Genomic DNA, 56,213 nt, shown 5'->3' with positions numbered 1-56,213 from the left:
GGAAGATCCCGACACCGGTCCAAAGTTCCTGGATCCGGAGGCGCTTTCAACCCCGGTGGTGGCCCTGGCCAACGCCACGCGAGAAGTCTTGGGCGTTGGCGATCTGGTCGAACGAATGCTGGTCAGGGTCGAAAGCGCATTCAGGAACAATGATCTGGCGCCGCTGTCTGAGATTGAGGCGTTGGAAAAGCGGGTTGACCGGTTGCAGCAGGACGTGAAGGTCTACCTGTCAAAGCTTGGCCGCGAACGCGCCGACGGCGACAATGGCCGCCGTTCGATCGCCATTATTGACTATGCAATCAATCTCGAACATGTGGGCGACATCATCGAAAAGGGCCTGAGCGAGCAGGTGCGTAAGAAGGTGTCAAACAGACTGAAATTCTCTGATGCTGGATATCAGGAACTCAAGAACCTCTTCGACCTGACAATCGAAAACCTGCGCGCGGCGCAGACCATCATCGTCACCGGCGATCTAAACCTGGCGCTACGCCTGATGGAGATAAAGGTCGATGTGCGAAAGGCGGAAAAGCTTTCCGCTGAGCGTCATCTGGAGCGTCTTCGCGACGGACGCACCGAGAGCCTGCAGACGAGTTCGCTTCATCTCGACATGCTGCGTGACCTAAAGCGTATCAATGCGCACCTCGTCTCCGTCGCCCATCCCATTCTCGACGACAGCGGAATGTTGCGCGAAAGCCGGCTGCGTGAGCGCAAACCCAAGGTCTGAACTGTCGTTTCAGGAGTTGACGAATCCAGAGCGTATCGCTTCAGACGTGTCGCCGGTAGAAGTCTCGAAGGCTTCGCGGCCGAACTGATCGTGCCTGGGCTTGGACAAACGGCTCCTTGGATGGTTTGGGGTTCGCGGAGGACCAAGAGATGTGCGGATCTGCCATTGCGGCCGCGGCCGGCGTTCTAATTGCTTTGCTCGCCATTTCTGCCGGCGCCCAAACCGAGCTCACTCTCTGGTACTACGGGGCGGGAAAGGCGGAAGAGCGACGGATCATGGCCCCGCGCGACCCGCAAGCTTTATCGCCGGAAGGACAGATAGGGGAGTTGCAAGACGGCGGCCCGCGAAGTGACGCAAAGGCCGGCGATGCTATTCTCGCAACTCGAGGGGGGTTCTGCTGGCAGGTTGCGCCACAGGAATTGTGCAGGGCGAACGGGACGTTGGATCCAACGACCCGACAGCCTCGATCCTAGTTCAATCTCAGGCCCGTGGCGGGATCGAAAACGTGAATGTCGGACGAGGCCACGTCAACACCAAGTACCTCGCCGATCGCCGGGCTAGCCTCCGCAGGAACAGAGATGTTTATCTCGTGACACCCGTTTTTCAGACTGATGAGGCGTGTCTCGCCGTGGAATTCGTTGCGCTCGACAGTGCCACGAAATGCCCGGGCGTCTTTGCTCACCCGAAATGATCCGGGTCGGATTCCAACTGTCACTCCCCCATGTCGTATGCCTTCCGGCGCTACGAACCTCACGAGATCGTCGCCAAGCCCTTCTTGCGCCATCTGCAATTGCAGGAAGTTCATGTTGGGCGTGCCGATGAACCCGGCAGCGAAGATTGTCGCCGGCTTTTGGTAGATCTCCTCGGGGGTGCCCATCTGCTCGATTTTTCCGTCCTTCATCAGCACGATCCGGTCAGCAAGCGTCATCGCTTCGAGCTGATCATGGGTGACATAAATGCTTGTCGTCTTCAGGTCGCGATGAAGGCGAGCGATCTCGATCCTGAGGTTGCCGCGCAGCTTGGCATCGAGGTTGGAGAGCGGCTCGTCGAAGAGGAAGACTTCCGGGGTCTTGATCATGGCGCGGGCGATTGCCACGCGCTGCTGCTGGCCGCCCGACAGTTCCGTCGGCTTGCGGGCAAGGTAGACGCCAAGACCAAGGGCCTCCACGACGGGGGCAAGTCGCTGATCGATCGCAACCTTGCCGATGCCGGCCCGCTCAAGCCCAAAGGTGATGTTCTCACGTACGCTCATATGCGGGTAGAGCGCATAGTTCTGGAAGACCATGGCGATGCCCCGATCACCGGGATCGCGGTCGTTCATTCGCTCACCGCCGATCAGGAGTTCGCCGCCGGAAATTTCCTCAAGGCCCGCGATCATGCGCAGCATCGTGGACTTTCCGCAGCCCGATGGCCCAAGGAAGACAATGAATTCGTGGTCGTCGACCTTCAGATCGAAGTCCCGCATGACCTCAAGCGCACCATAAACCTTTCGGATACCCCGGCATTCGACAGTGGCCATCAGTTCTCCTCCCCGTCCAGGATGATTTGCAGCTTCACATCTTCCGGCCGGCCTTCCGCCGCGCGCTTGAAGGCTGCGATGGATTTTTCGAAACCGTAGGTACCTGAAACCAGAGGCTTGAGGTCGACCTTGCCGGCGGCAATCAGGGCCAGCGCCCGGTCGAAGACGTTGGCGTAGCGGAATACGGTCTCGATGCGGCATTCGCGAAAGCAGGCAGCGGCGAGATCGACGGCAACGGGTTCCGGCGGCAGGCCGACAAGAACCACCGTCCCACCCGGACGCACGAGCTTGAAGAGATCGCGGATCGCGGCGGGCGCGCCTGAGCATTCAAAGACGATATCGGCACCCCAGCCTTCTGTCGCCTTGTTGACCGTCTCGATGAGATCGACCTCTTTCAGATTGACGCCCGTGATGCCGCCATAGCTTTCCGCAAGCCTTAGCTTCGTCTCGGAAATGTCGGAGATCAGGACGCGCGAGCAACCGCCGGCAAGGGCGGCCAGCGCCACCATGATGCCGATCGTGCCGCAGCCGGTGACCACAGCCGTGTCGCCGGGCGTGATCTTCGCCCGGGCGGCCGCCTGCATGCCGACCGCAAAAGGCTCGACCATCGCACCTTCTGCAAATGAGACATTATCCGGCAATTTGTAGGTGAAACTAGCCGGATGCACCGTCTCGGGGCAGAGCACGCCATGCACCGGCGGCGTGGCCCAGAAGGTGACGGCGGGATCGACATTGTAGAGACCGAGCCGCGAGGCGCGCGACTTCGGATCCGGAATACCGGGCTCCATGCAGACCCGATCACCAGGCTTCAGATGGGTGACGTTCGCACCCACTTCGACCACGGTTCCTGCGGCCTCATGACCGAGAACCATGGGCTCGTTGACGATGAAGTCGCCGATGCGGCCATGGGTGTAATAATGCACATCGCTGCCGCAGACGCCGACGGTGTGGATGCGGATGCGAACGTCGTCCGTTCCCATCGCCTGCGGCAGATCGATGTCGCGCAGGGAGAGTTCGCCGACACGTTCGAGGACAAGTGCTTTCATGGATCTATCAACCTTGATCAGATTTCTTGGAAAATGCGGCGTTGAGGCCACCGGCCAGGACCCCGAGCAGGATCAGCGGCGGCAAAGACAGAAGGACGACGGCAGCGTTCAGGATGCCCCAGGGAACATTCATGCCGAGCTGCGACATCTCCGAGGCGATGATGGGCAGCGTCTTTGCCTTCGAGGTCGTGAGCATCATGGCGAGGAGAAACTCGTTCCAGACCAGCACGAAGGAGAAGGCGATGGCGCCGAACACCTGGAACCGGGCAATCGGCAGCGCGATGCGGAAGAAGGTTGCGTATGGCCCAAGGCCATCGACGCGAGCGGCTTCCTCGACATGAAGGCTGACGCGCTCAAAGGCCGGCACCGACAGCCAGATGGTGATCGAGACGGTCACGATCAGATAGGTGACGATCAGCGACAAATGGGTGTCGTAGAGATCGAGGCCGAGCCAGATGACCAGCATTGGGATGGCGATCGCGACGGGTGGCAGGAAGCGCAGCGACAGTACGAAAAATTGCGCTTCCGCCGTGATCCGGTTCTTGAACCGAGCGATCACATAGGCCGCGGGAACGCCGAGGACGGCACCGAGTACGACCGCGCTCGAGCAGATGATCAGCGAATTGGTGAGTGCGCGGGCGACCGAACGGCGGTTCAGCACATAGCTCATATTGTCCCAGACCGGCTGGAAGAAGAGCTTCGGCGTCGACACCAGAAGGTCGGCATTTGTCTTGAAGGCGTTGAGCAAGGTCCACAGCAGCGGCAGCACGACGAGGGCGGCTGCGACAGCTAAGAGAAGCTTGAGCAAAAGCGTCGAGAGCTTCATCGGTTCAGCCTCTTCCAGGTAAAGGTGAAGGTGACGATGGTGAGCACCATCATGATGACGGCCATGGACGAGGCATAAGAGATTTTGCCGGCTTCGATGAAGCCTTGCGAATAGGCATACATGTCGAGCGTCTCTGTGGAGATGCCGGGACCGCCGCGGGTCATCACATAGACGAGGTCAAAGGAGCGCAGGCTTTCGATGGCCTTGACCAGCAGCAGGCTGATCAGCGGCGCTTTGAGCATCGGGAGCGTCACGAAACGGTGAATCTCAAAGCGCGTCGCGCGATCGATGCGTGCGGCTTCAAGAGGTTGCGGCGGCAGAGATTCCAGAAGCTTGAGGATGATGACGGCAAAGAACAGGCCCCACTGCCAGACATCGACAAAGGCGACAGCGAGAAGCGCGCCGAGCGGGGTGGAGAGAATGTCCGGCGTGATGCCGGTGAGTTCACGAACCGGCCAGGTCAGCGCGCCATAGAGCGGATGGAAGGCGAACTTCCAGACAAAGGCAGCGCAGACACGTGGCAAGAGAACCGGAATGATGAAGAGCACGCAAAGCATATTGCGCATGCGTGGGCTCGCCGCCTCGAACATGGCAATTCCGAGCGCCAACCCCGTCACCATGGTCGCGGTGACGCTGATGATTTCCCACTTGAACGACACCCAGAGCGCATTCAGGAAGCGGGCATCGGAAAACAGTGCCAAATAATTGGCGAACCAGACATAGTCTGCATCGGGCGCCGAGAGCGTGCGGTTTTGCAGCGATATGTTGATCGCATAGAGGGTCGGCACCAGGGCCAGGATGATCAGGATACCCAGAGTGGGCCCAAGAAAGACGTAAGGCAACGAGTGGCCGCGGCGCATGGCAGATCCTCGAATGGGCAAAAAAGGGCGCGCCACGAGACGCGCCCAAGGTGGCTGCTTGGGAGGTCTTAGAGCTTGGCGGCAAAGGCTTCGAGTTCGGCAAGCGTCGCCTTGATGTCGGTGCGGCTGCCGGTGATCAGCTCTTCGAGCATGATGCCCCACTGGTTGCCCAGTTCCTGCCAGCGCGGATCCTGCCAGAAGGTGACGGTGGTCTTCTCACCGGTCGCCGCCATGGCATCCGCCAGGTTCTGGCCAAAGGTCTTGGCGTATTCGGGGCTCTGATAGGTGCTGGTGCGGGTCAGTTCGCCCGGCTGACCGGCGGCGAGGCGGCGGGCCTCCTGCTCCTTGGAGGTTGCCCAGGCGACGAAGAGGCCGGCGCAGGCCTTTTCCTCATCCGTTGCATTGGCCTTGGAGGCGATTGCAAAGCCGTGAGCATAACCGCCACCCGGCAGCGGCGACGGCGGCACGGAGAAGGCAACCTTGTCGGCGACCTGGCTCTGCGCCTTGTCCACGGACATGCCGCCGAGCGGTGCGGATTCGATGATGATCGCAACCTTGCCAGAACGGAAGGCGCCGGTCGATTCATCCCAGGAACCAGTCTGCGTGCCAGGCGCCGAATACTTGAAGAGCTCGAGATAGGTCTCGGTCGCCTTCACGGCCGCTTCCGAGTTGAAGGCCGGCTTGCCGTCCTTGAACCACTCGCCGCCATTCGCCTTGAAGAAGGGCATCCAGCGCCAGACATTGGCACCCGAGCCGCGCTGGCCGCGCAGAGCCGTGCCATAAATGCCGTTGTCGGGATCATGCAGCTTCTGGACGGCGGCGAAATATTCATCCCATGTCTTCGGCGGCTGAATGCCGGCCTTCTCCAGAAGATCCGTGCGGTAGACCATCAGGTCGCCGCCGCCCTGGATCGGCGCAAACCACTGCTTGCCGTCATAGGTGGCGGCAGCACGCATACCGGCGTCGAAGTCGTCGTAGTCGTATTCGGTCGGATAGAAGCCGTCGAGCGGCACGATCCAGCCGGACGAGGCAAAGAGCGCGAGATTGGCTTCATCGACATAGTAGACGTCGAAGCTGCCGACGGTTGAGGCGTCGGCCTGCGACTTCGCGCGGCGGTCATTTTCGTTGAGATAATTGATCTCAAAGCCGGCGCCCGAGAGTTCCTCGAACTCATCGACATAGTCTTCGAGCAGTGTCAGCCCGTCGCGCGGTTGCGCCAGCACACGGACATCGTCCGTGCATTGTGCAGCGGCATAGGCGTTGGATGCGGCAAGCAGGGCGATGACCGCGCAACCGGCGCGGAGAGCATTGAATTTCATGATTTCCTCCCTTGATGGCAACTCCCTCGCCATCGACGGGGGCACTTTTGCGCAAGCGTTCACCACGAACTAGTTTGCCTTTGTCGCAGAACTGGTATTATTTTGACATTTGTGCGCCACAACACGAGGCATTGAATGCCTATTGCATCAGATTTTCCGCAGTCGATCTCGGAAACCTTCACCGCGACGCGCGAGCAGATCGTGCTGCCCGGAGGCGCCTCCTACCTGATCCGCCGCGACGACTACCCCAATCCGATCTGCATCTGGAACTACCATCCCGAATGGGAGATCCACTTCATCCCGGATGCGAGTGGCTTTGCCTATGTCGGTGACTATATCGGCCCCTTTCGGCCGGGGCATCTGATGTTGACGGGCACCAATCTGCCGCATAACTGGATCACACCGGGTGCACCGCCACTTCCCGGCCGCGACATGGTCCTGCAATTCGATGCGGATGCCTTGATCGGTGTCCGCGCGATCTGTCCTGAGTTTGACGTGCTGCACCGGCTGAAGCCGCTCGCACAGCGCGGAATCGAGATTCTAGGCCCCAACGCCTTTGCGATCGGAGAGAAGATTCTTAAGCTTCATGCTTTGGAACATCGCAACGGACTCGGACTGTTGCTGGAAATCCTAGAGGCAATCGAAGCTGCTCCTGAAAAGCGGCTGCTCGCCAGTGAACACTTCATCTCGATCTACAATCAGGTGTCGGACCGCAGACACCGGCGCATCGACCAGGCGATCCAGATCCTGCAATCGGATCCTGGTGCCCAGATGCATGAAGTGGCGGAACAGGTCGGTTTCGAGCCTTCTGCCTTCTCCCGTGCCTTTCGGCGCCTCACCGGCATGAACTTCTCCGACTACAGCCGCTCGGTCCGCGTTTGGCGCGCCCGCACACTGCTTGCGGAGACGGAGACTTCGATCACCGATATCTGCTTCGAGGCCGGCTTCAACAACCTCTCGAACTTCAACCGCTACTTCCGAATGGAAACGGGCCTCACACCTCGAGACTATCGCAAAGCGGCCCGCATCAGGGCGAAGTCCGTGATCGGCGGATACTCGGGAAAGCTCATGTAGCTGATGGCCTGTCCTCTGAGCAGGGTTTTGGCGAACACCACTCATCATATTACGAAGCTATTGAGAACCGGGATCTCGGCCGTTTTGGCATTCAACCCAAGCTAGCATCCCCGTCTCGTCGATGGCAAGCTTGCTCGACAGGCGCTAGACATCCTCCGCGACTGCGAATGCCGCAGATTTTTAGGACGGGGGCACAGCGGTTGATGGCCTGTTGGTCCGCGGCAAGTGCCGACTTGAAATAGGTGAGACCTATCGTGGCGAGCATGCTGCCGCCTTGCCGATAATGGGAACGCGATCGTTTTCGAATTGCGCGGCTGGACCAGCGACCTGCGGGTCGTATAGCCGGCCTGCCTGAATTGCCTCATCAACCGCTCGACCTCTTTCGGGTGATGACTGAGCGCGTCCTCGGCATCCTTGGAGGTCCAAAGAATGCCCATCGTCAGATCGAAGGCCTCGCGGTCCAGAAGGGCGAGATAGCCAGTCCGAGGGCTCGCGTAAGCAATCCGAGCGCGCTGATTCGCACGCACCCCCTCTCGCGGCAAAGCCGGAAGCTCTGCGTTCCGATGATCGGAATGGTCGGTGACCTTATGATCTTCGCTCCTCCTGAATGGCGGCGCCGGACGTCGCTTAACAGTGAGAGGCGTGACAGCCCGCCAGCAGCGCTGGAACATTTATCGATCGTGCAGGGTTTGAGCGGCGGGACGACATACAGGTATCCGTCACGGCCTCCTCTGAAGTAACCAGGAGCTTACTCGGTGAGATTTATCAAAGAGAATGGGCTGGCGATCATTCTGTCACTCGTCACTTTTGCGTGCCTACTTGGCATGATTCTGGCCGGTCTTGCTGCCTACAATCAGGAACTGGTCAAGCAAGGACACGCGGCGGTGTCCGCAAGCCAATACGCGCGTTCAGGACATCTCCTCTCCGCGTTGTCCGAAAACTGGGAGAGCGAATTCCTGCAGATGTCGGCCTATGTCGTCCTAACGGCATTTCTGTATCAACGCGGCTCAGCTGGCGCCAAGGACCCCGACGAAGAGACGGCGCAAGAAGTCGGCCCGGTATTGGAAATGCACCGATTTGGCGCACCAGCCATCGTGCGCTCCGGCAAATTTCTCAGAACGCGCTACAGCTACTCGCTGAGCCTGGCCCTGTTTGGGCTCTTTGTTTTGAGTTTCTTCCTTCATCTGTGGCAAAGCGGCGCTGGTCAGGCGGTTGATACCGCGACGCATGGGAGGCTGCCGCCATCAAGTCAACACCCATCTGCTGAGCGCACAATTCTGGTTCGGGTCTTTTCAGAACTGGCAATCGGAGTTCTTTTCAACTGCTGTCCTCGTCTTGTTCTCGATCTTTCTGCGGTTCAGAGGTTCGCCTGAATCCAAGCCGGTCGCGGCACCGCATGCGGAAAGGGGTGCATGATGATCGTCACAAAGAAAGTCATCATAGTTGGTGGGGGACCAGCAGGATTGACGGCTGCACTCTATTTGGCACGCTTTCACGTATCAGTAATATTGGCCGACGCGGGACAGAGCCGGGCCGAACTTATCGCGTGCTCACACAATCAGCCGGGGTGTGCCGGAGGCATTTCCGGACCCGACCTGCTTCGGCGCATGCGAAATCAGGTCCGGCAATACGGCATCGAGCTTGTACAGACCGACGTGCGCAAAATTAGAAATGAGGAGGGGCGCTTCGTCATTCAACACGGTGAAGTCGCTATCGCTGCAGAGGCCGTTCTTTTGGCAACGGGCACGCGCGATCGCCGGCCCAGTATGCCGAATGAAGTCCACACCGCCGCTCTTGAGAACGGAACTTTGAGATACTGTCCCATCTGTGATGGTTACGAGGTCACTGACAAGGCCGTGATCGTCGTTGGGCACGGGCCGAGGCTTCTCGGCGAGGCTAGGTTCCTCCGCAGCTTTTCCTCCCGTGTTACCGTCGCCTCGGAGAGCGGGAACCTGGGACTTTCCCCGGCCCAGTATCGCCAGCTCGCGGAACTCGGTGTCGAAGTTGTCGATGTGCCGATCGTCGATTATGCCGCTGGTTCGGATTTCATGGATATTGGATTTGCCGATCGTGTCAGAAGGTTCGATACCCTCTACGTGGTCATGGGATCCGACGCCCAGTCAAGCCTCGGCGCGGCGGCAGGCGCCCAGACAACACCAGAGGGTTGTCTGGTCGTCGATCGCCATCAGCGAACAACGGTGCAGGGGCTTTACGCTGCTGGCGACGTGACCGAGGGCCTCGATCAGATCGCGGTGGCGATCGGCCAAGCAAGTATTGCGGCGACGGCCATCCGTAATGACCTTTGTAGTGAGAACCCCTTGCTGCGCCAGGAGTGAATGCTGTTTCGCACGCCTCTACGCCGGTCTTGGACTGCCAGCCAGAGAGCGTATCGAACCTTGATGGGCTGAGCGGTTGTGCCGGAACATTCGGGGGCTTGGCCAGTTTCCCCACAAACTACAACCCGGAGGGTATTCGATGAATAGCAGGGAAGACCGGATAAGGGACAGGGCCTACCACCTTTGGCTTGCCGAGGGTCAGGTGGAGGGTCGCAGGCAAGACCATTGGCTTCGCGCCGAGGCGGACATCGATGGCCCCGCCGCGGATGCCGTTATGCCGCTGGGTCCGGAGGCTCCCCAAAGCGGGACCGAGGAACAGGATGTTCCCCCTGTGAGAATGGGCAAGTCGGAGCGTCCTGAGGATCCCGTACAAGCCGGCGACGGTACCAACCCGCTGCACCATGTGGGGCACCTTCCGGTCAGATAGATGCGAGCGATGAGTGGGCACAACCGGTTCAGAGGCCTGCTCTGCCGACGAAATGACAGGCTCTATCGAGCTGATACGGGCCGTGACCACTTCGGCAATTGGCGGCGATCTGGGCGCTGTAATAAGCAAGCGTCCTTGCGGTCCGCTACATGCGCAGCATGAAATCGAACACGCCCACGGCGGCCGGTGCAGGCTTTGATAGCTGGAGGTTATCATGTTCGCTGATTTCACTCTTGAAATGCTCGAGCTGCCGGAGGCGACGCTCCGGGTGCGCCACGGAGGCAGAGGAACGCCGGTCCTCCTCCTGCACGGGCATCCACGGACACATATGACATGGTACCAGGTGGCCCCCCTGTTGAGCCAACACTACTATGTTGTCTGCCCTGACCTCAGGGGATTCGGCCTTTCTTCAAAACCGCTCGACAGTCCCGACCATTCCGGATCATCCAAGCGCGCAAAGGCGCGCGATTGCGTCGCGCTGATGCAACAGTTGGGTTTTGGTGAGTTCGCGATCATCGGCCATGACCGGGGCAGCTATACAGCCTTCCGCACGGCGATGGATTTTCCTCGCCACGTGAGGGCGCTTGCAATTCTTGACGGGGTTCCCATCGTCGAAGCTCTGGAGCGGTGTGACGCCGGTTTTGCCGCAGCCTGGTGGCATTGGTTTTTTTATGCGCAACCTGACAAACCCGAGCAGGCGATCCTGGCAGATCCAGATCGCTGGTATCAAGGCTCGCCGGATCGAATGGGCCTGGAAAACTACGCCGACTTTCTACGTGCTATTCACGATCCCGGCACCGTACACGGAATGCTGGAGGATTACAGGGCAGGCCTGGGAATCGACAGAGCCCACGATGAGGCGGACCGTGCAGAGGGGCGGCGGGTTGAATGCGACACTCTCGTTCTCTGGTCACGACGGGATGATCTGGAGAAAATCTATGGTGATGTTCTGCAGGTCTGGCAACCATGGACGACCGGGCTTGCGGGCCACGGAATAGACTGCGGCCATCATATGGCCGAGGAGGCGCCTTTGGAACTTGCAGATGCGCTCCTCGGTTTTCTGAAGCGCGTTCTTTAGAAAGGCGTTATTTACTAAGCACAGGACGACACCCTTGTCTTACACAAAGGCTGCAAAGCGCAGCCTTATTCGCGATCCCGCCACATGTCGGAGAGGATTATAAGCGAGGCCGATGCTCCGGGCGACGGGGCCTAGACTTCTTCCGGTGCGAACATTCGCATCATGACATTGGAACGGCGGATCAGGTGCTGGAACAAGGCGCCGGCGATATGGGCAGCAATAAGCCCGAGAAGCAATGCTTGCAGATATTCATGCACCACCGCTGCCGAACCAATATTAAAAAACCATGCAAGGGCGCCCGATGCCGGCAGCGATAAAAGCATGACATAGATCAGCCGATGTACGGTTTCGGATATGAACTTCATGAGAATAGGCTCGTCGGCAGGGGGGGCGGGGGCGCCGCGCGTGATGCGTAGATAGATCCGCCATAGAGCCAAGGCCAGGATCAGCATACCTGCGGCTATATGCATAAGGCTGAGTAGGGTGGGTCCCTGGGGCGACGGATCCCCATCTGTGAATGCTTTGAAGGCCGCTTCGATCGCGTTATGCGCGAGAAATTGAAAAGCCACAAGGATCACGACTGCCCAATGGAGGCCCACCTGGATGCGAGAGTAACCACATACCCTTTCTGCCATCGGTGTGCTCCAAAGCGCCGCCCAACTTAATGTGTGAACGTTTGCGGCCACAGGAAGTTCCGCGTCGCCGGCTCAGTGGCCGAGAGTGCACAAACTTCCACCGCTTGCCCCTACAGGGCGGCAATTGTCGCACTAGATGAGCTGATAGGTCGCAAAGTCGATTGTCGGGGACAGAGCAGATTGACCATCAGATCAGGGCCCAAAAGTTTCGGTGGGAGTATGGGCGCGTTGTGGGTGCGACGGCGGGCGGTGGCACTATGCTTGTGCCTCTGTCCCGTGGTCGTGTCCTGCGCCGGCGTACAGTCCGCGCTGGACCCCGCGGGGGAAGAGGCGGAAAGCGTAGCCACACTGTTTTGGGTGATGACCGCCGCTGGTCTGGTTATCTGGGCCTTCGTTGTGGTCGTCGCTCAATATGCCGCAAGGTGGAAGCGCAAGACCATATCGGAGACGGCGGCCGGCCAGGTGATCCTATGGGGTGGAGCGGTCTTTCCGATCGTCGTTCTGACAGCGCTCCTTGGTTATGCGCTCTGGCTGATGCCCTTCCTGCGCCCCTTTGCGCAGGCGGAAGCGGCAAGCACGCGCATCGAGGTTGTAGGACACCAGTTCTGGTGGCATGTCGTCTACCATCGGCCCGATGGCAGCGCCGTGTCGTCGGCGAACGAGATACGCCTCCCTGTCGGTGAGCGTGTCGAGTTCTCGCTGAAGAGCGCCAACATGATCCACTCCTTCTGGATTCCCGCGCTTGGCGGCAAGATGGATCTTATCCCCGGCCGCACCAATCGCCTGTCTCTGCTTGCCAAGCGTCCCGGCACCTATCGCGGCCAATGCGCGGAATTTTGCGGCACCTCCCATGCACTGATGGCCTTTCCCGCGGTGGCCATGGAGCCAGCAGACTTCGAAGCATGGCTCGACAAGCGCCGTGTTCCGGCAACGTCTGACGCCGAACATGCCGGACGGGGCGTGTTTTTCCGCGAGAAATGCGGCGACTGCCACAAAATAGCCGGTACGGAAGCGAAGGGGACAGCAGGCCCCGACCTATCCCATGTGGGGTCACGTTTGACACTTGGCGCCGGGCGGATGGAAAACAGCGAGACCAACATGGCACGCTTCATCGCCGATCCCGTGTCGATCAAACCCGGTAGCCACATGCCGGGCTATCCTGGCCTGTCGGAGGATGAACTGTCCGACGTGGCCAATTGGCTGAAGGGATTGCGATGAGCGCTGACGAGATGCATGGCCAAGACACCAGCGCCGAAGAGAAGCAACTGCGCGCCGTGTGGTCCAACCCGTCGGGATGGCGCTACTGGACCTCGGTCAACAATACCGAGGTCGGTCTCTGGTACGGCTCGACCGCGTTTGCCTTTATGTTGTTTGCCGGTTTGCTGGGCCTGCTCGTGCGCGCTCAGCTTGCCGTTCCAGAAAACGATCTGCTGTCGGCCGAGTTCTACAACCAGGTCTACACGCTCCACGGCACCGTCATGATGTTTCTGTTTGCGGTGCCGATCTTTGAGGCGGTGGCGATCTTTCTATTGCCATCGATGCTGGGTGCCCGCGAACTCCCATTCCCGAGGCTCGGCGCCTTCGGATTTTGGAGCTTCCTGATCGGTGGCGTATTCGTCTGCGGTTCGATATTCTTCAATGCCGCTCCGAATGCCGGCTGGTTCATGTATCCGCCGCTCGCTACCAGCGAGCAGGCGGGCATCGGCGCGGATATCTGGCTGCTGGGGCTTTCCTTCATCGAGGTCGCCTCGCTCGCGGCCGCCGTCGAACTGATAGTCGGCATCATGAAGTGCCGCGCACCTGGAATGCGCGTGAACATCATGCCGCTCTTCGCCTGGTATCTGCTGATCGTGGCAGGCATGATCCTGTTTGCGTTTCCGCCGTTGATCGCCGGCGATCTGTTGTTCGAAATGCAACGCATGTTCGACTGGCCGTTTTTCGATCCCGAGCGCGGCGGCGACCCGCTCCTGTGGCAACATCTGTTCTGGATTTTCGGGCACCCCGAAGTCTACATCATCTTCCTGCCTGCAATCGCGCTCCTGGCGATGATCATTCCGACCTTCGCCGGCCGTCCTATCGTCGGCTATTCCTGGATCGTGCTCGCCGCCGTGGGCACCGGTTTCCTGTCGTTCGGGCTGTGGGTGCACCATATGTTCGCGACGGGCCTGCCGCAGATCTCGCTCGCCTTCTTTTCGGCTGCGTCAGAAGCGGTTGCCATTCCCACCGGCGTGCAGATTTTCGTCTTCGTCGCCACGATGCTGGCGGGCAGGGTGGTCTTCTCGATTCCCATGCTGTTTGCCATGGGCGGCATCGCGATCTTCGTCATGGGGGGCCTCACCGGCGTCATGGTGGCGCTGGTCCCCTTCGACTGGCAGGCGCATGACACCTATTTCGTCGTGGCGCACCTGCATTATGTGCTCATCGGCGGCATGTTGTTTCCCGTCTTTGCCGGGCTCTATTATTACTATCCCCTGATCGACGGCAAACATATGTCCGAGCGAGTGGGCCGGTTTGCCTTCTGGATGATGTTCGTCGGCTTCAACATCACCTTCTTCCCGATGCATATTGCGGGACTCCGCGGGATGCCAAGAAGGGTCTTCACCTATCCAGGCGATCTCGGCTGGGATTGGCTGAACCTCATGTCCACCATGGGAGCGGTGGTGCTCGGGATTGGCATGTTCGCCGTCGTCGTGGACGTCACCCTGCATCGCCGCCGTCAGCCGCGTGGCGAGGTCAATCCCTGGAATGCAGGCACGCTGGAATGGATCAGTGAGCCCGAGGAGAAATGGGGAATGCGCTCCATCCCAAGGATCACCAGCCGATATCCGCTATGGCACCAGAAGGGGCTTGCCGAGGAAGTCAAGCGGGGCGACTGGTATCTGCCTCACGCCAGGGAGGGACGGCGGGAAACGCTGGTGACCTCGGTCCTTGATGCGGAGCCGGAACAGGTGCTGCGCGTGGGCGGCACGTCCTATATCACCATCATCAGCGCCGTCACGCTCGGCATCGTCTTTGTGGCGCTCACCTTCAAATGGTGGATGGTCTCGCTCGTCTCGGGCGTCGCCTTCCTGGTGGCCATCCTCTACTGGCTGTGGACCGGAACGGGGCATATTCCGGAAAAGGAAGAGAAGGATGTCGGCCGGGGCCTCAGCCTGCCGCTCTATGCCTCCGGGGTAAAGTCCGTGGGATGGTGGGCCATGTTCATCACCATGGTCGGAGACGGCACTGCGTTCGGTAGCCTTGTCTTCGGATACTTCTTCTTCTGGACGATCCATCAGGATTTCACGGGTGGGCTGAGCGGTCCCGGCGTCTTCTGGCCGATGATGGCGCTTGGCCTGTTTGCTGCGGCCTGGGCCGCGACGGTTGGCGCAAGGGAGGTGAACCGGCGCGGATATGTCGGATTGGCGCGGGCGCTGATCGTGATCGGCGCCGTCTCGGCCTTGGCCGGATGCGGCGCGGCACTTGCGGGACCGTGGACATCTGGCATGGACCCGACCGCGCATGTCTACCCGGCGATCGTCTGGGTCCTGGTCATCTGGACTGCGGTTCACGGCGCAGTGGGTGTGATCATGCAGGTCTATTGCCTGGCGCGCAGCCTTGCCGGCCGCATGACACCCCGTCACGACATGGAAATCCGCAATGTCGCGCTCTATTGGCACTTCACGCTGGTCACGGCCCTTATAACCTTCGGCGTCGTTGGCCTTTTCCCGGAGGCGCTGTGATGTGGCATCTTCTTCCGCGCGAGATTGAATCCCTCTGGACGCTCTTTACCGCGCCCGTCATCTGGGCGCTGCATTTCCTGTTCTGCTATATTGGCGCCGCGATCTTCTGCGAGAAGCCGGATTTTCTCGGGCTGAGTTTCAACAACCTCAGGGTCGCCATCGGTATCATCACCGTTCCGGCGCTCATCATGATCTTGGTCTCGGCCACGCTGGCCTGGCGTCAATGGGAATTCGGCACCGATGATCCGCCACATGACGACCCGAGCCGCCGGGACCGGCTGCTGTTTCAGGGCTATGCGACTCTTCTGCTGTCGGGGCTCAGCTTCGTTGCCGTGATCTTCACCGCGCTGCCGGCACTGTTCATCACGGAGTGCATCCGGTGAGCCGCATCGCGCTGCCGGCGGGCCTCATCTTGCTGGCACTCGTCTGGTTTGGGCCCCTGCTGGATAGTTGGCGGGCCTCGTTTTCGGCGCATATGGTGGCGCATATGGGCGTTGTCGGCATTGCCGCACCGCTGATTGCCATCGGTCTGTCGCAACGCTGGAAGCAGCGGACACCGATGCCCTTGGCGCTGCCGGTGATCGCCTCGGCTCTGGAACTGGTGACCGTTTGGGGCTGGCATGCACCTGCCATGCGACGGCTCGCGGAAGCCTCGGTGACGGCGGCCGTCATCGAACAAGCGACTTTCCTCCTGGCAGGCATGCTGCTCTGGTGGACCGCAATATCGCAACCTCAAAACAGGATCCATGCGGCGATCGGCGCGGGCGCGCTGCTGTTGACCTCGATCCACATGACCCTGCTCGGCGCGCTGCTGTCGCTCAGCCAGCGGCCGCTCTACGGCGAGGGCGAGGTGACCTGCTTCGGGATCGTCCTGGGCGCCCAGCAGGACCAGCAGCTGGGCGGCATCATCATGCTGCTGGTCGGCGCCATCGTGTATCTGGCCGGCGGGGTCTGGCTGGCGACGCGGCTGGTGGAGGAGCCCGCCGCGGCGGCGGATGCGCCGGTCAAGAAGGCTCGATCCTGACCGGGATTGCCTTGGAGGCGGGCGTCTGCGACAGTTCGTCGTGGTGGTCGATGGCGTTCAGCACATTCGCCTCAGGATAATAGGCGCAGATCGTCCCCTCAGGCAAATTGTGCGCCCTTACCGCCAGACCGCCGAGTTCGCGCCTGACACCGTCACCGAAATCGCTGACGAGCGTAACGTTTTGGCCCTCGGCAAGACCGGCCGCACGCATGTCCGCCTCGCTCATCAAGACCACGTCGCGGGTATCCTCTATGCCGCGGAAGCGGTCCGAATAGCCATAGATTGTCGTGTTGAACTGGTCGTTGGACCGCAGCGTCACCAGCCGGTACCGACCGGCATCATCCTTGAACGACAGGGCATTCAGCTGGGAGGGCGTGGTGAACACGGCCTTTTTCTCCTCCGTGTTCCAGACGCGGTTGCGGGCATCGTTGCCGCGATAAAAGCCGCCCGGCTCGAATATGCGGGCGTTGTAGTCCTTGAAGTCGTCGGGATAGGTGTATTCGATGAGATCGCGGACCAGACTGTAATCGGCGGTCCAATCGTCCCAACGCAGCTTCGGGTTTGGCGCAAGCGTTGCCTTGGCAATGCCGGCGATGATGGCAAGCTCGCTTTTGAGGTGACGGGAGGCCGGGCTGCGCTTCCCGATCGAGCCGGAGATGTGGGAAAAGCTGTCCTCGGTCGTGACCGACTGAACGCCCGAAGCCTGGCGATCCTCCTCCAGGCGCGACAGGCAGGGCAGGATATAGGCATGTCTTCCCGGAAACAAATGACTGCGGTTGAGCTTGGTCGATATCATGACCGTCAGTTCCTGCCGAGGCCAGACCCGCTCCATCTCCTCTTGGTCCGGCACAGCCCGCAACAGGTTGCCGCCCAGCGAGATCGTCGCCCTGATCCGGCCTTCCATGAGACCCTTCACCGCATCGACGATCGTCGTGCCGTCTTCGGTGGGCGGATCGAAGTCGAACAGTTGCCGGAGCTTATCCATTGGAACGAGCTCGGTCTTCTCGGCGATTCCCACGGTGCGCTGGCCCTGGACATTCGAGTGGCCCCGTACAGGACAGCAGCCTGCGCCTTCGCGACCGATATTGCCACGTAGGAGCAGAAGGTTGACCAGCATGCCGATATTCAGGGAGCCCTGCACATGCTGCGTCAGGCCCATTCCATAGACGCCGATCACCCGCTCCGAAGTGACATAGATCTCTCCGGCGCGGCGAAGGGCGCTCTCCTCAAGGCCGCTCTCCCGCTCGATTTCGCTCCAAGGTGTCGTCCGCACCAGATCGATGAACCGATCGATACCCGTGGTATGCTCGGCGATGAAATCGACGTCCAGTACACGCTTGCCTCCGCGGGCGAGCGCCGCATCGTCGGCTTCGATGACGACCTTGCAAAGGCCGAGGATCGCGGCGATATCCCCGCCAGCCTGAACCTGAAGATATTCATCGGAAATCTTCGTCTCTTGGCCGGTCAGCATGTCGAAAGGATTCTGCGGGTTGACGAACGATACCAGCCCCTGTTCCACCACCGGATTGAAGGTGACGATCCGGGCTCCGCGCTTCTTTGCATCCTGAAGGGGGTGCAAGAAGCGAGGGCTGTTTGAGCCGGGGTTCTGGCCGAAAAAGAAGAAGGCATCGGCCTGTTGGAGATCATCCCATATGATCGTTCCGACAGGTGAGCCTATCACCTTGGTCAGACCAACCGAAGTTGTCTCATGGCACATGTTGGAACTCTGCGGCAGGTTGTTATTGCCATAAGCACGCGCCAGCAAAGCATAGAGATAGGAGGCTTCCAGCCCCGCATGGCCAGAAGCGTAAAAGACGACTCTTTCGGGCGGAAGTGGTTTCAGCACGCGGCCGATCTCGCTGAAGGCTTCATCCCAAGTAACCGCGACATACCGATCAGTCCCGACGTCATAGCGCAAAGGATGCGTCAGTCGTCCCGTCTGCTCGAGATCGTAGTCCCTCCATTCTCTGAGTTCACTGACCGTGTGGTCGTTCCAGAAATCCGGCGTGCAGCGAGCACTCGTCAGGTCCGAAAGAGTTGCTTTTGCGCCATTCTCGCAAAATTCGAAGGGGTGATAGTTGGCCGGTTTTGGCCAAGCGCAGGATACGCACATGACACCGCCGGGCTTGTTCTGCTGCGACAGCGTCTGGAGTACGGATACGGGTGGATGATTGTCGCCATAGATCCGAATAATGGACTTGAGCGATCCCCACCCACCGGCAGGTCCTTCGGATTCCGGATTCGGGATGGTGTCTGCCATAGGGTCATGCTTTCTCTGGACGGCTGCGGGTGTCGAGCGCTGGCGCCGGCATTTCCCGTCGGCCAATGATCGGATGCACCGGTGCCGCGATCAAAAAATGGAACTGGCAGGGCCGGCAAACGAATGAAATGCCGTACGTGGGCTGGGTTCGGCAGTGGCCGCGCAGGCGAACACGGCCTTGAGCGCGATCAAGAAGAGTTTCACCGCCTCAACACTCACTGTTCGCGGGAAACGAACTTGTTGAACCGGCTTTTCTTGCCGCTGCCAACCTCTTCCTGATACAGGAAGGCGAGCTTCGAGTGGTCGAAGATCTCGAAGAATTCGTCCCATTGGATTTCCACCAAATCGTCTTCCGCCTCGCCGAAGTCGATGCGCAGGATGCCACCCTCCTTGCTGCCCTTGACCTTGGAAGGCCGGCCGCCACGGGCTTCTACCCAGGACTGGATGGTCTTTCGATCGGTTGTCTGCTTGGATTCACTCACGTCAGCCTCCTTCATTCATGAGCTTTCGCCTCAGTAGTGGCGAAGATGGAACCCGATCAGGGGCGATTTGTTCCTGATGGGCGCTCGGATGCTCGGCCAAAGGCCATGGCTGATGAAGTCGAGCGGGATCTCGCGGGCCGCTTCCGCGTCCCTGGTCAAACGAGGCGCTACGCGCGCATCTCTGTTGGGTTGAAGCAGTCGATGCATTCATCCGTTGTTTCCATTGCCAGACGCGATACACTTCAGAGAAACGCTCGGGAGGAGCAATTTGATGAGACGCATGTGGCCCGATGAATTTAGCTTCATTTTCGACGAGGCAGAGGAAGTAACGCTCGACAGTGATGCGGGTAAACGCGATGACGGTTCTGCCAGTGAGGCGATACATCGGCTGGCATTGAAAGTTCGCCTCTCACAGGAAGACTACGAGCGCATTTGGCCATTCGCAGAGGCCCGTCATCGACTCCAAGGAAAATTCGCGGGCAAGGCTGTCACGCTGATCGTCAACAATCCTCACTACAGCAGGTGGCATCCGGCTGACGGAGGAATTGTGAAAAGTGTCACGGAGAGCGGCAGAACGTATTCGACCCGTTACGTCGTGATCCACTTCCTGTTGGATGACGTGGGTGAAGTCGCAGGGGCTTGAATTTACCCTTCTTCCGATATTGAGGGCAGACGAAATCCAGTCAATCTGTTCTTCGACGCTGTGTGTTACATCGCTTGCGGAAGCGCTGCTTTCGGCATGACAGCTGCTGATCGCCTTATGTCAGAAGGGTTCGATGCGGAGATGCTCTTTCGGCCGAACCTTCGCGGCTGGTGGAATTGTCGAGCGCGCTTTGGCAGTCGCAGTCGTTCTCCATGCCGTCTCCGCCCTGTTCATGCGGTGAAGTGGAGCGCCGCAATGCGGTGGTCGCTGCCGTAGGCAAGCTTGTTGGCTGTTCTGCCTGTGCCGTCATTAAGGCTGGATAGTTGCCGGCCATGGCACGTTTCGCCGGGCGCGCGCGTTTACAGCTCAGCGTGCATGTCGCGAAAAAGGCGCGGCTTCATGCCAAAGCGGCGCTCGAAGGCTTCTGTGAGACGCGCGGGCGGGAAGAGGCCGACCTGCGCCGCGACCGATTTCAGTGATAGCCCGCGCGTGAGAAGCATGCGGGCGGTGTCGAGCCGGGCGGTCTCGACGAAGCGCGCCGGCGTCTCGCCGGTCGCTGCAACGAACTTGCGGTGGAAGGTGCGTTCGCTGAGGCACGCGCGAGCGGCGAGCGAGGGGACGTCCAGGGGCGCGTCGAGGTTTGAGTTTATCCAGCCGATCAGTTCGGCAAACGGGCTGTCTCCCTTTGCCTGCGCGTTGAGCACCGGGCTGAACTGCGATTGGTGGCCGGGGCGTCGGGCATAGAGCACCAGCCGTTTGGCGACTTCGCCGGCAATCGCTGCGTCAAGATCGCGCGCGACCATCGCCAGCGCCATGTCGATGCCGGTCGTTACTCCGGCCGATGTCCAGAGCCTGCCGTCGACGACATAGAGCGAGTCCGGATCTACCGTGACCCCTGGAAAGGCCCGGGCCAGGGGCTTGCAGGAATCCCAGTGGGTCGCGATGCGACACCCGTCGAGTAATCCGAGCGCCGCAAGCAAAAAGCCTCCGGAACAAACTGCGCCAAACCGATCCGCTGTCGCGGCCAGCTTCGGCACGGCCTTCCGCAGGACCGTGTCTCCAACGGCGCAAAGAAGGCTCTCGCGCTCGGCTCCCGCGATCAGCACCGTTCCGACTTCTGCAGACCGCAAATCGGGGATCGGCCGGGTCTCCATCCTGAGACCGCTACTGCTTTCGACTGCGCCACCTTGAGCCGATGCGAGCTCTACTCTGTAGAATACGGGCTCTCCGCGCTGGTCAAGGGCGCGATTGGCGCCGTTGAAGACCGAAGTCGGCCCCGAAACGTCGAGCAGCTCGAAGCCCGGATAGACGATGAAGACAACATGATGCATTGGCAGAAAATAGCATGTCTTTGTCATTTCTGCCAAGTGAGCCCACTGCTATGATGAGACCGCAGAGGCGACAAAGGGGCGAGCGACCGACCGCTCAAAGGCCATTCCCACTCCTGCTTACATGGAGAGACAGAGCCATGTTCAAGACGTATCTGATCTGGGCCGGTGTCATCCTGGTGCTCCTGTCCATGGTGGGCTTCGCAGGCTGGATGCTCGCTCTGCCGGCCGCGACGGAGACGGCAGTGGCGCCGGCTGTTCCGCGGGAAGAGGCAGACGCCATGCTCGCTTCGCTCCGGCCGATGAAACGAGAGCGCCCGTTGATCGCGGTGGTCGGCATCAACAATGCCACCGAGACGACAGACTACATCGTGCCTACCGGCATCCTGCGACGTGCCGGCGTGGCTGACGTGACAATGTTAGCCATCGATTCAGGCCCGGTGCGGCTCTTTCCGGCGCTTACGGTCGAACCGGATGCGACGATCGCACAGTTCGATGCCGCGCATCCCGAGGGTGCCGACTTTGTCATCGTACCCGCTATGAGCCGCGATGACGATCCCATGGCGCTGGCTTGGCTGTGGGAGCAGGCGAAGAAAGGCGCGAAAATCATTGGCATCTGTGCTGGCGCGAAGGTCGTTGGGGCGGCCGGCTTGCTCAACGACAAGCGTGCGACGACGCACTGGTACTATCTCGACGAGATGCTGACGCACAGCCCGACCATCCGCTATGTCCCGGATCGCCGGATGGTGGCCGACGAAGGGGTCGTGACGACGACTGGCATCTCTGCCTCGATACCGATGATGCTGACGCTGATCGAAGCGATCGCCGGCCGCACTAAGGCCGAATCGACCGCCCGCGAGCTTGGCGTCGAACAATGGAGCGCGCGGCATGCGAGCGGCAGGTTCAGGCTCACCCGCCCCTTCGCGAGAACAGTGCTTGCCAACAGGTTGGCCTTCTGGAACCGGGAAGAACTCGGCATCAGGCTTCAATCGGGCATGGACGAAGTGTCCTTGGCGTTGGTGGCAGACGCCTGGTCACGGACCTATCGTTCGCATGCGACAAGTTTCGCCGCGTCGCCGGACGCTGTGACGACCATGAACGGCGTCCGCATCGTGCCCGACAAGGCGGAGGCGGACTGGCCGGATAGCCGCCAAGTGTCGACGTTTCCCGACCGCAAGCCGGCAGAGGCGCTTGATCTCACGCTTGATGCAATCGCGACGCGTCTCGGCCTCGGCACCACCGATGTGGTTGCCATGCAGTTGGAATATCCGCGGCAAACTGTGGGCCGGTGAAGCAAATCGGGTGAGCTGTCGGATCTTTATAACCCCATGTCGATTCCACGGGTCTCCGTTCGTCATGACCATAAGCCTGCCCAAACCAAAGAAACCGAATCAGAAGGAGAAAACCATGCCCAGTACGATCCGTCTACACCGCGTCATCGCCGCCAAACCCGATAAGCTCTACCGCGCGTTCCTCGAACCGGACGCGGTGGCGAGCTGGCTTCCGCCCTATGGGTTCATCTGCACCGTCCATGAGCTGGAACCGAAGGTTGGTGGCCATCACAGGATGTCGTTCCGCAACTTCACGACGGGCCACGGCCACTCTTTCGGCGGGACTTATCTCGAACTCGTTCCAGGTGAACGTCTCGTCTACACCGACAGGTTCGACGATCCCAACCTGCCGGGCGAGATGATGGTCACGGTGAACCTGAAGGCTGTATCTGTCGGCACCGAGATGCACATCGAGCAGCAGGGCGTGCCGGATATCATCCCCGCGGAGGCGTGCTATCTCGGCTGGCAGGATTCCCTGCACAAGCTCAAGAAACTCGTCGAGCCAGAGATCCCGTAGGCGCTGCCCGCCTACGGTTCCGAAGCGACAACGGAACCGCGCAGGATCACGACATGTAATCCCGTGTGGAACTGATCTGACTTCACTTGGTACAGAAAGGCTGAGCAATGCTGACCGCAAAAAACACGATCTGCCTCTGGTTCGACAAGGACGCCGAGGCTGCTGCCGGTTTTTACGCAGAGACGTTTCCCGACAGCTCGGTGGGCGCGATCCTGCGCGCTCCCAGTGACTATCCATCCGGCAAGGCCGGCGACGTGCTGACGGTCGAATTCACCGTCGCCGGCATTCCCTGCATCGGCCTCAATGGTGGCCCCACATTCAAGCACAACGAAGCCTTTTCCTTCCAGATCGCCACGAATGATCAGGAGGAGACGGACCGCTACTGGAACGCCCTTGTCGGCAATGGCGGCGAGGAAAGCGTGTGCGGCTGGTGCAAGGACAAGTGGGGCATCTCCTGGCAAATCACGCCGCGCGTGTTGACCGAGGCGATGGCTATCGGAGGTGACGAGGCAAAACGCGCGTTTGAGGCGATGTTGGAGATGACGAAAATCGATGTCGCGGCAATCGAGGCGGCGAGGTTCGGCTGACTGTTCTTGTCGACCAGGACCGCTACTGGCGTGGTCGGAAGACGCACGCAAATCGGTGCTGCGGAGGTTCTCGGCACCTCCTTGGTTTTCCGATGAACACTTCGGCGGCGATGACCAGTCGAAAATCGCCGCCCGAGCAAATCGCTTAGTCGCTGCTGGCAGACCACCAAGATTCTCAGCTCCTGTGCAAAAATTCCCGGGATAGAACCGATCAATGCTCTGAATGTCTAGGCCAGCACCGAGGACAGAAACTCGCGCGTTCGCTCCTCCTTGGGCGTTCCGAAAATCTCCTCGGGTGTACCCTGTTCGCAGATGCGACCCTTGTCGAAGAAGCAGACCCGGTCCGACACCTCGCGCGCAAAACGCATCTCGTGAGTGACGAGCAGCATGGTCAAATCGTGCTCATGTGCGAGACCGCGGATGACTGAAAGCACTTCGCCGACCAATTGAGGATCCAGCGCCGATGTCGGTTCATCAAAGAGGAGAACGCGCGGGCGCATGGCGAGCGCGCGGGCGATCGCGACGCGCTGCTGCTGTCCGCCGGATAGCTGTACCGGGTAGTGGTCCTTCTTGTCCGCCAATCCCACCATGTCGAGCAGTTCGATAGCGCGTGCTTCCGCTTCGGCCCGCGACATGCCGAGGACTCGGACCGGGGCTTCAACCACATTGCGCAGAACAGTCATGTGAGGGAAAAGATTAAAGCTCTGGAAGACCATGCCCACATGTCCACGGATCTCGCGCAGATGTTTTTCCGACGCCTGAAATGGGCCTTTGCCGCGCTCTTCATGGTAGGACATGTCGGCGAGCTTCAAGCTACCTTCCTGGAAGGGCTCGAGCGTCATCAGGATGCGCAAGACAGTGGATTTCCCCGATCCGGACGGGCCGATGAGCGTGACCTTCTCGCCCTTCGCCACGCTGAAATTGAACTGGTCGAGCACCGTCAGAATGCCGAAGCGTTTCGTGACATTGGAAAATTCTATGATGGGTTTGTTATCGGTCATCGCATGGGTATCCCTGCTTTTGGAAGAGCTTTCTGCAGGCGATGGAGGCCTGCCGAGCAGATCAACGTCAGGAGGAGGAAGATGAGGCCGACAAGCGTCAGCGGCACGAGGTATTCGAACGTGCGTTCGCCGATCATGTTGGCGAGGCCCATCATCTCGAGAACGGTGACGACGGAAAGAATGGGCGTTTCCTTGATCATCGCAACCATATAGTTGCCCATCGCCGGCACGATGCGCGGGACGGCCTGGGGGAGGATGATGTCTCGATAGGCTTGCATGCGCGTCAGATTGAGTGCGGTTGCTGCCTCCCATTGACCGCGGTGCACGGCCTCTATGCCGCCGCGATAGACTTCCGAGGTGTAGGCTGCGTACTGCAATCCTAGCGCCAATGCGCCTGTGAGAAAGGCCGGCAGGACGATGCCGAACTCGGGAAGCACGTAATAGAGGAAAAAGAGTTGCACCAGAAGTGGGGTGTCGCGGAGAAACTCGACGACAAAGGCGGTCGTCCAGGAGATCGCCTTGACCCGGCTACGGCGCAGCAGGGCGAAGGCCAGCCCGAGTGAGAGCGCAATGGCGAAGCCAGCAGCCGCTGCCTTCAACGTCACGGTCAGGCCGATTAGGATGATCGGCAGGATCGAGATCGTGTAGGTGAGCCAGGTCGTGGTGTCCCATTCATAACCATACATCATGGAAGCCGGCTCCTCACGATTGGCCCGGACGCGGCATGACGTCACCGCGTCGCACGAAGTATTCGATCCCCTTGATTGCGATCATCAATACCAGCGACATCGCGAAATAGCAGACGAGCGTGATCGAGTAGATGCTTGTGCTGTCAAGGGTCAGGTTGCGGATCGACTGGGCCGCGAATGTCAGATCCGCGATGGAAATCAGCGAGACGAGGGAGGAGAGCTTGAGCGTCTCGATGGCCAGATTGCCGAAAGCGGGCATCATCTCGACGACTGCCTGGGGCAATGAAATCCGAAACAGCGTCTGGAACCGGTTGAAATTCAATGCGCGCGCGGCTTCCAGTTGCTGCGGGGAGACGGAGGAAAGCGCACCTCGAACGATCTCGGCGCCATAGCCGCCAACATGCGCAGCCAGTACGAGAATGCCTGTCGCGATCGGCTCGAAACTGAGGCCGACCAAGGGCAGAGCGTAATAAAACCAGAAAAGCTGAACGAAGAGCGAGGTGCCGCGAAACACCTCCGTATAACAAAGCGCTATCCTGGACAGGATCGCACCGCCCTCGACACGCAAGATGCCGAAGAAGAAGGCGAGTGCCACTCCGACGGCAATCGCCGCGAGTGTGATCGTCATCGTGACGGTCGCGCCTTTCCAGAGCATAGGCAGATAGGCTGTCCAATCCATCCGTGAACTCTCCCGGTTTCAGGTTTTATGGCGCCCGGTATTGACCGGGCGCCATTACCGTTACTTGCCGGTGCAAAGATCGGCCACGTTCTTTGCCGCAGCTGCCGCGATGCTCGCTTCGGAAACGCCATATTTCGCAAGGATCGCCTTGTACTCGTCCGTCTTGCGGAACTCGACAAGGGCAGCGTTGAAGGCATCGCGCAATTCCTGGTCTTCCGGCCGGAATGCAAAGCCGCCATAGTTGCGAACCGGTGCATCATTGACGATCGGGTCTTCGAAAGGGGCGACCTGCTCGACATTCGCCTGATCCTTGGCCAGCGCCGAAACGGTCAACTCGGTGGCGGCATAGGCATCCACGCGGCTTTCTACCGTCGGGATCGCATCGGCATTGGCCGGAATGAAGACGATCTGGTCGTCCTTGACGCCGACTGCCCGAAGAAAGTCGACATTGTTCGCACCGGATACGACGGCGACCTTCAGCGACGGGTCCTTGGCGATGTCGGCATAGGTGGTCAGGCCCTTCGGGTTGCCCTTCTTCACCAGAAGTCCTTCACCATAGGACGAGTTCGGCTCGGTGAAGGAGACCTGCTTGCAGCGTTCGGGCGAGATGTTCTGCTCGGCAGCGGCGAAATCGAAACGGCGGGCCTTGAGGCCCGGAATGAGCGTGCCAAAGGGCGTGACTGTCCAGTTGACCTCTTCAATCCCGATACTCTTCAACACCGCGTTTGCGACATCTGGACCGATGCCGGCGGAGGTGCCGTCCGGCTGCATATAGGAGTAGGGCACTTCGTTGGCCGTGGCCGCACGGATGTAGCCCTGCTCCTTGACCTCTTCGAGGGTGAGGGCTCCTGCTGATGTGATCGATGCGATCAGTGCGAGAGCGGAAAGCCCCGTGATCTTGGTGATGTGCATTTGAATTCTCCTCTGGTTCATTGTTTTTGCCTGTCCATTTCGGATCTTGTGGCGTTCTTTACCGGCCAGGTTCTCCCGTAATCGTAGCGATTACGGAAAGGCAGTCGCCGGCCTTGATCAGGCCGGGCACGTGACGTGCTGCAAGCACGCCATCCATGGCGGCTCGATAGTCGACCGGCGTAAGACCGGTCTTGCCGACGGGATAGATGCGAGCAATGGTTTCGCCAGCTTTGACCGGTTCGCCAAGGTCACGCACAAAGGCGACGAGACCATCATCCTCGGCGAAGGCGAAGCAGTCGTCCGACGGCATGTCCAGCCACTGGGTCGGCTGAACATCTGGAGCGCCGTGCAGGATGCCTGCATGGCGTAGCAGGTTGATGCTGCCCTTGCGGGCGATCTGGATGGAGGCAGCACTTGCCGTGCCGGCCCCGCCCAGTTCCGTGGTGACGAACACCTTACCCATGTCTTCGACGGTCGTGTCGAGCATCCCGACCGCATCGATCTCCAACATCTTCATCGCGTAAGGTGCGGCAAAAGCCGCCACGGCGTCAAAGCAGCGCGCTTCCTGGTACTTGTCCGGCAGTTCGTGGGCCGCGGCATAAGGCAGGAAGTCGAGCGTCTTACCGCCAGAGTGGAAATCGAGGACGAAGTCGGCGAGGGGTGCCAGATAGCGGGTCACGTAGTCGGCGATCTTTTCCGTCACCGATCCGTCGGGTCGACCTGGAAAGCTGCGATTGAGATTTCCGCGATCGATCGGCGAGGTGCGTGTGCCGGCACGAAAGGCTGGATAATTGAGCGCGGGAACAATGATGACACGGCCGTTTACCTCAGCCGGATCAAGCGTCTGCGCCAATTCGAAGAGAGCTGCCGGTCCCTCATATTCGTCGCCATGATTGGCTCCCGTGAGCAGGGCGGTCGGCCCTTGCCCGTTGGCGATGACGCAGATCGGGATCATTACCGAACCCCAGGCGCTGTCGTCGCGGCTATAGGGCAGTCGCAGATGACCGTGCTGCACGCCCTTCGCGCTGAAGTCGACGGAAGGCGTGATCGGCGACGGGCGGGGTAGGGCGGTCAACATGGTGTCAGCCCTTCACGAACAGCTGGCGTGGAACATTCGAAAGGCATTCGACACCGGTTTCGGTAATCGCGATGCTTTCTGTGATTTCCAGCCCCATGTCCTCCAGCCAGAGGCCGGTCATGAAATGGAAGGTCATGCCAGGCTTCAGCTCGGTGCGATCGCCGGGGCGCAGGCTCATGGTGCGTTCGCCCCAATCCGGCGGATAGGAAAGACCAATGGGATAGCCGGTCCGGTTGTCCTTGATGATTCCGTACTTCTTCAGCACGGCAAAGAAGGCGTTGGCGATGTCTTCGCACGTGTTGCCGGGTCTGGCGGCGGCCAATCCCGCTTCCATGCCTTCGAGCGTCGCCTTCTCTGCATCGAGAAATGCCTGTGTCGGCTTGCCCAGAAAGACCGTACGGGAGAGGGGGCAATGGTAGCGTTTGTAGGCGCCGGCGATCTCGAAGAAGGTCCCTTCGCCCAGGCGCAAGGGTTTGTCATCCCATGTCAGATGGGGCGCGGAAGCGTCTGCACCGGATGGCAGGAGCGGTACGATCGCTGGATAATCACCGCCGAATTCCGACGTCCCGCGAATGCCGGCGTCATAGATCTCGGCGACGAGGTCGCACTTGCGCATGCCGGGCTCGACAACATCGACGATCCGCTTGTGCATCAACTCGACGATCTTGCCGGCCTTGCGCATGTAGTCGAGCTCGGTCAGGCTCTTGATGGAGCGCTGCCAGTTGACGAGGCCGGCTGCATCCTTGAAGCGGGCATTGGGCAGGTGCTTTTGAAGTGAAGCGAAAGCCGCGGCGGAGAAGTAGTAGTTGTCCATCTCTACGCCGACCGTGAGGTTCGACCATTTGCGCTCATCGATGATCTGCGAGAGCAGATCCATGGGATGGCGCTCGGTCGACTGCACGTAGTGATCCGGGTAACCGAAGATGTTGGCGTGGTCGAGGTAGGCGGTGCGCTTGGCACCATTTGCATCCTGCTTGCGGCCGTACCAGATAGGTTCTCCGCTCGGGGGAACCAGCACGCATTGATGCACATAGAAGGACCAGCCATCATAGCCCGTCAGCCAATGCATGTTGGACGGGTCGGTGACGATCAGAAGATCGATCCCCGCAGCCTCCATGGCCTGACGGGTTTTGGAAAGGCGCTCGGCATACTCCTCGCGCGTAAAGTTCAGCGTCACGCTCACGCGGCGTCTCCCTTGTCTATTTTGTTGTCGACTGTCTGTCCGTATCCGGCGTCCCGCGCTCGGCTGACGGCCAGATTGGCAATGGCGGTATCCTGCACGCCCGTGCCTGTCAGGTCTGCGAAGGTTATCTCGTCGGCGCTTGATCGCCCGGGTGCCTTGCCGGCGACGACGGCACCCAACTCGTCGAAATGCTGGTCTGCCATTGCCGCTCCAGCCTTGATAGCGTGATGCAGCTCGCCGAGAACGCGCGTCTGAGTGATGCGATCGGCGACGTATCTGGCCTTGGCGAAAACGGCAGGATCAATTTCGTTCTTGTGTTCCGCATCGGATCCCATCGCCGTCAGATGTTGGCCGGGTTCCAACCAGTCGACCATCAGAAGGGGGTTTTCGGCAGGTGTCGTCGTGACGATGATATCCGCGTTTCTCACGGCATCCCGCGGGTCGGCTACGGCCGAGACCTCGATGCCAAATTTCCGGGTCAATTCAGCGGCCAGTCTGCTTGCCTTTGCATGAGCGCGTGCCCAGATGCGTGCTGATTTCAGTGGGCGAACCAGCATGAGGGCCTCAAGCTGCAGGCGCGCCTGCATGCCAGCGCCGAAAATTGCAGCGAGAGAGGAGTCGTTCCGTGACAGGTGGCGCGCTGCAACCGCTCCGGCCGCCGCCGTGCGCACATCGGTGAGATAACCATTGTCGAGCAGAAGTGCTTCAACCAGTCCCGTCCTGGCGCTGAAGAGGATCATCAGTCCGTTGAGGCTGGGAAGACCGAGCCTGGGATTGTCGAAGAAGCCGGGGCTGACCTTGATCGCGAAACCATCAAAGCCTGGCACATAAGCCGTCTTGACGTCGACTTCGCCGCGAAATTCGGGGATGTCGAGCCGCAGGATCGGCGGCATGGCCACGGCCTTGGTGGCCAGCGCTGCAAATGCTTGCTCGACACAATCGACAGCGGATTTGTCCAGCTGAACGATGGAACGGAGATCGCTTTCCGTCAGGATGCTGATGCGGCTCATGCCTCGGCTCCTTCCAGGATTCTCTGATGAAGCTTCGGATCAATGTTTGCACCCGACACGATGATCGCAGCGGGGCCTGGCAGCTCGACCTTTTTCGCCAGGATGGCTGCGATGCCGACCGCTCCGGCGCCTTCGACCGTCAAAGCCTCCTGGTGCCAGGCATGGCGGATGCCTTGGGCGATTTCGTCTTCACTGAGGAGGATGACGTCATCGAGAAGCGAGCTGCACAGCGCAAAAGTGATGCGGTTCTTCAGGCCAACCCCGCCGCCAAGAGAATCGGCCAGTGTTTCCTCCTCGCGGACCGCCACTGGCCGTCCGGCCGTGATCGAGGCGTTCATGGCGGCGCCGCGTTCCATGGAAATGCCGATGAGGCGTGCCTGAGGACGCAAGGCCTTTACGGCGACGGCAATGCCGCCAGCCAGTCCACCACCGGACAGGGGAACCAGTACGGCGGCAAGATCCGGGCTGTCGCTGATGATTTCGAGACCGATCGTGCCCTGACCGGCGACGACGTCCACATTGTCGAAAGGCGGAATTGAGGTCAGGCCTCGTTCCACAACCAGTCGTTCGGCCTCTTCCTGGGCATCGTCCTGTGAGACGCCGACAATGTGGACCTCCGCACCAAGGGCGCGGATGGCGTCGACCTTGTTGGCGGGAACGAGCGAAGACATGCAGATGATTGCCGGCACCCCAAGCTCGCTTGCCGCATAGGCGACCGCGCGCCCGTGATTGCCGGTGGATGCCGTCACGAGCCCCTGTCGGCGGCAAGCGTCGTCGAGCGAGAGGATGGCATTCATCGCGCCGCGCAGCTTGAAAGCGCCGATAGGCTGAAGGGTTTCGAGCTTCAGATGCACCGGCTGGCCAGCAAGGCCGGACAGTGTGCTGGAGCGAACAAGTGGGGTGCGCGCGACGCGACCATCTATTCTTGCCGACGCCCTTCGAATGTCCGCCAGGGTCACTGGCAGGATGTCCGTGTCGGTCAATCGGGGAATATTTTCGCGCTTCATGATTGTCATGTTGAGAGCGAAACAAAAGCATGTCAATTATTATATTGTAATGATTCAATGATGGCGTGCCACTGTCTCAGCCTATCGAACCAATGTCGTAGACCGGTGGCAATTGTTCGAACGCTTGGCGTACGGTCGTCAATGCTTTGACAAGACTGACCTCGTTGAGGCGTCCGCCCAGGCAGATACGAATTCCGCCACCATGGCCCGGTCCGGCAATGAAAGGCTCCGACGGAGTGACCGCGACGTTCTGATTGGCGAGCGAGCGGATGAGGCTCTCTTCGGTCCAGTGAGGGGGCAGCTTGAGCCAGGCACAAAGCGAGAGCGGATGGCTCGACGCGATATGATCGCCCAGAATATCGGCGGCCACTTGCTGGCGCTTTCGCGCTTCCTCGCGCTGGATGCGGACTAAGTTCTGCGCCATGCCATTCTCGACCCAGCGGGTTGCGATTTCGCCGGCGAGATAGGTGCCGCTCCAACTCGTGACACGCAGGATGGAGGCTGCTCGGATGGAATAGGAGCGCGGCACGACGAGATAGCCTACGCGCAGCCCGGTAAGAACGGTCTTTGTGAAGCTGGTGACGAAGAAGCCGAGGTCCGGGATCATGTCGCAGATCGAGGGCAGGTCTTCCTCGATCATCGGCCGATACACTTCGTCCTCCACGACAAAGACCCCGTATTGCTCGGCGATCGCCGCAATTTCGCGCCGTCGTTCAGCACCCGCCACGTGGCTTGTCGGGTTGTTCAGAGTCGGAATGAGCACCAGCGCGCGCACTCCGCCGCCCGCACAGGCAGCAGCCAGGGCTTCTGGCAAGATCCCTTCGTCGTCCGTCGGCAAGCCCTTCAGGGCAAAGCCGAGCACGTTCGAAAGCCCGATGATGCCATGGTCGGTCAGGTTCTCGCACAGCACAACGTCGCCGGGCCGCACGATACAGCTCAACGCGAGAAAGATGCCGTGGGCGGCACCATTGGTGATGAGAATGCGTTCGACAGCCGCGTCAACGTTCAGTGTTCGCAGCCAGTTGCGGGCGGTTTCCCGATGGCGATCCAGCCCCGCGATCGGGCGGCAGGGCCTCATGAAGCTCGCATTGTCCCCTTCTGAAAGTTCCCGAAGGACGTCGCGGGATGCGCTCTCGTGCACGTCTAGATAAACGCCGCGGATGATGGAAAGATCGAGCACCTCATTGGTGCTGTGATCGAGCATCATGCGACCGGCCCGATCTGTGACACGTGCCTTGACGAAGGTGCCGCGCCCGATCTCTCCGCTCAGATATCCAAGACGTTCTGCCTCCTTGTAGGAGAGGCTCACGGTCTGGACGGAGAGCCCGAGGTCGCGCGCCAGATCCCGATGCGTTGGCATTCGATCCATGGGCTTGAGAACGCCGGCGTCGATATCCGCCAGGATACGTTCCGTCAGGGCCGCCTGCTTCGTGCCTCCCTTCTGCTTGGCGAGCTGAGGTCGCCAAGCTACCGGCTTGGCAACGGATATCGGTTCGCGACTAAAGGGATTGGATTGCTGGCGCATGAAATTGTCTCGCTTGATCGGCGTAAATTTCATGACATTATGCACGTGTCGCCACAGAAAATGAAGCGATAAGCAATCTGAGGCGTAATCGCCTCAGATTCTTTCGGACCTGGGCCCCAGCAGTCGCCTGTATGGTCTGGCCGGCCGGCTTGTCCCGGCGCTCGTCAGAGCTTCTCGCCGGCCTTTACCAGCTCATCCATGACGGAGCGTACGGCGGATTCGGCGATAGTGACGATTTCGTCGATCTCTTCCTTTGTCGTGACGAGCGGAGGGGCAAAGCCTAAAATGTCGCCGTGCGGCATCGCACGCGCAATGAGCCCGCGGCTCCGGGCTGCCTTCGAGACGCGCGCGCCCACGGAAAGCGATGGGGAAAAACGCGTCTTCCTTTCGCGGTCCGCCACGAACTCGATCGCACCCATCAGGCCGACACCGCGAACCTCGCCGACAATCGGGAGTTGCGCGAACTTTTCCTTCAGCTGCGCCTGGAAATAGCCGCCGACCTTGTGGGCATTGCCCGGGAGATCTTCCTTCTCGACGATGTCGAGAACCGCATTGGCAGCTGCCGCGCCGATTGGGTGGCCCGAATAGGTATAGCCATGGGAAAAGGCGCCGACGCGATCGGCGCCTTCTTCCATGACCTTGTAGACCTTCTCGCCGACGATTGCGCCGGAGAGAGGGAAGTAGGCGGAGGTCAGGCCCTTGGCGACGGTAATGAGGTCGGGTTCGATGCCGTAGTGCTCCGATCCGAACATCGAGCCAGTGCGACCGAAACCGGTGATGACTTCATCAGCAATCAGCAGGATGTCGTATTTCCGGAGAACCTTCTGAACCTCCTCCCAATAACCCTCTGGCGGCGGTGTAATGCCACCGGTTCCCAGAACAGGTTCGGCGATGAAGGCGCCGATCGTATCGGGATCTTCACGCAGAATGAGTTCTTCGAGTTCGCTCGCACGACGCCTGGAGAATTCGAGCTCCGTTTCGCCCGCTTCAGCGCCCCAATAATGATGCGGGACACCGGTATGCAGGATGCCCGCTCGCGGCAGGTCCATATGGTCATGATAGAAGCTCATTCCTGTCATGGATCCCGAAACGACGCTGCATCCGTGGTAGCCCCGCTCCCGGGAAATGATCTTCTTCTTGAGCGGCTTGCCGCGAAGATTGTTGTAGTACCAGACGAGCTTGGCCTGCGTCTCGTTCGCATCGGAACCCGACATGCCGTAGAAGACCTTGCTCATCTTGCCCGGCGCCATCCTGACCAGGCGGTCGGAGAGGATTGCAAGTTCATCGGTCGTGTGAGCCGCATAGGAGTGATAATAGGCGAGGCGATAGGCCTGTCGGGAAATGGCTTCCGCGACCTCGGTCCGGCCATATCCGACGTTGACGCAATAAAGCCCCGCAAAGCCGTCGATGAACTGGTTTCCGTGCGCATCCTGAATACGGATACCCTTGCCGGTCTCGACGATCGTGGGATCGCCCAGCTTGCCGCTGGCAAAATCCTTGAGTTGCGTGAAGGGGTGGAGGACAGAATTTCGGTCCATCTCGGCGATCTGGTTCAGATTGGCATTCATGGCGCAAGTTCCTTTCAAGCAGCGAGATTTCCGAAGCAGACGTATTTTGCCTCGAGATATTCCAGGAGACCGTGGCGGGAGCCTTCACGACCAAGGCCGGATTGCTTCCACCCACCGAACGGTACCGGCGCTCCGGTGAACTTCGGCGTATTGACAGCGACCATCCCGTATTCGAGCCTGTCCGTGAGACGCATCGCTCGACCGAGATCACGGGTGTAGACATAGGCTGCCAGCCCCATCTCGGTGTCATTGGCGCGCGCGAGCACCTCGAGTTCGTCGTCGAATGGCAATATCGCGGCGACAGGACCGAAGGTTTCTTCCCGTGCGATCAGCATGTCGTCGTCGACATCGGCCAGCACGGTCGGCATGACGAAATTGCCCCCTAACGGACTGTCCTGTCCGCCGCACACGAGGCGCGCGCCGGCAGACAGTGCCTGAGAGATTTGCTTGCGGCATTTTTCGGCAACAGAAGGACGAGTCATCGGTCCGATGTCGACGTCCGGCTCAAGGCCATGTCCTACCTTGAGTCCAGATGTTGCCCTGGCGAAAGCGTCAACGAAGCGCTCGTAGAGCCCGCGCTGGACATAAATGCGGTTTGCTGCGAGGCAATCCTGTCCTGACGTTGCAAACTTTGCACCCATGCATCCCTTTACCGCTGCCGTCAGATCGGCATCGTCAAAAAGGATGAAGGGCGCATTGCCGCCCAGTTCGAGCGAGGCCTTCTTGATTGTCGCTGCCGACTGGGTCAGCAGAATTCGGCCAACTTCGGTGGAGCCTGTGAAGGAAAATGCCCGCACGTCCGCATGCTCCAGCAGACGGCCCGCAAGTGGCGCAGCCTCGCCGGTCAAGACCTGGAATACACCTGCCGGCATGCCCGCGTCGTCAGCTAGTTTCGCAAGGGCAAGAGCCGAGAGTGGTGTCTCCGGCGCTGGTTTGACGATCATGGTGCAGCCGGCGGCGAGTGCCGCGCCGGCCTTGCGGGTGATCATGGCCGAGGGGAAATTCCACGGCGTGATGGCCACAGTAACGCCGACCGGTTGCATCTGCACCGAGACGCGGCCTCCGGGCAGGTGGCTCGGGATTGTCTCGCCATAGGCACGCTCGCCCTCGGCGGCGAACCAGTCGAGGAAATTCGCTGCATACGAAATCTCACCCTCCGACTCGGCCAGCGGCTTTCCCTGTTCCGCTGTCATAATGACGGCAAGATCCCGCTTATTGTCGCGCATGAGCTTTGCCCAAGTGCGCAGAATACCGCCGCGTTCGACCGGCATCATGTCGCGCCAGACAAGGAAAGCCCGGCTGGCAGCCTCGACAGCATCATCGGCGTCCTCGGGTGAACAGGCGGCGACATCCGCAAGATGCTCTTCGGTGGCCGGGTCGGTGACGGATAGTGTTTTGGCGCGCTCGACCCAGGCGCCGTCGAGAAAGGCACGGTGCTCGAGCAGCCCGGGTTGCTTCAGCGATTTCAGCGCAGTGCTGGCGATACCTTTCATGCGTCTCTCCTCATACGATGTGTCGTAGTCTAGCCGCGAGCCGTGATCGTTTGACTGCGTAGTCGATGGACCCTATGCAGAAAGAAGACTTCTTTTTGCCATTGGGCGCAGGATTGCTGCATGACTTCACTGGATCGAGCGGACAAAGCGCTCTTGGACGCTGTTCAAAAGAACAATCGCCTGACGTCGGAAGAGCTGGCGCGCATCGTCAATCTATCGCCGACGGCCTGCCAACGGCGGCTGAAGCGGCTGCGGGAGGAGGGGGTGATCGAGGCGGATGTCTCAATTGTATCGCCCAAAGCCGTCGGGCGGGGCATCACGATGATCGTTCTGGTGTCGCTGGAGCGCGAACGCGCCGACATCGTCGATCGGTTCAAGGCTGCAATCCGGGGCACGAAGGAAGTGATGATCGGGTACTACGTCACGGGTGACGCCGACTTCATCCTCGTGATTACCGCAAAGGACATGGAGGATTACGAAGCGTTCACCCGGCGCTTCTTTTACGAAAACCACGATATCAAAGGGTTCAAGACCATGGTTGTCATGGACCGAGTGAAGGCAGGTTTTGCGTTTCCGATCGATAACTAGCAGATCTGGGATCGAACACGTCCTGGCGGGTTTCGTTGCGCGAGTGACAGGCTTTGCGGCGGATTCGTTACCGCTGCGGCGACCACGCTCATGCGCATCTGCTCTTCAGTGAAAACGTCCGCTTGTATCATCCGTTTCAATCAATTGATCCGCATGCCGGACTTGGGGTCAAACAGATGCACGGTGCCCGCGGTCCCTGCGAGATGGACCGACTGGCCGACATGGATGTCCATGTCGCGTGGGAACTCGACCGAGATCATCGTGCCGTCGGCGATCTCGACATAGCCGAAGGTCTGGCTGCCAAGCCGTTCGGCCACCGCGACCTTACCCGAGAACCAGGCCCGGTCTGGTTCATTGACCGGCACCAGATCGCTCGCCCGGACACCGAAGACGGCCTGCGAGCCGCCATGGCCCGCGGCGGCCACCGACAGGCCGGGTACGGTGAAGATGCGGCCGTCGAGCGGATGCACGCGCGTGCCGCCCTCCACGCTTTCAAGCCTGGCCTCGATCGTGTTCATGGTGGGGCTGCCGATGAAGCGGGCGACGAACAGGCTGGCGGGCCGATGATAGAGTTCGAGCGGTTTGCCGATCTGTTCGACCACGCCGCCATTCATCACGACGATCCGATCCGCCAGCGTCATCGCTTCGACCTGGTCATGGGTCACGTAGACGGTGGTCGCCTTCATCCGCGCGTGCAGCTTGGCGATTTCCAGCCGCATTTCGACGCGAAGGGCGGCATCGAGATTGGAAAGCGGCTCGTCGAACAGGAAGGCGGAAGGTTCACGCACGATGGCGCGGCCCATGGCGACGCGCTGGCGCTGGCCGCCCGAGAGCTGGGCGGGGCGACGGTCGAGGAACGGGCCGATCTTCAGGATTTCGGCGGCGCGGGCCACGCTCTCGTCGATCGTCTCGTCGTCGGCGCCGCGCATCTTCAGACCAAATGCCATGTTTTCCCGGACGCTCATGTGAGGATAGAGGGCGTAGTCCTGGAACACCATGGCGATGTCGCGCTCCGAGGGCGGCAGCGCGTTCACCACCGTGCCCGCCATCAGAAGCTCGCCGCCGCTGATATCCTCAAGCCCGGCGATCATGCGCAGCAGTGTTGACTTTCCGCAGCCTGAGGGGCCGACCAACACGATGAACTCGCCGCTTTCGATTTCAATATCGACATCGTGGATAACCTGCAGCGCGCCATAGGACTTGCGGACCTGCCTCAACGAAATTGCACCCACCCTTGTCTCCTCCCATGGCCAAAACAGGCCTTGACGTCGTTTATCGATATCATTATCGATAATGACAACGAGACGTCAAGCAACTCCTTCGAGTGAAATCGAATGTCGTATTTTTCAGAACGCAGCAATGGACGGGCGAACCCGGGAAAGCCGGCTAAATCGGCTGCGGCCTTCAACGGGCTGAAGCGCGAGATCATGCTTGGCCTGCTCCCGGCGGGAGCAGCGCTCACCGAGCTGGAACTTGCCGCGCATTTCGGCTGCAGCCAGGGCACCGTACGCGAGGCGTTGCTGCAGTTGCAGGAGGAGGGGCTGGTTCTGCGCAATGGTCATCGCGGCACGCAGGTGTCGCAGTGCACCGAAGCTGAGGCGGTGGAAATGTTTCGCGTTCGCCAGCAGATCGAATGCAGCGGCGTGGCCCGTGTGATGGGCGCGCGGCGCATGTCGCTGGTCGCCGATCTGCGCGGGCTCCTCGCCGAAATGGTCGAGGCCGCCAAGGCCGGAGATGAATTGGAGCTTGCCTCGCACGACCGCGATTTTCACCGCCGGATCCTGCGCGATGCCGAGCTGCCGGCGCTCGATCCTATCCTGCATCGTTGCCTGATCCACAATCACCGCTTCAAGATTTCGCGCTCCTCGGCGCCGCGCGATCTCGTGGCGACCGCGCGTCGTCATGGCGCCATCATTGATGTGATCGCCGAAGGCGATGTCGCTGCCGCTCGCGATGCGCTGCGCCATCACATCGCAACGATCGTCGATCTGGGGCCGAACATCTTTCCGGATGCGACGTAATGATGCAGGAACCTTGTGATTTTCCCCGTGAGCTTTCGGCCGAAATGGCGGCGCTTTCCGCCCGTGTTCTGGCGGAGGATGGGGCTCAGCCGGATGCGACGCTGATGCCGTGGGCCGAAGGCCGCGCCCTTGTCGAGCGCGCCAATGCCCGGTGGAACAGGGACCTGCCGCCGCTTGCGCTTCGCGAGACGGTGGTCGTCGACGCCGACCCCGTGCTCGGGTCCGCCCGCCGGAAGCTCGAGGTGATCGTGCCGGAAAATGCTCGCCCCGGGGCGTTGATCTTCGTCCATGGCGGTGGCTTCTGCTTCTGCAGTCCCGCCACGCATGAACGCTGCGCCCGGCTGATGGCCGTCGAGAGCGGCCTGCCTGTTCTGGTGCCCGATTACCGGCTTGCGCCGGAAGACTCGTTTCCCGCCGGTCTTCATGATGTGATCGTGGCCTTGCGCAATGCCTTCAAGGCCACGCGACATCTGGGTGTTAAGGCCGGTCCCTTGCTGGTCGCGGGCGATTCCGCCGGTGCCAACCTGGCGCTTGCCGCCCTGTTGCACGAACAGGCTGCCGGCCAGCCGCACATTGCCGGGGCCTTGCTGTTCTACGGCACCTATGGCTGTGACTTCGCCACGCCGTCCTATGCGGCATTTGCCGACGGACCGGGGCTGACGCAGGCCAAGATGCAGCGCTACTGGTCGGCCTATGCCGGTGGCCGACATGTCGAGAGGCTCGCGGCTGACGTTCTGGCCTCGCCGCTCAAGGCATCCGACGAGGCGCTGTCCCGGCTGCCGCCGCTTTACCTGATGGCGGCGGGCATTGATCCGCTGCTGTCCGACACGCTCAGGCTCGAGGCGCGGCTCGGCGCGCTCGGTCGCTCGGAGACCACCACGATCCATCCGGGCGTGGTGCATGGATTTCTGCAACACAGCATCGACCTCGAGGCGGCGCGGGAGGCGCTCAGGCTCGCGGGCGGGCAAGCAAGACGGATGGCTTCAAAAGCGTAGTCCAATCATTTGAGGAGGAGGAAAGTATGAACTACTGGAAGAAACTGACCTTGGGTGTCGCCCTTGGCGCAATGCTGGCGGCAGGGTCCGCTCAGGCCGATACCGTGCGTTTCTGGTATCACTTCGACAATCCGGAAAACCCGATGGCGGATCTCGTGAAGAAGTTCGAGGCGGCCAATCCGGACATCAAGATCGAGGCGGAAAACGTTCCGTGGAACAGTTACTATGACCAGCTCTACACGTCGCTGGTGGGCGGCAACGCCCCCGATGCGGCCATGGTGAAGCTGTTTGCCCAGCCGCGCCTGGCTGAAATGGGCGCGCTCGAGCCGATCGGCGAGCGCATCGATGCCTGGGCGGGCAAGGCGGACCTGCTCGACAATCTTCTCGAGCTCAACAAGGGTGCCGACGGCAACCAATATTATCTGCCGATCCAATATGTCGTGCTGTACCTCTACTATCGCGCCGACCTGTTCGAGGAGGCCGGGTTGAAGCCGCCAGCCACCTGCGAGGATTTTCGCGACGCGGCGATCAAGCTGACCAAGGCGCCCGATACCTACGGTTTCGGCCTGCGCGGCGGCAAGGGCGGCTGGGACCAGTGGGGCGCCTTCGTGCTTTCCCAGGGCGCCGAACTGAAGGCCGGCGGGCTCACCAGCGACAAGGCGGTTGCCGCCAACCAGTGGCTGATCGACCTGTTCCAGAAGGACAAGGTCATTCCGCCTTCCGCCCCCAATGACGGTTTCCAGGAAATCACCGGCGCCTTCAAGAGCGGCAAGACGGCCATGACGATCCACCATATCGGCTCGTCCAACGACATGGTGAAGGCGCTCGGCGACAAGGTCTCGGCGGTGCCGGTACCGGAATGCGGCGGCGGCCGCTGGACCTCCTATGGCGACGAATCTCTCGCGATCTTTTCGTCATCTCAGGCAAAGGACTCCGCTTGGAAATGGATCTCCTTCCTCGCCGAGGGCGAAAACAACGTGGCGTTCAACAAGGCAACCGGCCAGATGACGGTGACCCAGAGCGGCGCGGCCGACTGGAAGCTGCATGAGCGCCGTTTCGTCGACGCCACGGTCAACTCGCTGCCCTTTGCCCATGTGCTGCCGCAGAACACCGCGACGTCGGAATTCGTCAACACCGCGTGGCAGACCAGCATGCAGCAGGCGCTGACCGGTCAGATCACCTCCAGGCAGATGATGGAGCAGCTGGAAGCCCTGTTCGTGCAGTGACCGGCCTTGCTCCGTCGTCCGGTTTCCGGCCGCGCTCCGTCGGGGCAGGGGGCCGATGACGGCGGAAGCACGGTGGTGGCAAGGGGGACGGCACTTGGCGGAGTGCCGTCAAAGGTCCCGCGGATGGTCTGGCGGCTTTCGCACGCGGCCGGAGAGGGGTTTGTCCTGAAATCATACCCGCCCGGCCCTGGCCGGACGGTTCGTCCCACCAGCCGCAAGGCGAGGATCAAGATCATGTCGACCGTCGTTTCACCCCATCAGTCCCGTGTGGTCATCGCGCCCGCGCTGTCGACCCGGCTGATGCCCTATGCGCTTCTCGCGCCGGCCTTCCTGGTCACGCTCTTCATCGTCTTCTTCCCCATGGCGCAGGCGGTCTATACCAGTTTCTTCGATCTGATCCTGTGGAAGCCCAACGCCTCTAAATTCGTCGGTTTCGGCAATTACATCAAGCTGTTCAAGGATCCGGTGTTCTGGACCGCACTCGGCCATACCGCCGTGTGGATCGGCCTCACCGTACCCTTGCAGATGGGGCTTGGACTTGTCGCGGCCCTGCTGCTGAACCGCGAGTTTCCCTGGCGCGGCCTGGCGCGGGCGCTGATCATCATCCCCTGGGCCCTGCCGAGCGTGGTCATCGCGCTGATGTGGCGCTGGATCTACGATCCCAATACCGGCGTGCTGAACGACATCCTGCTGCATCTGTCGGTCATCCAGACGGCCGTGCCGTGGCTGGCCGATCCAGATCTCGCGCTCTACGCCATCATCGCCACGCTGACCTGGCAAGGCTTCCCTTTCTTCGCCGTCATGATCCTTGCCGGTCTGCAGGGCATTCCGAAAAGCCAGTACGAGGCGGCGTCTATCGATGGCGCCACCGCGTGGCGGCAGTTCCGCCACATCACCCTGCCCGGTATCGCGCCGGTGCTGGCGACCGCCGGACTGCTGCGTGTCATCTGGGTGGCCAATTCCATGGACGTGATCTTCGTCATGACCGGTGGCGGCCCCGGCTACGCGACCCATACGCTGCCGCTCTATGCCTTTGTCCGCGCCCGGCAGAACCTCGATTTCGGTTATGGTACGGCGATCGCGGTCACCTTCACCCTGCTGCTCGGCGCCGTCGTCGCCATCTACCTGATGCGCACCATGAAGGAGGTCGAACGATGAACACTCCCTCGACGATCCGGCGTATCCTGACCACCGACCTGCCGGTCGCGCTCATCGTGCTGTTCGCCATGGCGCCGTTCGCCTGGATCATCCTGACATCGCTGACGCCGACGGCGATCCTGAACGCCACCGGCGTCTCGCTCTCGCCTACCGGCTGGAGCATCGACAACTATTCGAGACTGTTCCGCCAGACGAGCTTTCTCGACAACATGCTGGACAGCCTGATCATCGCCGGCGGCACCGTCGTCATCGGGCTCGCGGTCTCGGTTACCGCGGCCTATTCGTTCTCGCGGTTCCGTTTTCCCGGTCGCAAGCTGGTCATGCTGCAGTTCCTGCTGATCAACATGTTCCCGATCGTGCTCTTGATCCTGCCCTTGTTCATGCTGATGCGCAAAGCCGGCATTCTCGACACGCATTTCGGCCTGATCCTGGCCAATGCCACGGTCGCCATTCCCTTCGCGGTGTGGATGCTGACCAGCTATATCGGCGCCATCCCGAAAAGCCTCGACGAGGCAGCCATGATCGACGGTTGCTCGCGGCTCACCGCGTTGCGCCGGGTCGTGCTGCCGCTGACAATGCCGGGCATCATCTCCACCGGCATCTACATCTTCATCACCGCCTGGAACGAATATCTCTATGCGCTGACGCTGGGCGGGCGAAACGTCCGGCCAGTCACGGTGGCGATCCAGACGCTGATCGGCGAATACCAGATCGAGTGGGGCCTGCTCTCGGCCGGCGCTGTCGTCGGCGCCATGCCGGCCACCATCCTGTTTCTCATTGTCCAGCGTCGCCTGATCGGCGGGCTTACCCAAGGGGCCGTCAAGGGCTGAGTTTTTTAGAAGTAAAGGAATGATCATGAACCCCGTCGGGTTGATTTCAATGCAGTATGCCAGGCCCTTCACGGCCGAGCATTTCCATCTCTTTTCCCGCATGCGCGAGCTCGGCTACGACTTCGTCGAGCTTTTGGTGCCCGAGCCCGGCGAACTGGATCTCGCCGACACCCGCAAGGCGCTGGAAGATGCCGGTCTCGGTGTTGTGCTCGCCGCCCGCGTCAACCTGGAGCGAAATCTGTCGTCGGAAGACCAGGCCGCCTATCGCGGCGGGGTCGAGTACCTCAAATATGCCGCCGATACGGCCGCAGCACTCGGCGCCGCCATCGTCGGCGGACCGTTGACCGGTAATCCGCTGGTGTTTGCCGGCCGCGCGCCGAAGCCTGTCGAGGAGACCGAGCGCCAGGCCCGCAAGGCCCGTTGCGTGGCGGGGCTGCGCCAAGCGGGCGACCACGCGGCCAAGATCGGCGTAACGCTCGCCGTGGAACCGCTCAACCGCTTCGAAAGCGATGTGCTGTGCACCACGCAGCAGGCGATGGAACTGCTCGATGCCGTCTCCCATCCGGCCGTGAAGATGATGCTCGACACCTTCCACATGCACATGGAAGAGGCGAGCCTGGCCGAAGCGATCCTGCTCGCCGGCGACAGGCTGGTGCATTTCCAGGCCAACGAAAACCATCGCGGCTTTCCCGGCACCGGCGCAACCGATTGGGTCGCCGTGTTCCGGGCGTTGCATCAGATCGGCTACAAGGGGCCGGTTTCGCTTGAGCCTTTCCGCCGAAACGACGATCGCTTCGGCGTTCCCTTCGCCCAGTGGCGCCCGCCGCATGAGGATGAAAGCGAACGGCTTAGCGCCAGCGCCGACTTCATCAAATCCCACATCATGTTGACGGAATATCGCAGATGACATTGAAAATCGGCTGGATCGGTTGCGGCGTGCACGCAACCCAGATGCTTCTCCCCCAGGTGGTGCGCCATGACGTGCAGCTTGCCGCGCTCTGTGACATCGACGGCGCGCGGCTTGCCGCCGCCGGCCGCCAGTTCGGCGTTTCGAAACTGACGACTGACGCCGCCGAACTGATCGCGACACCCGGCCTCGACGCCATCGGCATGGCCGTTGGTCCCGACCAACACCTGATGTTCGGCAAGGCGGCACTGGAACGCGGCTTGCCGGTCTTCATGGAGAAACCGCCATCGGGGAGTGCCGCCGGCGCCCGCGAGTTGCTGGCGGCTTCGGAGAAGGCGAAGAAGCCGCTGCTGGTCGGCTTCATGAAACGCTATTCCGCCGGCAACAAGATCGCCGCCAATATCGTCAAGTCCGGCCGCTTCGGACCGGTTCTCGGCCTTACCGGCTATTACATGACGGCGCCGGGCTATTTCGTCGGCAATGTCGACTATACCGGCTTCTTCCTGCACCACTGCGTGCATTACATGGACCTCGTCTCCTTCCTCGTCTCGCCGGTGAAGAAGCTCACCGCCCGCAAGGTGGAGAAGGAACCGGGCAAGGTTCTCTTCCATATCAGCCTGGACTTCGAATGCGGCGCCATCGGCACGGTGGCCATGGGCACGATCCAGTCGCGCGGCGCGCCGGTGGAGCGCATCGAATTGATGGGCGACCACCAGCGCATCGAGGTCGAGAATGTCATCGACGTTCGGTGGAACCGCAATCCGCCTTTCAAAATCGACGATCCGCAGGCGACCCTGATCGAGGGAGCGGATAGCCTCACCTGGAAGCCGAACTTCACCGCCGCCGCCAACGAGGATCCGAAGGGCTACTATTCCCTTCTTCAGGACGCCATCCCGGCGCTGGCTGGCCAGGAGACGCCGGCCCCGACCATCGCCGACGGGGTGGTGGCGATGGAGCGGCTGGAAACCTTGCGGCGCGAACTGGTTCTGTAATGGAGAACGTGATCTCAGCAAGTTCGATCGGTCCTATTGCCGAGGTGTCCACCGTCCGCCTCTGCTGAAGCCTAGCGACGCGTGAGGGGGCTATGGCCTGACAGTCGACGGTCCGCTGAGACCGTTGACTGTCAGCTCAATCCCGGTGCTGCCGCCTGGGCAACGAAGTGCCCGCCGCCGATGTCGACGAGCAGCGCCCGTGCCGGGCTTTCGCCGACCTTCCACACCGGGCTCGGGATCTCGCCAGCCAAGCGCTGGCGGGGCACCCTTTCGCGACGCGGGTGGGAGCGGGGACCGCGCCCAAGAGGCGCCTGGCATAGAGATGCCGGGGATTACCGAAGATCTGCGATCGGGTTTCCATCTCGATCTGGCCGAAATACATTATGGCGACGCGGGCACAGGCTGCCGAGGCCATTTCTCTTCAGGTTCTCTTGTTCTATAATACGATTAAGAGCGTTCTGTTTAGGTGAAGAAAGCAACTTGGCCGGCGAACAAACCACCTCCGAAAAACCCACCGATGCCCGGGCACTTGCGGAAAATCTTCGCGTCGCGCTCGGCAGGTTCGTACGCGGGGTGAGGAAGCAGGCCAATACGCCGACGACCTCGCAGTCGGAAACGCTGTCGCTTCTGGACGGGACGGGGCCGCTCAGCGTCGCGGAACTGGCGGAGCGCCGTAACGTCAGACATCAGAGCATGCGGCTGGTCGCCGCCGAGCTTGAAACCGAGGGGCTGGTCAGCAAAAGGCCCAATACGGTAGACAGACGCAGCCAGCTTCTCACGATTACCGAAAAGGGGCGGGTGCAATTGGCCCGCGCCCGTGAGGCCCGGACCATGCAGATTGCCGGCTTGATCGAGGAACGTCTGTCCGTGACGGAGAGGCAAACGCTCGAAGCCGCGATTCGCATCATCGAGCGTTTGTGCTGAAAGGCACGAGCCATCAGGCCGCCGACAGTGCCGCGCGTACGACGGCCAGAGTATTCAAGCCCCAGTGCTCGGCATATCTGCCGTCCTCGACCCGCACGATATCGATGACGCTGATGGCGACATCGCGCCCGGTCGCCGGAACGTCGAACAGGGTTCCGGTGTGTACGCCGCTGATTGTCTTGCGTGTGGTGACTTTGTCGCCCTCTGCGATCTGGTCATGAATCGTGACAATGATGTTCGACAGGGCCGGGCGTAGAGTGTTCTGGAAGCTGTTCCACATGCTTTCCGGGCCGTTCGGCGCCCCCTGGGGCGCGGCGTGATTCACGAAGTCCGGAGCCATCAGGGACCAGAATTCGGATTCGTTGCCTTTCTGGATAACCTCGATGTTGAAGCGGCGAACCACTTCCTTGATGTTAGCAGCCATAAGGGATCCTTTGCGCCAGTTTGCGAAAAATATACAGTTAAGCTGTACAAATCTGGTCTAAACCCTCTTCCAGCCTCTTGCAAGTGGTGCAGCCTCCGGCCTCCAGTCCAGGAAGGGCCCCGGAGCTGGCTTGCCCACATCGGTAATCGTCTCGGTGGTGACACGCGCGGGTTGACCATGCTTGACTTTTCAACAGATCCTGCCCATCTTCGGGCTATGTTGAGCGAGCGCTTCCATATCATCCGCAAACGGATGTGCCTTATCGCAGGCAGATAACCCCCGGCCCCGTCGCGTCGCGACTCGGTCGTGGGGCAAGTGTAGCGTCCCCCATGTCGGGAATAACGGGCTACGAAGCGACAATTCATCCTTATTTTTTAGAACGACAGCGACGCGCCCAAGGTGCGGCTGCGCATTTGTGCAGGTCCACGACAATGTCTCCCGAAAAGAAGCGAAATCACAAGCCTGCTATTATCCTCACGAGAACCGACCATGAAAGGATTTCGCGGCTTGCGGAGGCGCATGTTTCACGAAATCCGGAGGTTTGCGAAGAACTCCTGTCTGAACTCGACCGTGCCCGCATTGTCCAGGACAACAAGATTGGCGCCGAGGTAGTGCGGATGGGGTCAACGATCCGCTTCACGAGCGATCGTATTGAAGAACGAACTGTTACGCTGGTGTTTCCGGGAGAGGCTGACATCGCCGCGAACAGGATTTCCATCCTCACACCGATTGGTGCGGCTCTGATCGGTCTCTCTGCCGGGCAGTCCATCGACTGGGTCGCACGGGACGGGCGTGGGCGCCGCCTCCACGTGGAACAGGTCGGTCCCTGCGAAATCATCAAGGTGGCATGATGATCCGCGTCTTCTCTCGCCTCGAGATCCATGGAGGCCTTATCGCAGAATAACAACCCCTGCGCGGTGCGCGCGCAGGGGATCTCCTGTCCATGTCCGTGTACGCGCTCATTGAGGAGCGATGGAGAACTGCGAAATGCCGAACGACAATTTCATTCTGACCACCAAAGATTTTGCCATGCTGGAGGCCCTGCGCGACAACCCGCCCGGCCACCACGACCTCCTCTTGCCCCTGATCCGGCACAAGATTGAAAAGGCGACTGTGGTGTTCCGCGAAGATTTGCCGAATGAGATCGCCAGCATCGACAGCCGGGTCCGCTTCCGCGTCAACGGCGGCGAAAGCGATGCGCGCGTGCTCTCGCCCGGCCCAGCCTCTTGGCCCGTGGGCATGTTTCTACCCATCACGACCCCACGCGGCCTCGCGCTTCTCGGTCTGCGAGAAGGGCAGGAAATCTCTTACGTGAACACGAATGGTGATGAAGAAAAATTGCTTATGGAAAAGGTGGAATACCAGCCGGAGGCATCGCGTCGCGAAAGCCGGGCCTTTGGCCCGGATGTTGTCAGGCTCGAGCCTCAGCCAGTACTGCGTCTAGTGTCGGGCGGATTGGATCGGCGGCAGGGACCAATTTCCGTAGTCCCTGGCGGTTTCGATGATCCGGGACCGTCGGCGGCCTGACTTCCGTTCATGATCTTGTCACGGACGTTCGATGCCGGGGATGCTCCGCACCGGCGGCGCTCTCGGCTCTGGTTGCTGAGGAGAGGAGAACTCAACCATTCGATCGTTCGCCGCCTTCGCATCTCGCGGCCCATCCCATCGATTGTTATACTGTTCTTGAAGAACAGCATAACGTCGGAGTAGGGCTAATGAAGTCCATCGAACTCATGTATCAGACGATGCTTGCCGAACTGGGTCAACGCTCGCTCGACGCGGCTTGGACGGCCGATTTCCCTCCGGAGGGTGGGTTCACCCTCGCCAACATCAAGGGACGCAAGTACTGGTACTTCGACATCCCAGATGGACATGGTGGTACCAAACGTCGGTATGTCGGCCCCGCCGGCGATCCGGATATCGCTCAGCGTGTAGCCGATCATAAGCGCGACAAAGACAATCTACGTGCTCGCAGGCGCTTGGTGAATACCCTGACACGGGAAGGGGGAATGGTTGCTCCTGATGCAATGTCGGGTGATATCGTCGAGGCGCTTGCCGATGGTGGTCTCTTTCGGCTTAGGGGCGTTCTCATCGGCACGGTCGCCTTTCAGTGCTAGTCAGGACTTCTGGGCGTCCGCCTTCCCATGGCGGCAATTCTGACCGGCGATGCGGAGATTGCCCAGGGCTATGCCGTCAGCCGAGAGGTTGAAGGCAGTCTGCCGCCGATCTTTGGGGTGCTGCAGGGCGTCGATGCCAGCTTCCGGCCAGTTCCACATGGATCGAGATCCACAGCCTCGTCGGCGTTTCAGAATGCAGACGGTTACCGAGTTAAATTCCTGACATCGAACTGTTGTTCGGACGACTACATCGAGCCAGCCGGCGAAGATGTCCGCCCTCGGCGGTGCCAGCGCGGATCCCCTTCGCTTTCTCGACTTGCTCATCAGGGAACCGGTCAGGACGATGCTACTCCATCGAAGCGGTGCTCCGGTGGTCGTCCCTGATCCGTCCCGGTATGCCGTCGACAAACTCATCGTCGCCAGCCGCGGACACACGGACGGGCAGGGCCCGGCGAAACGAGAGAAGGATATTCGCCAAGCCGCTTTGCTCTTTGAAGCCCTGCAGCAAACAAGGCGATCTGCAGACCTGGCACTCGTCTACAACGAAGCGTGGGGGCGCGGGCCTGCGTGGCGCCGATGCCGATCGTCCGGCCTGCCCAGACAGACCCAGAGGGGAACACAGAAGGCCAGCCGTCCAATCTTGTCCACCTGACCGGGCGCAATCCCTTGATAATACTCTCGGCACTTAAGCGAGCCATAAGCTGGGCGGGTTAGACCCACCTTGCGAAGAGAAATTCCTCTCGTCTTGAAAGGGAATGACGAAAATGTACATCCGTAGAAGCCTGATTTTGCCTGTTCTCGTCCTCGGTCTTGGTCTCTCGACCGGCGTCTCCTGGGCAGAGACGACAAGCCATGAAGGGCACCAGGGTGCCGCGATCGAGCTGACTCTCAATGGCCAGGCGAAATGGCAAGGCGACGAAAACATGCTGAAAGGCATGAACGCCGTCCGCAGCGCGCTCGCCTCGCGACTTTCCTCGATCCACGACGGCACGCTGCCCCCGACCGATTACAAGGCGCTTGCCGGTGAAATCCAGGCGCAGGTCGACTTCATGGTGGAAAACTGCAAGCTGACGCCGGAGGTGGACGAGCAGTTCCACATCGTGCTGGGCCACGTGCTCGACGGGGTCTCGGAACTTGAGGGCGAGGCTGATCCGCGTCGGGGCGCGGTTCGGGTCGTGGAAGCGCTGAATGCCTACGGCGCGCATTTCGAACACGCCAACTGGCAGCCGCTCGAGTAGATCGGCGGTGCGCACGGGATTGTTCCCGCCGACCGGAGATGCCAGACTACGACAAGGCCTGCCCGCCGATCCTCGTCGGCGGGCATCCGCTGAGTTCCCAAGAATATCGATGGGCGGGTGCCATGAGACTTTTGCTGGTCGAGGACGACACATTGCTGGGTCGTGGCTTGGTCGCCGGACTTAGCCAGTCGGGTTTCGCGGTGGATTGGGTGTGTGATGGCGAAAATGCCGATACCGCGCTTGCCACCACGATCTACGATGCCGTCGTGCTGGACCTTGGCCTGCCCGGCATGGACGGACTGAGCCTCTTGCGGCACAGACGCGCGGCAGGGGACAAGACCCCGGTTCTGGTGCTGACTGCACGCGACGCGATCGCCGAGCGTGTATCGGGTCTCGATGCGGGCGGCGACGATTACATGGTCAAGCCTTTCGATCTCCAGGAATTGCAGGCGCGACTGCGCGCCCTGCTGCGTCGCTCCAGGGGCGAGGCGACGCCGGTCCTCCACAATGGACGAGTGACACTCGATCCCGCCGCCCACAATGTGACTTTGGACGGGCTGCCTGTTGCCCTTTCGAACCGTGAATTTGCAGTTCTACAGGGGCTGATGTTGCATGCCGGACGCGTTCTGACCCGTAGTCAGCTGGAGGAGCAACTCTATGGCTGGGGTGAGGAGATCGACAGCAATGCGGTCGAAGTGCATATTCATAACCTGCGCCGCAAGCTGTTTCCGGATGTCATCCGGACCCTGCGCGGTGTTGGCTATATCGTACCGGCCCAGCCATGACCGGTTCGCTGCGCCGCCGACTCGTCTTGTCGCTGTGCGGTGGTATGGTTACGGCCTGGCTTGCGACAGCCTATTTCACCTATTTCGATACGCGAAGCCTGATCGACGAGGTGACCGACGAACACCTCCAGCAATCCGCCGAAGTGATCCTTGGGCTTTTGGGGCGTCTCCCTCCAGACGCACTGTCCACCGATCTAATGGGGGACCTGAAGCCCGATCAGCGCCTGTCCTACCGCATCCTGACCCCGACCGCCTGGTCGCATGGTTCAGGCGATATCAATCCTTCGGTGGGGGAATGGCACGCCGGTTTTAACGACATTATCGACAAGGGAGAGGGTTGGCGCGTCTATGGCGCATCCAACCATGCCGGCACCCGGGTCGAGGTGGCGGTTCGGCAGGACGTCCGCGCGAGTTTTGCCGCGCGCGTCGCTGCCCATATACTCCATCCGGTCTGGATCGCCGCGCCGCTACTGGCCGTCCTCATTTGGGGCCTTGTGAGATGGGGTCTTGGGCCCCTGGAGAGGCTGACGGCGGGCGTAAAGCAGCGGTCGCCGGCGGATCTTTCGCCACTCAGTCCCCAATCCGTGCCGACCGAGGTTCTGCCTTTGGTCGGGGCGCTCAATAGCCTCTTCGCGCGGATCGCGGTTGCCCGCGAACGTGACCGCCGCTTTGCCGCGGACGCTGCGCATGAACTGCGCACTCCGCTTGCGGCGATACGTGCGCATGCGCAGGTGGCAAGCCACGCCAAGGATGCCGCCGAGAGCCATCAGGCAATCTCGGATGTCCTCATCGGCGTCGACCGTGGTACCCGGATCGTCGAACAGCTTCTGGCACTTGCAAGAGTTGAGCACGACGCGCTGGGGGAAGGAGCCCAGCCGGTCGATATGGCGGAACTTGCGCGCGAGACGATTGCCCTGATGGCGCCGCGGGCTGTCGCGCGCAACATCGATCTGGCGCTCGAGGTGGAACCCGGCCTTGATGCCACGGTCCGCGGCAATGCCGATCTCTTGGCGGCGATGTTGCGGAACCTCGTCGACAACGCGTTGCGTTACATTCCCGAGGGCGCCTGGGTCACGGTTCGCCTGGCAAGGGGCGAGGGGGCTTTGCTCCTGCGCGTCGAGGATTCGGGGCCTGGCATTCCATCCGAGCTGCGCGCCCGGGTCCTGCACCGCTTCTTCCGAGCCAGCGGCAGCACCATGCCCGGAAGCGGGCTGGGGTTGTCAATCGTCGCGGCGATTGTCGAAAGCCATCACGGAAGCTTTGCGCTCGCAGGGCGAGCCGATGGGGCAGGATTGATCGCCAACGTTTCTCTGCCATTGTGGAAGGCGCACAGTGTAAGCGGTCAGAATTACCCTGACCCAAGTCCCTGATCCGATGGTGACCACAGGGTGATCCGTTACCCGCCGGTCATCGGATCGCCCGGTAGCTGTGCCAGGTGCCGTGGCCGAGCAGCGGGAAGATGACGATGAGGCCGAGGAACCCCGTCACGATGCCGATGGCGGTCAGTGCAAGCACGATCGCGCCCCAGGCCAGCATGACCGGCAGGTTGCGGAAGACGAGCGAGATACTGGTGCCCATGGCCGTGAAGGCGTCCGTTCTTTCCGCAAGGAGCATCGGGATGGCGAATGTGCTGACGGCGAAGGAGAAGGCGGCGAAGAGCCCGCCGACCGCCGTGCCGACGATGATCATGCCCCAGCCCTCGGTCGTGGTGAAGAGGATTGCCACGATGCGGTCGAGCCCTGGAAATGGTCTCAAACCCATGAAAAGTGCATAGATGATCACTGCTGCACGCATCCAGACCAGCATCAGCAGGCAGAGGATCGCACCCGTGTACCAGACCTGTGGACCGGATGCAGCCTTCACCAGGATCATGCGCGAGAGGCTCGGCCGGACCCCCTCCTCTAAGTCCCGGCTCTTGCGATAGAGACCGATGGCGACCAGCGGACCCACCACCATGAAGCCGGCGAGGGCCGGAAACAGGATATAGTCGAGCTGAAGGCGAAAGAGGCCCCAGATGATGGCAGCTGAGAGCAGGAAGACGGCAAGCCCGTAGAGCAGGCTCGGCAGCGGATTGTGCCATAGGTCGCGCCAACCGGCTAAGAGCCAGCCGAAGGCCGTGCTGGCGGGCAGGTGACGTCGACGCTGTTCGGCAAGAGGCATGCTTGGGGCGCCGGATTTCTCGGTCGTGCTCATTGTGACCTTGCTCCTCTCAGCAGGACGGTGCCGCGGCGCGATAGGCGCCGTCGCGGCCTTCCGCCTTCAGGTGATTGACGCATTCGGGTTGGCTGCCCGTTGCGACGTGGACGAGATGGACATTCGCCCCGATGACGGCGAGCAGGCCCATGCCGGCAAGCAGCCAGGACACGACCCGCCAGTTGAATGGTCTCCGCATGTCGGTCTTTTCCATCGTCATTCTCACCTGGCGTCCTCTCCGAGCGTGCCGACATATAGTGCCAGCAGTTTCAGATCGACCGGTGAAAGTCGTCCTTCCCAGCTCGGCATCAGGCCTTGTCGCCCGGAAAAGACGGTGGCGAAGACGGTCTGTGCGTCGCTGCCATAGATCCAGTTTTCGTCGGTGAGGTTCGGGGCGCCCATATCCGTGCTGCCGGTTGCGTCCTCGCCGTGGCAAGCGGCGCAATTGGCCGAAAAGATCTCCTTGCCGGTTTCAATCAGGGCCTTGTGGTCGGCGCTCATCGGCAGGTCGGAAAGGGAGCGGACATATGCCGCGACGGCGCGAACCTGCTCTCGCTCAAGCGTTCCGTCCCGGCCGAAGGCCATCATCTGCGAGACCTGCGTCTCGGCATGGGCGGCGTTGATGCCGACGCGGATCGTCTCATGGATCGTTTCGGGCTCGCCGCCCCACAGCCAGCCCTTGGCGGATAGGTTGGGGAATCCGGGTCCACCCGTGCCCTGCGTGCCGTGACAGGCGGCGCAATTGTCGATGAAGAGCGTGCGGCCCGTCTCGCGCACGTGGAGCATCAGGTCCGGATCGGCGGCAATTTCATTGAGGCTCGCCTCGGCGATGCGGTCGGTCCATGAAGCCCGGGCGGCTGCCGCGTCCTCGACCTGTTTCGTCACGATAGCGCGCTGGTCGATGCCCAAAAGGCCTTTGGTATAGGTCACACCCATAGGCCAGGCCGGCATCAGTATCCAGTAGCCGATCGCAATCAGCGTTGTGGCGGCAAGGAAGAACAGCACGACCCGCGGGATCGGCGTTTCGAGCTCCTCGATGCCGTTCCACTCGTGTCCCGTGGTGCTGCGTCCGGTGGCGGGATCGTGTCTTTCCTGTGCCATGCTCAATCTCCCGGCCGGTCGTCTTTGTCGAGAATGCTTGTCTTTGCGCGGTCGAAACGCTTCCGGTTGCCGGGCCAGAGCGCGTAGGCCAAGATGACGAGCGCCATTGAGACGATGTAGAAGAGCCCCCAGGTCTTGGCGAAGGCGACGACACTGGTATGATCGAAATCCACGTCAGTCCTCCTTCGCTGCGGTTTCCTGTCGAGCGGCTTGCGTTAGCTGACCGACGACCTGCAAATAGGCGACCAGCGCGTCCATCTCGGTGAGCACACCCTGATTGCCGTCGAACGCGCGCACATTGGTTGCCTCGCCGTAGCGCTCCGTCACTCCGGACGATTCGGGGCTGTCCGGCGCCGCCTGGCTCCGGGCGTCAGCGGTGGCGTTCTCGATCATCGCGTCGGTATAGGGGACGCCGACGGCGCGCTGGGCGGTCAGGTGCTCGCCGAGATCGTCGATCCGGAGCGCATTCCTGTTCAGCCATCCATAGCGCGGCATGACCGATTCCGGCACGACGTCACGCGGATTGACGAGATGGGCCACGTGCCAGGCGTCGGAATACTTGCCGCCGAGGCGAGCGAGGTCGGGTCCCGTACGTTTGGAGCCCCACAGCATCGGGTGGTCGTATTTCGATTCCACCGCGAGCGAGAACGGGCCGTAGCGCTCCACTTCGTCGCGGAGCGTGCGGATCATCTGCGAATGGCAGGCGTAGCAACCCTCGCGGATGTAGAGATTGCGTCCGGCCAGCTCCAGCGGCGTATAGAGACGCATGTCGGGCGCGTCCTCGACTGTCTCGTCGATGGTGAACAGAGGCGCGATCTCGACGAAGCCGCCGATGGACGCCACGCCGATGATCGCCAGCACGAAGCCGATGGCATTGCGTTCGATCTTGCGATGGAAGAATTCCTTCATGGTCACTCTCCTGCCTGAACCGCGCCGGCCCGGCCGCCGAGAGGCACATCGTCTCCGATGTCTGACTTGCGCGCCTTGCGGGCCATGCGGATCGTCATGGCGACATTGAAGGAGCAGACGACCGCGCCGGTGAGGAAAAGCAGACCCCCGAAAGCGCGGGCGATGTAGTAGGGGTGCATGGCGACCAGGCTGTCGATGAACGAATAGGCGAGTGTCCCGCTGTCGTTATAGGTGCGCCACATGAGACCCTGGATGACGCCGGAATTCCACATGGCGAAGACGTAGACGACGGTCCCGGCCAGAGCGAGCCAGAAGTGCAGTTCGACGAGCTTGGGCGAATACATGCGCTCCTGTTTCCACATCCACGGCACCAGGGCGTAGAACGAGCCGAAGGTGATCATGGCGACCCAGCCGAGGGCTCCGGCATGGACGTGGCCGATGGTCCAGTCGGTATAGTGGGAGAGCGAGTTTACGGCACGGATGGCCATGAACGAGCCCTCGAAGGTGGAAAGGCCGTAGAACACGGCGGCGACCATCATGAAGCGCAGCGTGGCGTCGTCGCGCACTCGGTGCCAGGCGCCATTGAGGGTGGCGAGCGCATTGCCGGCCGACGCCCATGAGGGAACCAGCAGCACGATGGAGAAGGTCATCCCAAGTGTCTGCACCCATTGTGGCAGGGCAGTGTAGTGCAGGTGGTGCGCACCGGCCCACATGTACATGAATGTGATGCCCCAGAAGCTGATGATGGAGAGGCGATAGGAAAAGATCGGCCGCTCCGCGCGCTTCGGCAGGTAGTAGTACATCATGCCGAGGAAGCCTGCCGTCAGGAAGAAGGCGACGGCATTGTGGCCATACCACCACTGGGTCATTGCATCCTGAACACCGGCAAACAGCGAGTAGCTCTTGGCGTGACCGAGTGTAACGGGCATGGCAAGGTTGTTGACGATGTGAAGGACGGCAACAACGAGAATGAACGCCAGGTAGTACCAGTTGGCGACATAGATATGCGGCTCCTTGCGGCGCTGGAGCGTGCGGATGTAGGTCACGAAATAGACCACCCACACGATCACCAGCCAGATGTCGGCATACCATTCGGGCTCGGCATATTCCTTGGATTGTGTCATGCCCATCAGGTAGCCGGTGGCGGCGACGAGGCAGAAAAGATTGTAGCCGATCAACACGAACCAGGGACTGAACTGATCCGGAAGCCGTGCGCGACAGGTGCGCTGAAGGACATGGAACGACGTGGCGATCAGCGCATTGCCACCGAAGCCGAAGATCACGCCACTGGTATGGATCGGCCGCAGGCGCCCGAAGCTTGCCCAGGCCGAGTCGACGAAGGTCAATTCCGGCCAGGCCAGCAGTGATGCCACCCAGACCCCGACAAACATGCCGACAACGGCCCATGCGAGCGCCAGGATGATGCCGACCCGCGTGGGGTCGTCATAATATTCGGAATAACGACTTGTCGGGGGCTCCGGCGCAAAGATGGCCGACAGCACGAAGAAGCCGAGCCCCAAGCTGAAGAAGAGCACGATATAGCCGTGGACGGCCAGCGGATCGCCGCGGCCGGCAACCGCCATCGCAAGCCCGGCCAGCGCGAGTATGCCCAGCACAACAAGCGCAAGCTGACGCTCGGCCACCGTCAATCCTGTCACCATGGTTGTGCCCCTCCTTCCAGATTCACAGTGGTGCCGATCCCGAGGAACGCGCCAAGGATGGCGCGGTTTTCCACGAGGTCGGCAAGCGTGTATTTGTCGAGGACTGCCAGGAAGGCAGCGAGCGCCTCGTGCAGCAGGCCCTTAAGATTGCAGGCTGGTGAAATGGCGCAGGGCCGGCCCTGTGCCTGCATGCATTCGGCGAGTGAGAATTCCTCTTCAGTCGCGCGGACCAGTACGCCAAGGCCAATCGCCGCTGGTGGC

Annotated in this window: 56 protein-coding genes and 2 pseudogenes (2 of these 58 running past the window's edge); 29 read left to right on the top strand and 29 right to left on the bottom strand. The window is 60.9% G+C overall.

What is annotated here, in order from left to right:
- A protein-coding gene (locus DYZ14_RS13285) for a Na/Pi cotransporter family protein (RefSeq protein WP_154721110.1) crosses the window boundary here: on the top strand, positions 1-724 show its 3' end. It extends 929 nt beyond the left edge of the window; the window shows 724 of its 1,653 coding nt (coding positions 930-1,653); the start codon falls outside the window, past its left edge; its stop codon occupies positions 722-724.
- A gap of 469 nt (positions 725-1,193) precedes the next feature.
- Here the strand turns inward: DYZ14_RS13285 and DYZ14_RS13280 are convergent, their stop codons facing one another.
- From DYZ14_RS13280 to DYZ14_RS13260, 5 genes are all read right to left on the bottom strand, one after another.
- Positions 1,194-2,243 (bottom strand): ABC transporter ATP-binding protein, encoded by a 1,050-nt coding sequence (locus tag DYZ14_RS13280; RefSeq protein ID WP_154721109.1) that lies wholly within the window; start codon positions 2,241-2,243, stop codon positions 1,194-1,196.
- A complete protein-coding gene (locus tag DYZ14_RS13275) occupies positions 2,243-3,289 on the bottom strand; it encodes an NAD(P)-dependent alcohol dehydrogenase (RefSeq protein ID WP_154721108.1) in 1,047 nt (348 codons plus the stop codon). Before DYZ14_RS13275 ends, DYZ14_RS13280 begins: the two co-directional genes overlap by 1 nt.
- A gap of 7 nt (positions 3,290-3,296) precedes the next feature.
- Entirely contained in the window at positions 3,297-4,115 is an 819-nt protein-coding gene (locus DYZ14_RS13270) for a carbohydrate ABC transporter permease (RefSeq protein WP_154721107.1), read from the bottom strand.
- The gene (locus DYZ14_RS13265) at positions 4,112-4,975 is read right to left on the bottom strand and encodes a carbohydrate ABC transporter permease (protein ID WP_154721106.1); all 864 of its coding nucleotides are present in this window, start codon (positions 4,973-4,975) and stop codon (positions 4,112-4,114) included. The genes DYZ14_RS13270 and DYZ14_RS13265 overlap by 4 nt, the downstream gene beginning before the upstream one ends.
- A gap of 68 nt (positions 4,976-5,043) precedes the next feature.
- Positions 5,044-6,294, bottom strand: coding sequence for an ABC transporter substrate-binding protein (locus DYZ14_RS13260; protein ID WP_154721105.1), 1,251 nt, complete (start codon positions 6,292-6,294; stop codon positions 5,044-5,046).
- A 135-nt stretch (positions 6,295-6,429) separates the two neighbouring features.
- Between DYZ14_RS13260 and DYZ14_RS13255 the strand changes: the two genes are divergently transcribed.
- The 5 genes and pseudogenes from DYZ14_RS13255 (at position 6,430) to DYZ14_RS13235 (ending at position 11,209) form a co-directional block, all read left to right on the top strand.
- The gene (locus DYZ14_RS13255; protein ID WP_154721104.1) at positions 6,430-7,368 is read left to right on the top strand and encodes an AraC family transcriptional regulator; all 939 of its coding nucleotides are present in this window, start codon (positions 6,430-6,432) and stop codon (positions 7,366-7,368) included.
- Between the two features lie 755 nt (positions 7,369-8,123).
- Positions 8,124-8,784 (top strand): annotated as a pseudogene (locus tag DYZ14_RS13250) (DUF6766 family protein).
- Positions 8,781-9,704, top strand: coding sequence for an NAD(P)/FAD-dependent oxidoreductase (locus DYZ14_RS13245; protein WP_154721103.1), 924 nt, complete (start codon positions 8,781-8,783; stop codon positions 9,702-9,704). Before DYZ14_RS13250 ends, DYZ14_RS13245 begins: the two are co-directional and overlap by 4 nt.
- 139 nt (positions 9,705-9,843) lie before the next feature.
- Entirely contained in the window at positions 9,844-10,131 is a 288-nt protein-coding gene (locus tag DYZ14_RS24670; RefSeq protein ID WP_154721102.1) for a DUF2934 domain-containing protein, read from the top strand.
- A 214-nt stretch (positions 10,132-10,345) separates the two neighbouring features.
- A complete protein-coding gene (locus DYZ14_RS13235; protein ID WP_154721101.1) occupies positions 10,346-11,209 on the top strand; it encodes an alpha/beta fold hydrolase in 864 nt (287 codons plus the stop codon).
- Positions 11,210-11,340: 131 nt separating this feature from the next.
- Here DYZ14_RS13235 and DYZ14_RS13230 read toward each other — a convergent pair whose 3' ends face one another.
- Entirely contained in the window at positions 11,341-11,844 is a 504-nt protein-coding gene (locus DYZ14_RS13230) for a cytochrome b (protein ID WP_154721100.1), read from the bottom strand.
- Positions 11,845-12,063: 219 nt separating this feature from the next.
- On the opposite strand from DYZ14_RS13230, the gene coxB reads away from it, so the two are divergent.
- Genes coxB through DYZ14_RS13210 form a run of 4 tightly spaced genes read left to right on the top strand, consistent with a single transcriptional unit; the run spans position 12,064 to position 16,590 of the window.
- On the top strand, positions 12,064-13,062 hold the full coding sequence (gene coxB, locus DYZ14_RS13225) for a cytochrome c oxidase subunit II (protein ID WP_154721099.1): 999 nt from the start codon (positions 12,064-12,066) through the stop codon (positions 13,060-13,062).
- Entirely contained in the window at positions 13,059-15,566 is a 2,508-nt protein-coding gene (ctaD, locus tag DYZ14_RS13220; protein WP_154721098.1) for a cytochrome c oxidase subunit I, read from the top strand. The genes coxB and ctaD overlap by 4 nt, the downstream gene beginning before the upstream one ends.
- A complete protein-coding gene (locus DYZ14_RS13215; protein WP_154721097.1) occupies positions 15,566-15,949 on the top strand; it encodes a hypothetical protein in 384 nt (127 codons plus the stop codon). Before ctaD ends, DYZ14_RS13215 begins: the two co-directional genes overlap by 1 nt.
- Complete coding sequence (locus DYZ14_RS13210) at positions 15,946-16,590, top strand: cytochrome c oxidase assembly protein (RefSeq protein WP_154721096.1); 645 nt, start codon at positions 15,946-15,948, stop codon at positions 16,588-16,590. Before DYZ14_RS13215 ends, DYZ14_RS13210 begins: the two co-directional genes overlap by 4 nt.
- On the opposite strand, the gene DYZ14_RS13205 is transcribed toward DYZ14_RS13210, so the two are convergent.
- Positions 16,571-18,850, bottom strand: a complete 2,280-nt coding sequence (locus DYZ14_RS13205; protein WP_154721095.1) for an FdhF/YdeP family oxidoreductase — start codon at positions 18,848-18,850, stop codon at positions 16,571-16,573. The two genes, DYZ14_RS13210 and DYZ14_RS13205, sit on opposite strands and share 20 nt — an antisense overlap.
- 215 nt (positions 18,851-19,065) lie before the next feature.
- Positions 19,066-19,332 (bottom strand): hypothetical protein, encoded by a 267-nt coding sequence (locus DYZ14_RS13200; RefSeq protein ID WP_154721094.1) that lies wholly within the window; start codon positions 19,330-19,332, stop codon positions 19,066-19,068.
- 280 nt (positions 19,333-19,612) lie between these two features.
- Between DYZ14_RS13200 and DYZ14_RS13195 the strand changes: the two genes are divergently transcribed.
- On the top strand, positions 19,613-19,975 hold the full coding sequence (locus DYZ14_RS13195; RefSeq protein WP_154721143.1) for a hypothetical protein: 363 nt from the start codon (positions 19,613-19,615) through the stop codon (positions 19,973-19,975).
- 359 nt (positions 19,976-20,334) lie between these two features.
- On the opposite strand, the gene DYZ14_RS13190 is transcribed toward DYZ14_RS13195, so the two are convergent.
- Positions 20,335-21,306, bottom strand: coding sequence for a GlxA family transcriptional regulator (locus DYZ14_RS13190; protein WP_154721093.1), 972 nt, complete (start codon positions 21,304-21,306; stop codon positions 20,335-20,337).
- Positions 21,307-21,443: 137 nt separating this feature from the next.
- On the opposite strand from DYZ14_RS13190, the gene DYZ14_RS13185 reads away from it, so the two are divergent.
- The 3 genes from DYZ14_RS13185 (at position 21,444) to DYZ14_RS13175 (ending at position 23,738) form a co-directional block, all read left to right on the top strand.
- On the top strand, positions 21,444-22,595 hold the full coding sequence (locus tag DYZ14_RS13185) for a DJ-1/PfpI family protein (protein WP_154721092.1): 1,152 nt from the start codon (positions 21,444-21,446) through the stop codon (positions 22,593-22,595).
- A gap of 115 nt (positions 22,596-22,710) precedes the next feature.
- Positions 22,711-23,151: an SRPBCC family protein gene (locus DYZ14_RS13180; RefSeq protein WP_154721091.1), complete on the top strand. Its 441-nt coding sequence runs from the start codon at positions 22,711-22,713 to the stop codon at positions 23,149-23,151.
- A gap of 107 nt (positions 23,152-23,258) precedes the next feature.
- Positions 23,259-23,738 carry a VOC family protein gene (locus DYZ14_RS13175; protein ID WP_154721090.1) on the top strand — a complete coding sequence of 160 codons (480 nt, stop codon included), beginning with the start codon at positions 23,259-23,261 and terminating at the stop codon, positions 23,736-23,738.
- Between the two features lie 227 nt (positions 23,739-23,965).
- On the opposite strand, the gene ehuA is transcribed toward DYZ14_RS13175, so the two are convergent.
- The 11 genes from ehuA to DYZ14_RS13120 all read right to left on the bottom strand — a co-directional run bounded on the left by ehuA (position 23,966) and on the right by DYZ14_RS13120 (position 35,883).
- The gene (gene ehuA, locus DYZ14_RS13170; protein WP_154721089.1) at positions 23,966-24,739 is read right to left on the bottom strand and encodes an ectoine/hydroxyectoine ABC transporter ATP-binding protein EhuA; all 774 of its coding nucleotides are present in this window, start codon (positions 24,737-24,739) and stop codon (positions 23,966-23,968) included.
- Positions 24,736-25,428 (bottom strand): ectoine/hydroxyectoine ABC transporter permease subunit EhuD, encoded by a 693-nt coding sequence (gene ehuD, locus DYZ14_RS13165; protein ID WP_154721088.1) that lies wholly within the window; start codon positions 25,426-25,428, stop codon positions 24,736-24,738. The genes ehuA and ehuD overlap by 4 nt, the downstream gene beginning before the upstream one ends.
- 13 nt (positions 25,429-25,441) lie before the next feature.
- A complete protein-coding gene (gene ehuC / locus DYZ14_RS13160) occupies positions 25,442-26,107 on the bottom strand; it encodes an ectoine/hydroxyectoine ABC transporter permease subunit EhuC (protein ID WP_154721087.1) in 666 nt (221 codons plus the stop codon).
- Positions 26,108-26,167: 60 nt separating this feature from the next.
- A complete protein-coding gene (gene ehuB / locus DYZ14_RS13155) occupies positions 26,168-27,019 on the bottom strand; it encodes an ectoine/hydroxyectoine ABC transporter substrate-binding protein EhuB (RefSeq protein ID WP_154721086.1) in 852 nt (283 codons plus the stop codon).
- Between the two features lie 58 nt (positions 27,020-27,077).
- Positions 27,078-28,097 (bottom strand): N(2)-acetyl-L-2,4-diaminobutanoate deacetylase DoeB, encoded by a 1,020-nt coding sequence (doeB, locus tag DYZ14_RS13150; RefSeq protein WP_154721085.1) that lies wholly within the window; start codon positions 28,095-28,097, stop codon positions 27,078-27,080.
- A gap of 4 nt (positions 28,098-28,101) precedes the next feature.
- Entirely contained in the window at positions 28,102-29,280 is a 1,179-nt protein-coding gene (doeA, locus tag DYZ14_RS13145) for an ectoine hydrolase DoeA (RefSeq protein WP_154721084.1), read from the bottom strand.
- Positions 29,277-30,290: an ectoine utilization protein EutC gene (gene eutC, locus DYZ14_RS13140; RefSeq protein WP_154721083.1), complete on the bottom strand. Its 1,014-nt coding sequence runs from the start codon at positions 30,288-30,290 to the stop codon at positions 29,277-29,279. The genes doeA and eutC overlap by 4 nt, the downstream gene beginning before the upstream one ends.
- Entirely contained in the window at positions 30,287-31,306 is a 1,020-nt protein-coding gene (gene eutB, locus DYZ14_RS13135) for a hydroxyectoine utilization dehydratase EutB (RefSeq protein WP_154721082.1), read from the bottom strand. The genes eutC and eutB overlap by 4 nt, the downstream gene beginning before the upstream one ends.
- 67 nt (positions 31,307-31,373) lie before the next feature.
- Positions 31,374-32,822 (bottom strand): MocR-like ectoine utilization transcription factor EhuR, encoded by a 1,449-nt coding sequence (gene ehuR / locus DYZ14_RS13130; RefSeq protein WP_154721142.1) that lies wholly within the window; start codon positions 32,820-32,822, stop codon positions 31,374-31,376.
- A gap of 164 nt (positions 32,823-32,986) precedes the next feature.
- Positions 32,987-34,390 carry an aspartate aminotransferase family protein gene (locus tag DYZ14_RS13125; RefSeq protein WP_154721081.1) on the bottom strand — a complete coding sequence of 468 codons (1,404 nt, stop codon included), beginning with the start codon at positions 34,388-34,390 and terminating at the stop codon, positions 32,987-32,989.
- A 14-nt stretch (positions 34,391-34,404) separates the two neighbouring features.
- Positions 34,405-35,883 (bottom strand): NAD-dependent succinate-semialdehyde dehydrogenase, encoded by a 1,479-nt coding sequence (locus DYZ14_RS13120; RefSeq protein ID WP_154721080.1) that lies wholly within the window; start codon positions 35,881-35,883, stop codon positions 34,405-34,407.
- A 120-nt stretch (positions 35,884-36,003) separates the two neighbouring features.
- Between DYZ14_RS13120 and DYZ14_RS13115 the strand changes: the two genes are divergently transcribed.
- Complete coding sequence (locus DYZ14_RS13115) at positions 36,004-36,471, top strand: Lrp/AsnC family transcriptional regulator (RefSeq protein WP_154721079.1); 468 nt, start codon at positions 36,004-36,006, stop codon at positions 36,469-36,471.
- A 140-nt stretch (positions 36,472-36,611) separates the two neighbouring features.
- On the opposite strand, the gene DYZ14_RS13110 is transcribed toward DYZ14_RS13115, so the two are convergent.
- Positions 36,612-37,703: an ABC transporter ATP-binding protein gene (locus DYZ14_RS13110; protein WP_154721078.1), complete on the bottom strand. Its 1,092-nt coding sequence runs from the start codon at positions 37,701-37,703 to the stop codon at positions 36,612-36,614.
- A 102-nt stretch (positions 37,704-37,805) separates the two neighbouring features.
- Here DYZ14_RS13110 and DYZ14_RS13105 point away from each other — a divergent pair, with 102 nt between their 5' ends.
- The 8 genes from DYZ14_RS13105 to DYZ14_RS13065 all read left to right on the top strand — a co-directional run bounded on the left by DYZ14_RS13105 (position 37,806) and on the right by DYZ14_RS13065 (position 45,524).
- The gene (locus tag DYZ14_RS13105; RefSeq protein ID WP_154721077.1) at positions 37,806-38,492 is read left to right on the top strand and encodes a GntR family transcriptional regulator; all 687 of its coding nucleotides are present in this window, start codon (positions 37,806-37,808) and stop codon (positions 38,490-38,492) included.
- Positions 38,492-39,487, top strand: a complete 996-nt coding sequence (locus tag DYZ14_RS13100) for an alpha/beta hydrolase (protein WP_232365536.1) — start codon at positions 38,492-38,494, stop codon at positions 39,485-39,487. The genes DYZ14_RS13105 and DYZ14_RS13100 overlap by 1 nt, the downstream gene beginning before the upstream one ends.
- Positions 39,488-39,513: 26 nt before the next feature.
- Entirely contained in the window at positions 39,514-40,713 is a 1,200-nt protein-coding gene (locus tag DYZ14_RS13095) for an ABC transporter substrate-binding protein (protein ID WP_154721076.1), read from the top strand.
- Between the two features lie 234 nt (positions 40,714-40,947).
- Complete coding sequence (locus tag DYZ14_RS13090) at positions 40,948-41,871, top strand: carbohydrate ABC transporter permease (protein WP_154721075.1); 924 nt, start codon at positions 40,948-40,950, stop codon at positions 41,869-41,871.
- Positions 41,868-42,701: a carbohydrate ABC transporter permease gene (locus tag DYZ14_RS13085; RefSeq protein ID WP_154721074.1), complete on the top strand. Its 834-nt coding sequence runs from the start codon at positions 41,868-41,870 to the stop codon at positions 42,699-42,701. Before DYZ14_RS13090 ends, DYZ14_RS13085 begins: the two co-directional genes overlap by 4 nt.
- 25 nt (positions 42,702-42,726) lie before the next feature.
- Positions 42,727-43,608, top strand: coding sequence for a sugar phosphate isomerase/epimerase family protein (locus DYZ14_RS13080; RefSeq protein ID WP_154721140.1), 882 nt, complete (start codon positions 42,727-42,729; stop codon positions 43,606-43,608).
- Complete coding sequence (locus DYZ14_RS13075; RefSeq protein ID WP_154721073.1) at positions 43,605-44,600, top strand: Gfo/Idh/MocA family protein; 996 nt, start codon at positions 43,605-43,607, stop codon at positions 44,598-44,600. Before DYZ14_RS13080 ends, DYZ14_RS13075 begins: the two co-directional genes overlap by 4 nt.
- 480 nt (positions 44,601-45,080) lie before the next feature.
- Positions 45,081-45,524 (top strand): MarR family winged helix-turn-helix transcriptional regulator, encoded by a 444-nt coding sequence (locus DYZ14_RS13065; protein ID WP_195949947.1) that lies wholly within the window; start codon positions 45,081-45,083, stop codon positions 45,522-45,524.
- A gap of 13 nt (positions 45,525-45,537) precedes the next feature.
- On the opposite strand, the gene DYZ14_RS13060 is transcribed toward DYZ14_RS13065, so the two are convergent.
- On the bottom strand, positions 45,538-45,948 hold the full coding sequence (locus tag DYZ14_RS13060) for an ester cyclase (protein ID WP_154721072.1): 411 nt from the start codon (positions 45,946-45,948) through the stop codon (positions 45,538-45,540).
- 431 nt (positions 45,949-46,379) lie between these two features.
- On the opposite strand from DYZ14_RS13060, the gene rnk reads away from it, so the two are divergent.
- From rnk to DYZ14_RS13030, 6 genes and pseudogenes are all read left to right on the top strand, one after another.
- Positions 46,380-46,799: a nucleoside diphosphate kinase regulator gene (gene rnk, locus DYZ14_RS13055; RefSeq protein ID WP_154721071.1), complete on the top strand. Its 420-nt coding sequence runs from the start codon at positions 46,380-46,382 to the stop codon at positions 46,797-46,799.
- A 136-nt stretch (positions 46,800-46,935) separates the two neighbouring features.
- On the top strand, positions 46,936-47,475 hold the full coding sequence (locus tag DYZ14_RS13050) for a nucleoside-diphosphate kinase (protein ID WP_154721070.1): 540 nt from the start codon (positions 46,936-46,938) through the stop codon (positions 47,473-47,475).
- Positions 47,476-47,663: 188 nt separating this feature from the next.
- Positions 47,664-48,717: pseudogene (locus tag DYZ14_RS13045) on the top strand (nucleotidyltransferase family protein).
- Positions 48,718-48,829: 112 nt separating this feature from the next.
- Positions 48,830-49,303, top strand: a complete 474-nt coding sequence (locus DYZ14_RS13040) for a hypothetical protein (protein ID WP_154721069.1) — start codon at positions 48,830-48,832, stop codon at positions 49,301-49,303.
- Positions 49,304-49,425: 122 nt separating this feature from the next.
- Positions 49,426-50,088 (top strand): response regulator, encoded by a 663-nt coding sequence (locus tag DYZ14_RS13035; RefSeq protein WP_154721068.1) that lies wholly within the window; start codon positions 49,426-49,428, stop codon positions 50,086-50,088.
- Entirely contained in the window at positions 50,085-51,458 is a 1,374-nt protein-coding gene (locus DYZ14_RS13030; protein WP_154721067.1) for an ATP-binding protein, read from the top strand. The genes DYZ14_RS13035 and DYZ14_RS13030 overlap by 4 nt, the downstream gene beginning before the upstream one ends.
- Before the next feature lie 37 nt (positions 51,459-51,495).
- Here the strand turns inward: DYZ14_RS13030 and DYZ14_RS13025 are convergent, their stop codons facing one another.
- The 7 genes in view from DYZ14_RS13025 to DYZ14_RS12995 are tightly spaced (at most 23 nt apart) and all read right to left on the bottom strand, a layout consistent with a single transcriptional unit that may run on beyond the window.
- Positions 51,496-52,281: a DUF2189 domain-containing protein gene (locus DYZ14_RS13025; RefSeq protein WP_154721066.1), complete on the bottom strand. Its 786-nt coding sequence runs from the start codon at positions 52,279-52,281 to the stop codon at positions 51,496-51,498.
- Positions 52,282-52,297: 16 nt separating this feature from the next.
- A complete protein-coding gene (locus DYZ14_RS13020) occupies positions 52,298-52,480 on the bottom strand; it encodes a hypothetical protein (protein WP_154721138.1) in 183 nt (60 codons plus the stop codon).
- Positions 52,481-52,503: 23 nt separating this feature from the next.
- Positions 52,504-53,382 (bottom strand): cytochrome-c oxidase, cbb3-type subunit III, encoded by an 879-nt coding sequence (ccoP, locus tag DYZ14_RS13015; RefSeq protein WP_154721065.1) that lies wholly within the window; start codon positions 53,380-53,382, stop codon positions 52,504-52,506.
- Positions 53,383-53,384: 2 nt separating this feature from the next.
- Positions 53,385-53,555 (bottom strand): cbb3-type cytochrome c oxidase subunit 3, encoded by a 171-nt coding sequence (locus DYZ14_RS13010; RefSeq protein WP_154721064.1) that lies wholly within the window; start codon positions 53,553-53,555, stop codon positions 53,385-53,387.
- A 1-nt stretch (position 53,556) separates the two neighbouring features.
- Entirely contained in the window at positions 53,557-54,291 is a 735-nt protein-coding gene (gene ccoO, locus DYZ14_RS13005; RefSeq protein WP_154721063.1) for a cytochrome-c oxidase, cbb3-type subunit II, read from the bottom strand.
- A 2-nt stretch (positions 54,292-54,293) separates the two neighbouring features.
- A complete protein-coding gene (gene ccoN / locus DYZ14_RS13000) occupies positions 54,294-55,952 on the bottom strand; it encodes a cytochrome-c oxidase, cbb3-type subunit I (protein WP_154721062.1) in 1,659 nt (552 codons plus the stop codon).
- Positions 55,946-56,213: the 3' portion of an RrF2 family transcriptional regulator gene (locus DYZ14_RS12995; protein ID WP_269749451.1), read on the bottom strand. Its footprint extends 197 nt past the window's final position; the window shows 268 of its 465 coding nt (coding positions 198-465); its start codon lies beyond the right edge, outside the window; its stop codon occupies positions 55,946-55,948. Before DYZ14_RS12995 ends, ccoN begins: the two co-directional genes overlap by 7 nt.

The sequence above is a fragment of the Ciceribacter sp. T2.26MG-112.2 genome, assembly GCF_900492205.1.
In the GTDB taxonomy this organism is placed as follows: Bacteria; Pseudomonadota; Alphaproteobacteria; order Rhizobiales; family Rhizobiaceae; genus Allorhizobium; species Allorhizobium naphthalenivorans_A.
This window is presented reverse-complemented; position numbering and strand designations above follow the sequence as displayed.

Coding starts and splice junctions, on each gene's coding strand:
- DYZ14_RS13280 (WP_154721109.1), bottom strand. CDS start 2,243: ATGGCCACTGTCGAATGCCGGGGTATCCGAAAGGTTTATGGTGCGCTT.
- DYZ14_RS13275 (WP_154721108.1), bottom strand. CDS start 3,289: ATGAAAGCACTTGTCCTCGAACGTGTCGGCGAACTCTCCCTGCGCGAC.
- DYZ14_RS13270 (WP_154721107.1), bottom strand. CDS start 4,115: ATGAAGCTCTCGACGCTTTTGCTCAAGCTTCTCTTAGCTGTCGCAGCC.
- DYZ14_RS13265 (WP_154721106.1), bottom strand. CDS start 4,975: ATGCGCCGCGGCCACTCGTTGCCTTACGTCTTTCTTGGGCCCACTCTG.
- DYZ14_RS13260 (WP_154721105.1), bottom strand. CDS start 6,294: ATGAAATTCAATGCTCTCCGCGCCGGTTGCGCGGTCATCGCCCTGCTT.
- DYZ14_RS13255 (WP_154721104.1), top strand. CDS start 6,430: ATGCCTATTGCATCAGATTTTCCGCAGTCGATCTCGGAAACCTTCACC.
- DYZ14_RS13245 (WP_154721103.1), top strand. CDS start 8,781: ATGATGATCGTCACAAAGAAAGTCATCATAGTTGGTGGGGGACCAGCA.
- DYZ14_RS24670 (WP_154721102.1), top strand. CDS start 9,844: ATGAATAGCAGGGAAGACCGGATAAGGGACAGGGCCTACCACCTTTGG.
- DYZ14_RS13235 (WP_154721101.1), top strand. CDS start 10,346: ATGTTCGCTGATTTCACTCTTGAAATGCTCGAGCTGCCGGAGGCGACG.
- DYZ14_RS13230 (WP_154721100.1), bottom strand. CDS start 11,844: ATGGCAGAAAGGGTATGTGGTTACTCTCGCATCCAGGTGGGCCTCCAT.
- coxB (WP_154721099.1), top strand. CDS start 12,064: ATGGGCGCGTTGTGGGTGCGACGGCGGGCGGTGGCACTATGCTTGTGC.
- ctaD (WP_154721098.1), top strand. CDS start 13,059: ATGAGCGCTGACGAGATGCATGGCCAAGACACCAGCGCCGAAGAGAAG.
- DYZ14_RS13215 (WP_154721097.1), top strand. CDS start 15,566: ATGTGGCATCTTCTTCCGCGCGAGATTGAATCCCTCTGGACGCTCTTT.
- DYZ14_RS13205 (WP_154721095.1), bottom strand. CDS start 18,850: ATGGCAGACACCATCCCGAATCCGGAATCCGAAGGACCTGCCGGTGGG.
- DYZ14_RS13195 (WP_154721143.1), top strand. CDS start 19,613: ATGTGGCCCGATGAATTTAGCTTCATTTTCGACGAGGCAGAGGAAGTA.
- DYZ14_RS13190 (WP_154721093.1), bottom strand. CDS start 21,306: ATGCATCATGTTGTCTTCATCGTCTATCCGGGCTTCGAGCTGCTCGAC.
- DYZ14_RS13185 (WP_154721092.1), top strand. CDS start 21,444: ATGTTCAAGACGTATCTGATCTGGGCCGGTGTCATCCTGGTGCTCCTG.
- DYZ14_RS13180 (WP_154721091.1), top strand. CDS start 22,711: ATGCCCAGTACGATCCGTCTACACCGCGTCATCGCCGCCAAACCCGAT.
- DYZ14_RS13175 (WP_154721090.1), top strand. CDS start 23,259: ATGCTGACCGCAAAAAACACGATCTGCCTCTGGTTCGACAAGGACGCC.
- ehuA (WP_154721089.1), bottom strand. CDS start 24,739: ATGACCGATAACAAACCCATCATAGAATTTTCCAATGTCACGAAACGC.
- ehuD (WP_154721088.1), bottom strand. CDS start 25,428: ATGATGTATGGTTATGAATGGGACACCACGACCTGGCTCACCTACACG.
- ehuC (WP_154721087.1), bottom strand. CDS start 26,107: ATGGATTGGACAGCCTATCTGCCTATGCTCTGGAAAGGCGCGACCGTC.
- ehuB (WP_154721086.1), bottom strand. CDS start 27,019: ATGCACATCACCAAGATCACGGGGCTTTCCGCTCTCGCACTGATCGCA.
- doeB (WP_154721085.1), bottom strand. CDS start 28,097: ATGTTGACCGCCCTACCCCGCCCGTCGCCGATCACGCCTTCCGTCGAC.
- eutC (WP_154721083.1), bottom strand. CDS start 30,290: ATGAGCCGCATCAGCATCCTGACGGAAAGCGATCTCCGTTCCATCGTT.
- eutB (WP_154721082.1), bottom strand. CDS start 31,306: ATGACAATCATGAAGCGCGAAAATATTCCCCGATTGACCGACACGGAC.
- ehuR (WP_154721142.1), bottom strand. CDS start 32,822: ATGCGCCAGCAATCCAATCCCTTTAGTCGCGAACCGATATCCGTTGCC.
- DYZ14_RS13125 (WP_154721081.1), bottom strand. CDS start 34,390: ATGAATGCCAATCTGAACCAGATCGCCGAGATGGACCGAAATTCTGTC.
- DYZ14_RS13120 (WP_154721080.1), bottom strand. CDS start 35,883: ATGAAAGGTATCGCCAGCACTGCGCTGAAATCGCTGAAGCAACCCGGG.
- DYZ14_RS13115 (WP_154721079.1), top strand. CDS start 36,004: ATGACTTCACTGGATCGAGCGGACAAAGCGCTCTTGGACGCTGTTCAA.
- DYZ14_RS13105 (WP_154721077.1), top strand. CDS start 37,806: ATGTCGTATTTTTCAGAACGCAGCAATGGACGGGCGAACCCGGGAAAG.
- DYZ14_RS13100 (WP_232365536.1), top strand. CDS start 38,492: ATGATGCAGGAACCTTGTGATTTTCCCCGTGAGCTTTCGGCCGAAATG.
- DYZ14_RS13095 (WP_154721076.1), top strand. CDS start 39,514: ATGAACTACTGGAAGAAACTGACCTTGGGTGTCGCCCTTGGCGCAATG.
- DYZ14_RS13090 (WP_154721075.1), top strand. CDS start 40,948: ATGTCGACCGTCGTTTCACCCCATCAGTCCCGTGTGGTCATCGCGCCC.
- DYZ14_RS13085 (WP_154721074.1), top strand. CDS start 41,868: ATGAACACTCCCTCGACGATCCGGCGTATCCTGACCACCGACCTGCCG.
- DYZ14_RS13080 (WP_154721140.1), top strand. CDS start 42,727: ATGAACCCCGTCGGGTTGATTTCAATGCAGTATGCCAGGCCCTTCACG.
- DYZ14_RS13075 (WP_154721073.1), top strand. CDS start 43,605: ATGACATTGAAAATCGGCTGGATCGGTTGCGGCGTGCACGCAACCCAG.
- DYZ14_RS13060 (WP_154721072.1), bottom strand. CDS start 45,948: ATGGCTGCTAACATCAAGGAAGTGGTTCGCCGCTTCAACATCGAGGTT.
- rnk (WP_154721071.1), top strand. CDS start 46,380: ATGTCTCCCGAAAAGAAGCGAAATCACAAGCCTGCTATTATCCTCACG.
- DYZ14_RS13050 (WP_154721070.1), top strand. CDS start 46,936: ATGCCGAACGACAATTTCATTCTGACCACCAAAGATTTTGCCATGCTG.
- DYZ14_RS13040 (WP_154721069.1), top strand. CDS start 48,830: ATGTACATCCGTAGAAGCCTGATTTTGCCTGTTCTCGTCCTCGGTCTT.
- DYZ14_RS13035 (WP_154721068.1), top strand. CDS start 49,426: ATGAGACTTTTGCTGGTCGAGGACGACACATTGCTGGGTCGTGGCTTG.
- DYZ14_RS13030 (WP_154721067.1), top strand. CDS start 50,085: ATGACCGGTTCGCTGCGCCGCCGACTCGTCTTGTCGCTGTGCGGTGGT.
- DYZ14_RS13025 (WP_154721066.1), bottom strand. CDS start 52,281: ATGAGCACGACCGAGAAATCCGGCGCCCCAAGCATGCCTCTTGCCGAA.
- DYZ14_RS13020 (WP_154721138.1), bottom strand. CDS start 52,480: ATGCGGAGACCATTCAACTGGCGGGTCGTGTCCTGGCTGCTTGCCGGC.
- ccoP (WP_154721065.1), bottom strand. CDS start 53,382: ATGGCACAGGAAAGACACGATCCCGCCACCGGACGCAGCACCACGGGA.
- ccoO (WP_154721063.1), bottom strand. CDS start 54,291: ATGAAGGAATTCTTCCATCGCAAGATCGAACGCAATGCCATCGGCTTC.
- ccoN (WP_154721062.1), bottom strand. CDS start 55,952: ATGGTGACAGGATTGACGGTGGCCGAGCGTCAGCTTGCGCTTGTTGTG.